General features: G+C 63.6%; 49 protein-coding genes, 1 tRNA gene, 3 pseudogenes and 1 riboswitch (2 of these 54 cut by a window edge). Of the genes and pseudogenes, 26 read left to right on the forward strand and 27 right to left on the reverse strand.

Features of this window, described 5'->3' with window-relative positions:
* A protein-coding gene (locus tag AC0C6X_RS02655) for an MFS transporter (protein WP_173515547.1) crosses the window boundary here: on the reverse strand, positions 1-131 show its 5' portion. It extends 1,054 nt beyond the left edge of the window; the window shows 131 of its 1,185 coding nt (coding positions 1-131); its start codon is at positions 129-131; its stop codon lies beyond the left edge, outside the window.
* Positions 132-179: 48 nt separating this feature from the next.
* Here AC0C6X_RS02655 and AC0C6X_RS02660 point away from each other — a divergent pair, with 48 nt between their 5' ends.
* A complete protein-coding gene (locus AC0C6X_RS02660) occupies positions 180-704 on the forward strand; it encodes an Lrp/AsnC family transcriptional regulator (protein WP_173515546.1) in 525 nt (174 codons plus the stop codon).
* Between the two features lie 52 nt (positions 705-756).
* On the opposite strand, the gene AC0C6X_RS02665 is transcribed toward AC0C6X_RS02660, so the two are convergent.
* The 8 genes from AC0C6X_RS02665 to AC0C6X_RS02700 all read right to left on the reverse strand — a co-directional run bounded on the left by AC0C6X_RS02665 (position 757) and on the right by AC0C6X_RS02700 (position 10,026).
* On the reverse strand, positions 757-1,767 hold the full coding sequence (locus tag AC0C6X_RS02665; RefSeq protein ID WP_173515545.1) for a KpsF/GutQ family sugar-phosphate isomerase: 1,011 nt from the start codon (positions 1,765-1,767) through the stop codon (positions 757-759).
* Positions 1,768-1,912: 145 nt separating this feature from the next.
* Positions 1,913-2,368: an RrF2 family transcriptional regulator gene (locus tag AC0C6X_RS02670; protein ID WP_173515544.1), complete on the reverse strand. Its 456-nt coding sequence runs from the start codon at positions 2,366-2,368 to the stop codon at positions 1,913-1,915.
* A 237-nt stretch (positions 2,369-2,605) separates the two neighbouring features.
* Positions 2,606-2,818 carry a hypothetical protein gene (locus AC0C6X_RS02675; RefSeq protein ID WP_173515543.1) on the reverse strand — a complete coding sequence of 71 codons (213 nt, stop codon included), beginning with the start codon at positions 2,816-2,818 and terminating at the stop codon, positions 2,606-2,608.
* Positions 2,819-3,366: 548 nt separating this feature from the next.
* Positions 3,367-5,907, reverse strand: a complete 2,541-nt coding sequence (gene secD / locus AC0C6X_RS02680; protein ID WP_472951778.1) for a protein translocase subunit SecD — start codon at positions 5,905-5,907, stop codon at positions 3,367-3,369.
* Positions 5,908-6,017: 110 nt separating this feature from the next.
* Positions 6,018-6,425: a hypothetical protein gene (locus tag AC0C6X_RS02685; protein WP_247958133.1), complete on the reverse strand. Its 408-nt coding sequence runs from the start codon at positions 6,423-6,425 to the stop codon at positions 6,018-6,020.
* Positions 6,426-6,590: 165 nt separating this feature from the next.
* Positions 6,591-8,198, reverse strand: coding sequence for a 5-guanidino-2-oxopentanoate decarboxylase (locus AC0C6X_RS02690; RefSeq protein ID WP_173515541.1), 1,608 nt, complete (start codon positions 8,196-8,198; stop codon positions 6,591-6,593).
* Positions 8,195-9,385: a pyridoxal phosphate-dependent aminotransferase gene (locus AC0C6X_RS02695; RefSeq protein ID WP_247958134.1), complete on the reverse strand. Its 1,191-nt coding sequence runs from the start codon at positions 9,383-9,385 to the stop codon at positions 8,195-8,197. Before AC0C6X_RS02695 ends, AC0C6X_RS02690 begins: the two co-directional genes overlap by 4 nt.
* Before the next feature lie 17 nt (positions 9,386-9,402).
* On the reverse strand, positions 9,403-10,026 hold the full coding sequence (locus AC0C6X_RS02700; protein WP_247958135.1) for a TetR/AcrR family transcriptional regulator: 624 nt from the start codon (positions 10,024-10,026) through the stop codon (positions 9,403-9,405).
* A 275-nt stretch (positions 10,027-10,301) separates the two neighbouring features.
* On the opposite strand from AC0C6X_RS02700, the gene AC0C6X_RS02705 reads away from it, so the two are divergent.
* From AC0C6X_RS02705 to AC0C6X_RS02740, 8 genes and pseudogenes are all read left to right on the forward strand, one after another.
* Entirely contained in the window at positions 10,302-11,075 is a 774-nt protein-coding gene (locus AC0C6X_RS02705) for an ABC transporter ATP-binding protein (protein ID WP_247958136.1), read from the forward strand.
* A 36-nt stretch (positions 11,076-11,111) separates the two neighbouring features.
* Positions 11,112-11,894 carry a transporter substrate-binding domain-containing protein gene (locus tag AC0C6X_RS02710; protein WP_247958137.1) on the forward strand — a complete coding sequence of 261 codons (783 nt, stop codon included), beginning with the start codon at positions 11,112-11,114 and terminating at the stop codon, positions 11,892-11,894.
* Between the two features lie 101 nt (positions 11,895-11,995).
* Complete coding sequence (locus AC0C6X_RS02715; protein ID WP_173515536.1) at positions 11,996-12,721, forward strand: ABC transporter permease; 726 nt, start codon at positions 11,996-11,998, stop codon at positions 12,719-12,721.
* A complete protein-coding gene (locus tag AC0C6X_RS02720) occupies positions 12,718-13,542 on the forward strand; it encodes an ABC transporter permease (RefSeq protein ID WP_173515535.1) in 825 nt (274 codons plus the stop codon). Before AC0C6X_RS02715 ends, AC0C6X_RS02720 begins: the two co-directional genes overlap by 4 nt.
* A gap of 1 nt (position 13,543) precedes the next feature.
* Positions 13,544-14,713: a M20 aminoacylase family protein gene (locus tag AC0C6X_RS02725; RefSeq protein ID WP_472951784.1), complete on the forward strand. Its 1,170-nt coding sequence runs from the start codon at positions 13,544-13,546 to the stop codon at positions 14,711-14,713.
* A 269-nt stretch (positions 14,714-14,982) separates the two neighbouring features.
* Positions 14,983-16,409 (forward strand): annotated as a pseudogene (locus AC0C6X_RS02730) (cytochrome ubiquinol oxidase subunit I).
* The gene (cydB, locus tag AC0C6X_RS02735) at positions 16,399-17,403 is read left to right on the forward strand and encodes a cytochrome d ubiquinol oxidase subunit II (protein ID WP_173515532.1); all 1,005 of its coding nucleotides are present in this window, start codon (positions 16,399-16,401) and stop codon (positions 17,401-17,403) included. The pseudogene AC0C6X_RS02730 and the gene cydB overlap by 11 nt, the downstream one beginning before the upstream one ends.
* Before the next feature lie 446 nt (positions 17,404-17,849).
* Entirely contained in the window at positions 17,850-18,158 is a 309-nt protein-coding gene (locus AC0C6X_RS02740; RefSeq protein ID WP_173515531.1) for a chorismate mutase family protein, read from the forward strand.
* Positions 18,159-18,190: 32 nt separating this feature from the next.
* On the opposite strand, the gene AC0C6X_RS02745 is transcribed toward AC0C6X_RS02740, so the two are convergent.
* Complete coding sequence (locus AC0C6X_RS02745) at positions 18,191-19,357, reverse strand: pyridoxal phosphate-dependent aminotransferase (RefSeq protein ID WP_173515530.1); 1,167 nt, start codon at positions 19,355-19,357, stop codon at positions 18,191-18,193.
* A gap of 208 nt (positions 19,358-19,565) precedes the next feature.
* Complete coding sequence (gene mscL, locus AC0C6X_RS02750; protein WP_173515529.1) at positions 19,566-19,994, reverse strand: large conductance mechanosensitive channel protein MscL; 429 nt, start codon at positions 19,992-19,994, stop codon at positions 19,566-19,568.
* A 262-nt stretch (positions 19,995-20,256) separates the two neighbouring features.
* Here mscL and AC0C6X_RS02755 point away from each other — a divergent pair, with 262 nt between their 5' ends.
* Entirely contained in the window at positions 20,257-23,760 is a 3,504-nt protein-coding gene (locus AC0C6X_RS02755) for a PAS domain-containing hybrid sensor histidine kinase/response regulator (protein ID WP_173515528.1), read from the forward strand.
* 62 nt (positions 23,761-23,822) lie between these two features.
* On the opposite strand, the gene AC0C6X_RS02760 is transcribed toward AC0C6X_RS02755, so the two are convergent.
* Positions 23,823-24,476: a response regulator transcription factor gene (locus AC0C6X_RS02760; RefSeq protein WP_173515527.1), complete on the reverse strand. Its 654-nt coding sequence runs from the start codon at positions 24,474-24,476 to the stop codon at positions 23,823-23,825.
* Between the two features lie 81 nt (positions 24,477-24,557).
* Complete coding sequence (locus AC0C6X_RS02765; RefSeq protein WP_173515526.1) at positions 24,558-24,977, reverse strand: hypothetical protein; 420 nt, start codon at positions 24,975-24,977, stop codon at positions 24,558-24,560.
* Positions 24,978-25,138: 161 nt separating this feature from the next.
* Between AC0C6X_RS02765 and AC0C6X_RS02770 the strand changes: the two genes are divergently transcribed.
* On the forward strand, positions 25,139-25,486 hold the full coding sequence (locus AC0C6X_RS02770; protein WP_173515525.1) for a DUF952 domain-containing protein: 348 nt from the start codon (positions 25,139-25,141) through the stop codon (positions 25,484-25,486).
* Positions 25,483-26,568 carry a quinone-dependent dihydroorotate dehydrogenase gene (locus AC0C6X_RS02775; RefSeq protein WP_472951789.1) on the forward strand — a complete coding sequence of 362 codons (1,086 nt, stop codon included), beginning with the start codon at positions 25,483-25,485 and terminating at the stop codon, positions 26,566-26,568. Before AC0C6X_RS02770 ends, AC0C6X_RS02775 begins: the two co-directional genes overlap by 4 nt.
* Here AC0C6X_RS02775 and AC0C6X_RS02780 read toward each other — a convergent pair.
* The 3 genes from AC0C6X_RS02780 to AC0C6X_RS02790 all read right to left on the reverse strand — a co-directional run bounded on the left by AC0C6X_RS02780 (position 26,544) and on the right by AC0C6X_RS02790 (position 28,990).
* On the reverse strand, positions 26,544-27,899 hold the full coding sequence (locus tag AC0C6X_RS02780) for an MATE family efflux transporter (protein WP_173515523.1): 1,356 nt from the start codon (positions 27,897-27,899) through the stop codon (positions 26,544-26,546). The two genes, AC0C6X_RS02775 and AC0C6X_RS02780, sit on opposite strands and share 25 nt — an antisense overlap.
* Before the next feature lie 318 nt (positions 27,900-28,217).
* Positions 28,218-28,721 carry a CAP domain-containing protein gene (locus tag AC0C6X_RS02785; protein WP_173515522.1) on the reverse strand — a complete coding sequence of 168 codons (504 nt, stop codon included), beginning with the start codon at positions 28,719-28,721 and terminating at the stop codon, positions 28,218-28,220.
* A gap of 2 nt (positions 28,722-28,723) precedes the next feature.
* Complete coding sequence (locus tag AC0C6X_RS02790; RefSeq protein WP_173515521.1) at positions 28,724-28,990, reverse strand: DUF6460 domain-containing protein; 267 nt, start codon at positions 28,988-28,990, stop codon at positions 28,724-28,726.
* Positions 28,991-29,152: 162 nt separating this feature from the next.
* Here AC0C6X_RS02790 and AC0C6X_RS02795 point away from each other — a divergent pair, with 162 nt between their 5' ends.
* Positions 29,153-30,091, forward strand: coding sequence for a methyltransferase (locus tag AC0C6X_RS02795; protein ID WP_247958146.1), 939 nt, complete (start codon positions 29,153-29,155; stop codon positions 30,089-30,091).
* 105 nt (positions 30,092-30,196) lie between these two features.
* Entirely contained in the window at positions 30,197-30,832 is a 636-nt protein-coding gene (locus tag AC0C6X_RS02800) for a YitT family protein (protein ID WP_173515520.1), read from the forward strand.
* 14 nt (positions 30,833-30,846) lie between these two features.
* On the opposite strand, the gene AC0C6X_RS02805 is transcribed toward AC0C6X_RS02800, so the two are convergent.
* Both AC0C6X_RS02805 and AC0C6X_RS02810 read right to left on the reverse strand, forming a co-directional pair.
* Complete coding sequence (locus tag AC0C6X_RS02805) at positions 30,847-31,314, reverse strand: carboxymuconolactone decarboxylase family protein (protein ID WP_173515519.1); 468 nt, start codon at positions 31,312-31,314, stop codon at positions 30,847-30,849.
* A 41-nt stretch (positions 31,315-31,355) separates the two neighbouring features.
* Positions 31,356-31,511: pseudogene (locus tag AC0C6X_RS02810) on the reverse strand (transcriptional regulator); the annotation flags it as partial.
* Positions 31,512-31,582: 71 nt separating this feature from the next.
* On the opposite strand from AC0C6X_RS02810, the gene AC0C6X_RS02815 reads away from it, so the two are divergent.
* Positions 31,583-34,135: a ligase-associated DNA damage response DEXH box helicase gene (locus AC0C6X_RS02815; RefSeq protein WP_472951792.1), complete on the forward strand. Its 2,553-nt coding sequence runs from the start codon at positions 31,583-31,585 to the stop codon at positions 34,133-34,135.
* A 291-nt stretch (positions 34,136-34,426) separates the two neighbouring features.
* Positions 34,427-35,158, forward strand: a complete 732-nt coding sequence (gene pdeM / locus AC0C6X_RS02820; protein WP_472951794.1) for a ligase-associated DNA damage response endonuclease PdeM — start codon at positions 34,427-34,429, stop codon at positions 35,156-35,158.
* A gap of 48 nt (positions 35,159-35,206) precedes the next feature.
* Here pdeM and AC0C6X_RS02825 read toward each other — a convergent pair whose 3' ends face one another.
* The 4 genes from AC0C6X_RS02825 to AC0C6X_RS02840 form a co-directional block, all read right to left on the reverse strand.
* Positions 35,207-35,443, reverse strand: coding sequence for an Lrp/AsnC ligand binding domain-containing protein (locus AC0C6X_RS02825; protein WP_065774359.1), 237 nt, complete (start codon positions 35,441-35,443; stop codon positions 35,207-35,209).
* 198 nt (positions 35,444-35,641) lie between these two features.
* Positions 35,642-36,442 (reverse strand): TIGR02186 family protein, encoded by an 801-nt coding sequence (locus AC0C6X_RS02830; protein WP_472951796.1) that lies wholly within the window; start codon positions 36,440-36,442, stop codon positions 35,642-35,644.
* Positions 36,442-37,368, reverse strand: coding sequence for a sulfite exporter TauE/SafE family protein (locus tag AC0C6X_RS02835; protein ID WP_472951799.1), 927 nt, complete (start codon positions 37,366-37,368; stop codon positions 36,442-36,444). The genes AC0C6X_RS02830 and AC0C6X_RS02835 overlap by 1 nt, the downstream gene beginning before the upstream one ends.
* 338 nt (positions 37,369-37,706) lie before the next feature.
* Positions 37,707-41,531: a peptidoglycan-binding protein gene (locus AC0C6X_RS02840; protein WP_472951801.1), complete on the reverse strand. Its 3,825-nt coding sequence runs from the start codon at positions 41,529-41,531 to the stop codon at positions 37,707-37,709.
* A 523-nt stretch (positions 41,532-42,054) separates the two neighbouring features.
* On the opposite strand from AC0C6X_RS02840, the gene AC0C6X_RS02845 reads away from it, so the two are divergent.
* The 4 genes from AC0C6X_RS02845 (at position 42,055) to AC0C6X_RS02860 (ending at position 47,775) form a co-directional block, all read left to right on the forward strand.
* A complete protein-coding gene (locus AC0C6X_RS02845; RefSeq protein WP_472951804.1) occupies positions 42,055-43,851 on the forward strand; it encodes an acyl-CoA dehydrogenase C-terminal domain-containing protein in 1,797 nt (598 codons plus the stop codon).
* Positions 43,852-43,922: 71 nt separating this feature from the next.
* The gene (locus AC0C6X_RS02850) at positions 43,923-45,131 is read left to right on the forward strand and encodes an acetyl-CoA C-acetyltransferase (RefSeq protein WP_173515512.1); all 1,209 of its coding nucleotides are present in this window, start codon (positions 43,923-43,925) and stop codon (positions 45,129-45,131) included.
* Positions 45,132-45,133: 2 nt separating this feature from the next.
* On the forward strand, positions 45,134-45,547 hold the full coding sequence (locus tag AC0C6X_RS02855; RefSeq protein WP_472951807.1) for a YbaY family lipoprotein: 414 nt from the start codon (positions 45,134-45,136) through the stop codon (positions 45,545-45,547).
* A gap of 11 nt (positions 45,548-45,558) precedes the next feature.
* Entirely contained in the window at positions 45,559-47,775 is a 2,217-nt protein-coding gene (locus AC0C6X_RS02860) for an FAD-dependent oxidoreductase (protein ID WP_247958153.1), read from the forward strand.
* A gap of 140 nt (positions 47,776-47,915) precedes the next feature.
* Here the strand turns inward: AC0C6X_RS02860 and AC0C6X_RS02865 are convergent, their stop codons facing one another.
* Positions 47,916-48,839: a DMT family transporter gene (locus AC0C6X_RS02865; RefSeq protein WP_247958154.1), complete on the reverse strand. Its 924-nt coding sequence runs from the start codon at positions 48,837-48,839 to the stop codon at positions 47,916-47,918.
* 215 nt (positions 48,840-49,054) lie between these two features.
* On the opposite strand from AC0C6X_RS02865, the gene AC0C6X_RS02870 reads away from it, so the two are divergent.
* Positions 49,055-49,636 (forward strand): LysE family translocator, encoded by a 582-nt coding sequence (locus AC0C6X_RS02870; RefSeq protein ID WP_472951810.1) that lies wholly within the window; start codon positions 49,055-49,057, stop codon positions 49,634-49,636.
* Positions 49,637-49,703: 67 nt separating this feature from the next.
* On the opposite strand, the pseudogene AC0C6X_RS02875 reads toward AC0C6X_RS02870, so the two are convergent.
* Positions 49,704-50,176, reverse strand: a pseudogene (locus tag AC0C6X_RS02875) (SRPBCC family protein).
* 137 nt (positions 50,177-50,313) lie between these two features.
* Here AC0C6X_RS02875 and AC0C6X_RS02880 point away from each other — a divergent pair.
* From AC0C6X_RS02880 to AC0C6X_RS02895, 4 genes are all read left to right on the forward strand, one after another.
* On the forward strand, positions 50,314-50,823 hold the full coding sequence (locus AC0C6X_RS02880; RefSeq protein WP_173515506.1) for a winged helix-turn-helix transcriptional regulator: 510 nt from the start codon (positions 50,314-50,316) through the stop codon (positions 50,821-50,823).
* 226 nt (positions 50,824-51,049) lie between these two features.
* Complete coding sequence (locus AC0C6X_RS02885; RefSeq protein WP_472951813.1) at positions 51,050-51,703, forward strand: S24 family peptidase; 654 nt, start codon at positions 51,050-51,052, stop codon at positions 51,701-51,703.
* Between the two features lie 13 nt (positions 51,704-51,716).
* Complete coding sequence (locus AC0C6X_RS02890; protein ID WP_472951815.1) at positions 51,717-52,568, forward strand: thermonuclease family protein; 852 nt, start codon at positions 51,717-51,719, stop codon at positions 52,566-52,568.
* Positions 52,569-52,709: 141 nt separating this feature from the next.
* The gene (locus AC0C6X_RS02895) at positions 52,710-53,120 is read left to right on the forward strand and encodes a tellurite resistance TerB family protein (RefSeq protein WP_247958159.1); all 411 of its coding nucleotides are present in this window, start codon (positions 52,710-52,712) and stop codon (positions 53,118-53,120) included.
* Positions 53,121-53,161: 41 nt separating this feature from the next.
* On the opposite strand, the gene AC0C6X_RS02900 is transcribed toward AC0C6X_RS02895, so the two are convergent.
* The 3 genes from AC0C6X_RS02900 to AC0C6X_RS02910 all read right to left on the reverse strand — a co-directional run bounded on the left by AC0C6X_RS02900 (position 53,162) and on the right by AC0C6X_RS02910 (position 55,392).
* Entirely contained in the window at positions 53,162-53,995 is an 834-nt protein-coding gene (locus AC0C6X_RS02900) for a transporter substrate-binding domain-containing protein (RefSeq protein WP_472951817.1), read from the reverse strand.
* A gap of 142 nt (positions 53,996-54,137) precedes the next feature.
* Positions 54,138-54,212: transfer RNA gene (locus AC0C6X_RS02905), tRNA-Gly, on the reverse strand.
* Positions 54,213-54,294: 82 nt separating this feature from the next.
* The gene (locus AC0C6X_RS02910; RefSeq protein WP_173515501.1) at positions 54,295-55,392 is read right to left on the reverse strand and encodes a 2'-deoxycytidine 5'-triphosphate deaminase; all 1,098 of its coding nucleotides are present in this window, start codon (positions 55,390-55,392) and stop codon (positions 54,295-54,297) included.
* Between the two features lie 74 nt (positions 55,393-55,466).
* A riboswitch (SAM riboswitch) is annotated at positions 55,467-55,545 on the forward strand.
* A gap of 44 nt (positions 55,546-55,589) precedes the next feature.
* On the opposite strand from AC0C6X_RS02910, the gene AC0C6X_RS02915 reads away from it, so the two are divergent.
* On the forward strand, positions 55,590-56,337 hold the 5' portion of the coding sequence (locus tag AC0C6X_RS02915) for an O-succinylhomoserine sulfhydrylase (protein ID WP_173515500.1). It continues 437 nt past the right edge of the window; 748 of the gene's 1,185 nt are visible here — the first part of the coding sequence; it begins with the start codon at positions 55,590-55,592; its stop codon lies beyond the right edge, outside the window.

Below are 56,337 nucleotides of genomic sequence, written 5' to 3' on the forward strand. Positions count from 1 at the left end.
GGCGCGATCGGCCCAAGCGCGAGCGAGTTGGAACCGATGACGCCGATGCAGATGGTGAGCACATAGGCAAAGGGCGAGATACGCGCCCTGTCCATGGATCGATCAGAAATGGATTGATTGATGTTCGTCATTCCCTCATGTTTACAGAATGAAATTCAGCAGCAAGAGGAAAGATCGGAATGGATCAAAATACAGATGACGTTCGGCGGAAGCGTCCGCTGGAGCGCGACCTCGACGCGATGGACCGAAAGCTATTAGGCGTTCTGGTCGAGGACGCGACGACGAGCTACGTCGAGCTTGGCGAACGGGTGGGACTTTCGCCGCCGGCGGCGCATGAACGCGTGAAGCGCCTCAGGCGTTCGGGAGCGATCCGCCGTGTCGCGGCGCTGATCGATCCCGAGGCCGTCGGCAAGACGTTGCTCGCCTTCGTCCATGTCGACACGACCGGTTGGGGGAAGACGCAGGCACTGCTTGCCATCGAGGAATACCCGGAGGTGGAAGAGATCCACTCGGTCGCCGGCGACACCTGCATGCTGCTCAAGGTCCGCACCGAAAACACGCACGCGCTCGAGGGGCTGCTGGCGCGCCTCTACGACACGCCAGGCGTCAAGGCGACGCGAAGCTACGTAGTGCTTTCAACCTATCTGGAGCGACCGGTGCAGCCGGCCACGACGAGCGACTGGCCCGCCGTGGTGAAAGACTAAGGCAGCCTCCGCGAGGCGCACGGCGATCGCAGCCTCTTGCTACCGCAAGCGCTCAGACGACACCGGCGCGCAGCAGGTCGTGAATATGCAGGATGCTGACGGGCGCTCCGCCATCGTCGACGACGAACAGCACCGTGACCTTGTGCTGCTGCATGAACTCCATGGCGCCGCTCGCAAGCACGTCGCCGCGGATCACGCGCGGATTGCGCGACATCACCGCTTCGACCGGCTGCAAGAGCAGATCGCCCGACATATGGCGGCGCAGGTCGCCATCGGTGATCACCCCGATCAGCTTGCCGCTGTCCTCGACGATGCCGACGACGCCAAAACCCTTCGACGACATCTCGATGAGGGCCTCGCTCATCGGGCGCCCCGTCTGGAGCAGCGGCATCTGCGCACCCTCGTGCGCCAGCTCGCGGACCAGCCGCAATTGCGCGCCGAGCTTGCCGCCGGGATGGAAAGTCTTGAAGTCTTCCGCCGAAAAACCGCGACGTTCCAGAAGCGCAATCGCCAGGGCATCGCCGACGGCGAGCTGCAGCATGGCGGACGTCGTCGGCGCGAGGCCGTGCGGGCAGGCCTCCTGCACCTTGGGCAGCACGATCGGCACTTCGGAGTTCCGCGCGAGCACGCTGTCGCGGTTCGCACAGATCGAGACGATCGGCACGTTGAAGCGCTTGGCGTAGGTGAGCATGTTGGCGAGCTCGGCCGTCTCTCCCGACCAGGAGAGCAGGATCAGCACATCCTGGGAGGTGACCATGCCGAGGTCGCCGTGGCTCGCTTCCGTCGGATGCACGAAGTAGGCGGAAGTGCCGGTCGATGCCAGGGTCGCGGCGATCTTGCGGCCGATATGGCCGCTCTTGCCGACGCCGGAAACGACGACGCGTCCCTGGCTTTCGCCGATCAGCTCGACGGCATCGACGACGCTGCGGGCAAAGACTTCGTCGGTGCCGAACTGGTCTGCCAGCGCCTTGATGCCGGTCATCGCGGTCGTCAGCGTCCGGCCGATCGACTCCAAAGCCGCAACCGCGGTGCGCTCACGCGCCGATGCTTGTCTCAAACCCATGATGACCCCGATTCTGCGAAGACCTAAGCGGCAGGCTGCAACGCTGCCCGCCAGACCATTGACGGCAGATAAGCGCTTTTTCTTGGCAAACCAAGCCTTGGAAGCAGACTTCGGGGGAAAACTGGCGCGATCGGCGACGTTTTCGTCAGCCGGCCCGCTTTTCTTCCAGCGTTTCGAGAGGCATCGACTTGTCGGCCGCGAATTCCTCGAGCGTCATCGAGTCGAGGATCGCGGCGACGGCGTCGCGCACCGTGGTCATCGACACCCGCACCTGACAGGTCTCAGGATCGTTGCAATCCTCGCAGACCTCATAGGCCGTGCGGCTGGCGCAGCGGATCGGTGCAAGCGGTCCATCGAGCGTCCGGATCACATGCCCGATGCGAATTTCTGAAGCGGGCCGCGACAGCGAGTAACCGCCGCCCGGACCTTTCTTCGAGCGAAGCATGCCGGCATTGCGCAGTTCGAGCAGGATCGTATCCAGGAATTTCTTCGGGATGTTGTTGCGCTGTGCGATCTCGGTGATGAAGGCGGTCTCCCCCGGCTCCAGCCGTGCAAGATCGACCAAAGCCTTCAGTCCGTATTTTCCCTTCTTCGTCAGCATTCCGGCACGCTTTCCCTGCGGCTCCCACGAACGGGAATCATCCGCGCAAATGCAAATATATGTTGGCATAGCACAAGAAACGTACTGCCAACATATAATTATAGTGGGGAATTGGCCGAAGTCGCCGCTGCCGACATCTCTCGCCGAGACTGATACGATGCGGAATGCTTCAGGAAAAACGTTCGCTCCCGGAGAGGGATGCGGGAGGAAAGCCGAAAACGGCCTTCCTCACCCGTGTCAGGCGGCTGCGCTGTGACCGCGCCGTTCCGCCGATACGGCCTGGTGGGCCAGCAACTGGCGGATGGCGGCGCGCGCTTCGTCAGCCGAGCGGAAGCGCTTCGCGTCCAGATCCCAGACGTGATACTTCACCGCCAGGAACTTGAACCGGTCCGCATCGGGAACGACGACTCCGACGGCTTCGCCGCCATATTCGATAACCTGCTTGCTCATACAAATAACGCTCCTTCCACACCCGGAGGTGCGGACACTTCAATTTCGGCAAAGATGAATCGAGGGCTGGACGATCACATTCGGCAAAGATTGCGAATGAGACGTTTTTTCTCTGTTGCGCGACAAAGGGGACGCGTGCCGCAGAAGGCGGCGGTCGAGACGTTTCCGAACATGTCACTCTCCTTTGGCTGGCCCGGCATCAGTATGCCGGTGCGTTTGATGAACAACCGTGAGGCGGACTCCCCGCGTCACGTATTGGCAGACTAGAATAATCTACCAATTCCGTCAATTAAAAAGATGAAGAAGTGAAAAATAATTCTCACTCTTCAAATTTTATGGGTTCCGGACGCAAAATCCATTCCCCAACCCCGAAACCGGAGACCCCTGCTATGTAGTAGCGAAGAATCAGTCTGCAAGGCACGGTGGGATAAAGACAGCACATTCGGACAAAAAAGGGGCGACCCGCCGGGCCGCCCCTTCACGTATTATATCTGCGGCTCGGGATCAGGCGGCTTGCGCCCGCATCCCAATCCGGCCTTGCAGGCCGCTCACGCGGCCGGTGCGCCCGGCTGTGGCGTGGTCGTGCCGGTGCGGGACCCTTCGCGATCCTTCCACCAACGATTGAGGAAGAGCAGGATCGGGCCGCCGATATAGATCGACGACGTCGTCGCAACGATCACGCCGAAAATCATCGGCCAGGCGAAGCTCTTGACCGCGTCGCCGCCCCAGATCGCCATCGGCACCAGCGACAGCGCCGTCGCCATCGAGGTGAAGATGCATCGCGCGATCACCTGGTTGATGCTCATGTCGATGAGATCGGAGAACGGCATCGACTTGTACTTGCGGAGGTTCTCGCGCATGCGGTCATAGACCACGACCTTGTCGTTCACCGAATAGCCGATCATCGTCAGCAAGGCGGCAATGGCGGTCAGGTTGAAGTCGATACCGGTGAGCGCAAAGAAGCCGATCGTCTTGGTGATGTCGAGCAGCAGAACCGCGATCGCGCCAACAGCAAAGTGCCACTCGAAGCGGAACCAGATGTAGAGCAGGATCGCCACCATCGCGAGACCGACGGCGAGGAAGCCCGAACGGGCAAGCTCGCTACTGACCGTCGGACCGACGACCTCGGTGCGCTCCAGGGTCGCCCCCGGGACGGCCTTCGTCACGGAATCCTTGATCTGGTTCAGGGCCACTGTCTGCTCCTGCTCACCGCCCGGCTGGCGCTGAACGCGGATCAATACGGATTGGCCGCCACCGAAGTCCTGCAGAGCCACTTCGCCGAGGTTGAGAGCTTCGAGGCTGTGGCGCAGCGTCGGTAGATCGATCTTCTCCTTCGACATCGCTTCGACCTGAATACCGCCGATGAAATCGATACCGTAGTTGAGGCCCGGCGTGAAGAACAGCACCACCGAGCTCACCGACAGGAAAGCCGACATGCCGATGGCGACAAAACGCCCCTTCATGAAGGAGAAGGTCGGAAGGCGCGGAACCCGTCCAAAGAGCGACGGAATCTCGAGCTTCTTCATCTTGCGGCGAACGACAACCTCGCGCATCAGCAGACGGACGACGGTGATCGAGGTGAACATCGAGATGATGATACCGAGCATCATCGTCACGGCGAAGCCCTTCACCGGTCCGGAGCCGAAGGCGAACAGGAGCACGGTGCCGGAAAGCGTCGTGACGTTCGAGTCGATGATGGTCGCATAGGCCTTGTTGAAGCCGATATCGAGCGCCTTCATGGCGCCGGCGCCACCTTCCGTCTCTTCGCGAATACGCGCGTTGATCAGGATGTTGGCGTCCACCGCCATGCCGATGCCGAGAATGATACCGGCGATACCGGGCAGCGTCAGCGTCGAGCCGAGCATCGCCAGGACGGCGATCGTCAGGATCGTGTGCAGCACCAGGCCGATATTGGCGATCATGCCCCAGGCGCCGTAGAGCACGACCATCAGGGTGACGACGAGTGCGAAGCCGGCAAGGCCGGTATAGATGCCCATGCGGATGGAATCGCTACCGAGATTCGGGCCGACGGAGCGCTCTTCAATGACGGTCAGCGGAGCAGGCAGCGCGCCCGAGCGCAGGAGCGCCGAGAGAACGGTCGCTTCCTGGGCGGTGAAGTTGCCGCTGATCTGACCGTTGCCGCCAATGATCGGCTCGCGGATGACCGGCGCCGTCAGGACCTTGCCGTCGAGCACGATTGCGAAGGGCCGACCGACATTGGCCTGGGTGATTTCCGCGAACTGGCGCGCGCCGAGCGAATCAAAGGTGAAGGAAACGATCGGCTCGTTGGTGCGCTGGTCGAAACCGGCCTTGGCGTCGGCCAGGCGCTCGCCCGAAATCGCAACGCGGCTTTCGACTGCGTATTTGTTGGCATCGTGCGCACCCGGCAGAATGTCGACGCCGCGGGGCGCCGGCTGGTTGGGATCCACGGTCTGATCGACCATGTGGAAGCTCATCTGCGCCGTCGAGCCGAGAAGCTGGCGCAACGCCGTCGGATCTTCGAGACCCGGGAGCTGGACGAGGATGCGGTTGGAGCCGACGCGCTGGATCAGGGGTTCGGCAACGCCGACGGTGTCGACGCGCTGGCGGATGATTTCCAGGCTCTGCTCGACTGCCTTGGTGGTGCGGTCGGCGAGGCCGGCCTCGGTCATCGCGACCGTGATGGTGTCGCCGTCCTCGGTCACCTCGATATCGGAGGCCGAGCCGCCGAAGCCGAGCGTGCCAACCGGGGCGGCCAATTCCCTAAGCTTCGGCAGAACCTTCTCGCGGTCGGCCGGGTCTTCGATCTTCACCGTCACGGTATCGCCGGCGATGCGGGCCGACGAAGCCGGAACGCGCTCGGCGCGGAGCGCCCTGCGCGTATCGTCGAGCAGGGTTTCGAGGCGAGCCTTGCGCAGGCCGGCGGAATCGACTTCGAGGACGAGATGCGAGCCGCCCTTGAGGTCGAGGCCGAGCGTCACCGGCTTGACCGGCAGCCAGGCGGCGAACTGTTCACGTTGTGCCGGCGTCAGCACGTTGGGAAGCGCCGCGATACATCCGAAGATGATCACGACGGCATAGACGAGAATCGCCCATTTCGATGTACGCATGTTGTGGTTCCAGAAGAGCCTGCACGGGCACAGGGCGCGTCGTCAGGACTTTGTTTCATCAAAGCGGTGCTGCGGTCGAACCGCCAGCCAGCCGGAATAGCTTGATGGGATCAGGCGCGCGGAGGCGCGCGAATATGGAGGCCATGGCTCGGCGCACTGCCGACGGAGAGCGCGGTGCGGCGCAGGAATCGGCCGCCCGAAAGCTCCGGAAATGCAAGCTCGGCGAACGCCGGCAGCAGCGCCGGCAGGCCATCGTCCGCCGCGGACTTGGCGTCCTTGCGGTCGGCCGTAAAGCGAAGGTCGGATAGCGGTGTCGCCCGCGAAATCTGCCGCGCCGCAGGGCGATCGGTCGAGCCGGTATCGGTGACATTGCCGGCCTGGGCGCCGGACGACGAGCGGAACGGGATGCTCTGTCCGACTGAGATGACCTGCATGGCGAAGGAAGCACAAAACAGCCACAGCACGGCGAGAAGCCGGCCGGCCTGCATGTTCTTGCTGCCACCACCCGTGCGGTCCATCGAGGACGCGGTCCCTTTCCTTGGCCACTGAACGCCAGCGAGACGAAAATTCAGCCCGAACATCCAACCCTAACGAAAGAACGTGGCCGGAATCGAACATGGGCGCCCTTAACACCATTGCGGGCCGGAAAAGTCAAATCCGGCCCATTAGCCAGCACGGCGCCGTCAGACGGACAGGCCGGTCGTTCGCCGTTCGTGGATCTCGATGAGCGACGGTCCCTGGCGCTTCGCCGCATCGGCGAGTGCCTGTGAAAGGTCGGCGATGGAGCCAAGCCGCTGTCCTTCCACACCATAGGCCTTGGCCGCCATCAGGAAGTCCGGAGCCGAAGGCTTGACGCCCTCCGGCGTAACGCCGGCATCGACCATGTAGGACTCGATCTCCTGGTAGCCGTCATTGTTCCAGACGAGGAAGATCACCTTCGCCTCTGCATCCACCGCCGATCCGATCTCGGCTAGCGAGAACTGGAAGCCGCCGTCGCCGACAAGGCACACCACCGGCCGTGACGGATCGGCGACCGCAGCGCCCACCGCCGCCGGCGGGGCGTAGCCGAGCGAGCCGTAGCCGGTCGCGGAATTGAACCAGCTTCGCTGGCGCGGCGCGTCGCAATAAAGATTGCCCGCATAGACGGCCTGGGTCGAGTCACCGACAACGGTGCAATCGGGCAGTGCCCTGTAAACCGCGTCGATGACGGCGATCCCGGCCCGCATCTTCGGCGACAGTTCCTTCAGCGCCGCCCGTCGCGCAGTTTCGGCGCGCGCCACGCCATCCTTCGCGGTGTGGCCGGGCAGGAAGGCGAGGATCCCGGCCGTGGCCGCCTTGGCGCCGGAGAGGATGGAGAGGGCCGCATGCGGCCCGCGCGCAAGCTGCGCTGCGTCGATGTCGGTACGGATGAGATTGCGCAAGGCTGGGAAACCGCCATCGGCATACATGTCGTAGTCGGTCTGGCCCATTTCGGTGCCGAGCGCCAGAACGAGGTCAGCCTCCTTGAGCAGCGCCCGCACCGCCTTCAGGCTGGGGCTGGCGGGAACGCGCAAGGGACTTCCGGCCAGCATGCCACGGGCGTTGACCGTGGTGACGACGGGCGCCCCGATCTTCTCGGCAAGTTCCTTGACTTCGACCTCCGCCGTCAACGCACCGCCGCCGCAGATGATCACCGGCCGCGAAGCATCGGCACAGAGGATTGCGGCACGTTGCAGCGTCTCGCTGTCGGAGCGCGGGCGCGTCGCAGTTGCAGGTCGCACAGCCTGCGGCGCGATCTTCGCCGCCATCACGTCGGTCGGGATTTCGATATGCACCGGCCCCGGCCGGCCGGAGACCAGCACCGAGAAGGCACGGTCGACGACGAAGGGCAGGTCTTGCGGGTTGAGCAGCGTGTGCGAATAGAGCGCCAGCGTCTTCATCATGCCGTGCTGGTCGGGCAGTTCATGCAGCAGCCCGCGACCGTGGCCGAGCGAATCGCGGCGATTGACGCCGGAGATCACCAGCATCGGGATCGAATCCTGGCGGGCCTGCGCCATCGCCGTGATCGTGTTCGTGAGCCCCGGTCCGGTGATCACGAGGGCAACGCCCGGCTTGCCGCTGACGCGGGCATAGCCGTCGGCCATGAAGCCCGCGCCCTGCTCATGGCGCGGGGTCACGTGGCGGATCTTCGATGCCGCCAGTCCACGATAGAGCTCGACCGTGTGCACGCCGGGAATGCCGAAAACCACCTCGACGCCATTGGCCTCGAGCAGATCGACTAGGACTTCGCCAACCGTCTTTTCCATGGTCATGCACGGCGCTCCTTGCGCAGGCTGCAACGCTCGGCGAGCGCGGTGATACGCCGGCAAGCCTCGCCGATAGCGCCATCGGGCACGGTGAGGCTGACGCGCAGATAGTTCTGCGCCTGATCGCCAAAGGATGATCCGGGCATGACGGCAACCCCCTCCTGTTCGAGCAGCGCCCAGGCAAACGCGTCGCCGTCGAGGCCGGTTCCGGAAACGTCGATCAAAATGAACATGCCGGCTTCCGGCGCGAAGACGTCGATGCCGGGCGCCGCGGCGAGTCCGGCCACGATCCGTGCGGCACGGGCTTTATAGGACTCGCGCATGCGGCGGGCGGTATCGATGTCATGCGACAGCGCATAGGCCGTCATGTCGGCGATGAAGGGCTGGGTGCCAAACAGCATCGTTTCCGAAACCGGCAGCAGCCGGTTGGCAAACTCGACGGGACCGACCGCCCAACCGCTGCGGAAACCCGGTGCGGCATGGGACTTGGAGATCGACGAGACGACGACGGTACGCTCGGCCAAATCCGGATTGTCGAAGGGCGAGGCGAAAACCGCGTCGAACACCAGTTCCTCATAGACCTCGTCGCAGACGATCCAGAGATCGTGACGGCGCGCGACTTCGCCGATCGCGGCAATTTCAGCGGCCGTCAACACGGCACCGGTCGGATTGTGCGGCGTGTTGAGCAAGAGCACCCGGCTTTCCGGCGTGATCGCCTTTTCAAGGTCGGCCGCCTGCATGTGGAAGCCGAATTCCGGCCTCAGCGGCACCAGCACCGGATGGGCGCCCGTGGAGCGGATCACGCCCTCGTAGGTGGCATAGAGCGGGTCGCCGACGAGCACGGCGTCGCCCGCTTCTGCCAGACCCAGCATGACGGCGAAGAGCGCCGTCTGGGTGCCGGGGAAGCACAGCACATTCTCGGCCGTAACGTCAGCGCGGCGACGGCGGTACTTTTCGGCAAGCGCGGCCACGACGGCGGACTCGCCGCGACCGTTGGAATAGCGATAGCGACCGGCATTCATTGACCGCTGGCATTCGTCGAGCAATGCGCGGTTCGGCGGAAGATCCGGCTCGCCGATGGTCAGTTCGATGATGTCGGCACCACTCGCCTTCAACTGGCGGGCACGAATATGCAGCGACCATTTTCCCGAACCAAGATCGGCAAGACGTTCGGTGATGGACGCGTAGCGCATGGTGCTTTCTCCCGTTTTCATGGTTTTGCAGTTCCGATCGACGTGCCGAGCAGCGCCTCGACCGAAGACATGGCGATGGCGACCAGTTCGCCCTCGCGAAAGAGATCGCCGGCAAGGCATCCCTCGACCCAGAGACCGTCGACCAGCCCGTTGATGGCGATGGCGAGCGCCCGGCAGGTTTCTGCATCGGCGGGCTTGCCCTTCGCAGCCAGGAAGTCGGCGAGCAGTTCCTGCAGCGTATTGCGGAAGGCGAGATAGCCTTCGCGGTGGATCTCGGCAAGCTCCGGATCGACGCGCACCTGACTGATGAAGGCGGCCCACAGCGAAATGCTGCGGCTGTCGGCCACCGGCTCGGTCAGGTTGATGGCGATGAAATCGCGAAGCCTCGTTTCCGGATCGCCCTCGACCTTGCTCGCCTTGTCGGTCAGCGAGGCAATGACGGCGCGATAGGCCTCGGCGACCATCTGATCTTTCGATTCGAAATAGTGGCGCACCAGCCCGGCGGTCACGCCGGCACGGATCGCGATCTGCCGAACCGTCGCGCCCTTGAGGCCGAATTCGGAGATGCAGTCGAGCGTCGCCTCGATCAGTTCCTGGCGGCGCTCGCCCTCCGGAGCGCGGTGAAAACTGCGCCTGTTCATGCCGCGGTCCGCCTGAAAAAATGCCCTGGCGCGGACGGCAATGGCATCGGCCGGAACGGGGGCATGGGCGGCTCCTTCGGGAATTCGAGACTGATGGCAGACGTCAAAAAATCGACGATGCTTGTTATTATACGCTTGAACAATAGCGGCACAAGTGCAACCATGCCGGCCAACAAAGACCCCGTGACAGGCCGAAGATGCCGCGCGGAAAACGACAGGGGAACTGTTCTCATGCTGACAGAAAAAGCTCGCAGAGCCGTTGGAGCGGCGCGTCGATGACGGATGCGGCCCAGGCAATCGCGGTCACTGACCTGCACAAGCGTTTCGGGCCATTGGAAGTGCTGAAGGGTGTTTCGCTGACGGCGAAGCAGGGCGACGTGATCGCCATTATCGGCGGCAGCGGCTCCGGCAAATCCACATTCCTGCGCTGTATCAACCTCCTGGAACTCCCGTCCGCCGGCAGCGTCAGCGTGCACGGCGAAAAGATCCGGATGAAGTCCGACGGGCGCGGCGGCCTGGTGCCGGAAGACCGCAAGCAGGTCCAGCGCATCCGCAGCCAGCTCGGCATGGTCTTCCAAAGCTTCAATCTCTGGCAGCACATGACCATCCTCGAAAACGTCATCGAGGCGCCGATCCATGTGCTCGGCACGCCGAAGGCCGAAGCGGTCGCCACTGCCGAAACGCTGCTCAAGCGCGTCGGCCTCTACGAGAAGCGCGACGCTTATCCCGCCTTTCTCTCCGGCGGCCAGCAGCAGCGCGCGGCGATCGCCCGCGCGCTCGCGATCCAGCCGCTCGTCATGCTCTTCGACGAACCAACCTCGGCGCTCGATCCCGAACTCGTCGGCGAAGTGCTTTCGGTCATCGGCGACCTCGCGCGCGAGAAGCGCACGATGGTCCTGGTGACCCACGAGATGAAGTTCGCGCGCGACGTCGCCAACCACATCGTCTTCCTCCACAACGGCGTGATCGAAGAACAGGGCCCGCCAGAGGCCATCTTCGGTTCGCCGAGATCGGAAAGGCTCAAGAAGTTCATCAGTTCCATTCACTGAATTCCTGAATGCTAAACAACCAAAAAGGGGAACAGCATGAAGAAGGCATTGAAAGTCCTGGCCGTAGCGGCGGCAATCGCCGTCAGCGGCGGTGTCGCGGCTTCCGCGGAAGCGCTTAAGGTCGGCGTCGCCGCCGAGCCCTACCCGCCGTTCACGGCGCCCGACGCCAGCGGCAAGTGGGAAGGCTGGGAAGTCGAGTTCATGAATGCGATGTGCGCCGAAGCGAAGCTCGAATGCGTGCTGACGCCGGTCGCGTGGGACGGCATCATCCCGGCGCTGACCTCGAAGAAGATCGACATGATCATCAGCTCGATGTCGATCACCGACGAGCGCCTGAAAACGATCGATTTCTCGGACAAGTACTACAACACGCCGACCGGCATCATCGGCACCAAAGGCGAAGACATCAAGCCGACCTCGGAGGGCCTGAACGGTAAGGCGCTCGGCGTCCAGGTCTCGACGGTCCACCAGGCCTATGCCGCCAAGCACTTCGCGCCGGCAGGCGTCGAGGTCAAGGAATACCAGACGCAGGATGAAGCCAACAACGACCTCGCCGCCGGCCGTCTCGACGCCGTCCAGGCGGACGCCATCGCGCTCAAGGCGTTTCTCGCGACCGACCAGGGCAAGGAATGCTGCGACTACAAGGGCGACGTCGCCGAAGACGTTGCCGTGATCGGCCCGGGTGTGGGCGTCGGCCTGCGCAAGGGCGAAACCGAACTCAAGGACAAGGTCAACGCCGCGATCAAGGCGATCCGTGACAACGGCACCTACGACACGTTCTCGAAGAAGTATTTCGACTTCGATATCTACGGCGAATAAGGCGCGATCGGCCGGCGATCAAAAAGCTACAGCGCTTTGCGTGTCTGACAGGGCACGCGGCGCTACGGCGACCGCCGGCCGGCGCCATCGGAGCTCGACGTATGGCTGCGGATTCCCTCGTCAATTGGGGCCTGCTCTCGCTTTCAGCACCCGGCTGGGGCGGCGTGTTGCTGCAAGGCTTCCTCAATTCCATCCAGATCGCCGTCGGCGGTTTCACCCTCGGCCTGGCGCTCGGCGTGGGCGGCGCCTTCGGCAAGCTCTATGGCGGCCCGGTCTTACGCGACTTGCTCGAGTGCTACACCACGATCGTCCGCGCCGTGCCGGAACTGGTGCTGATCCTGCTGCTCTACTATGCCGGCACCGACCTTCTCAATCAGGTGCTCGCGCTCTTTGCGATCGGCCCGGTCGACATCAGCGGCCTTATGGCCGGCATCTTCGTGATCGGCGTCGTCCAGGGCGCCTATTCGACCGAGGTACTACGCGGCGCGATCAAGGCGGTGCCCGCCGGGCAGATCGAGGCGGCGCGCGCCTATGGCATGTCACCGACCAAGGTCTTGCGCCGCATCACGCTGCCCGCGATGCTGCCCTATGCCATTCCCGGCCTTTCCAATCTCTGGCTGATCGCCACCAAGGACACGGCCCTTCTCGCCGTCGTCGGCTTCAGTGAGCTGACGCTGGTCACACGCCAGGCGGCCGGCACGACCAAGGCCTATCTCCTGTTCTTCCTTGCCGCCGGCGCGCTCTATCTGGCGCTGACGCTCATTTCCAACGTCTTTATCGGCATGATCGAACGCCATGCCCGACGCGGTTTTGCGGAGAGCCGATGACCGACGAAACCACCCACGCCGTTGCCTTCACGCCCGAAGACCTGCCGACGGCCAGGAGCTTCTTCCTGCCGCATCGCATCGTCATGATGCTGGTCTTCGCCGCCTTTGTCGTCGCCGTTGCCGTCTTCATGCGCTGGGACTGGCTGCCGCGTTACCTGCCGCGGCTCGGCTGGGGTATTCTCGTCAGCCTGGTGATGCTGTTCAGCACCGCTATCCTCGGCTTCCTGCTGGCGGTGCCGATCGGCCTCGTCCAGGTGACCGGCCCCTGGTTCCTGAAATTGCCGGCCAAGGCCTTCTGCACCGTGATCCGCGGGACGCCGCTCCTGTTGCAGCTCTGGCTGCTCTATTACGGGCTCGGCTCGTTGTTCCCGCAGTTTCCGGCGATCCGGCAATCCTTCCTCTGGCCCTATTTGCGCGAGGCCTGGCCCTATGGCGTGGCGGCGCTGACGATCTCGTTTGCCGCCTATGAGGGCGAGGTCATGCGTGGCGCCTTTGGCGGCGTTCCGCATGGCGAACTGGAGGCGGCCAAGGCCTATGGCATGGGCCGCTGGACGATGTTCCGCCGCATCTGGCTGCCGCGCGCCATCCATCGGGCGCTGCCGACGCTGAACGGCGAAACCGTGCTGCAGCTCAAATCGACGCCGCTCGTCGCCACCGTAACCGTCGTCGACGTCTATGCGGTCATCTCCAAGGTCAGGCAGGAAACCTTCCTCACCTACGAGCCGCTGCTTCTGCTGGCGCTCATCTACATGTGCCTCACCGGCATTCTGGTGGTGGCCTTCCGCACGTTTGAAAATCGCATCCCAACCCGCGGTGCCTGACATGAAGCTTTCGTCCTCGATCACCAATGCCGTGCCGGAACTGGTCGCCATCCGCCACGATCTCCATGCCCATCCGGAGCTTGGACTGGAGGAGAAGCGCACCTCGGCCTTCATCGCCAGACATCTGGAAAGCCTCGGCTACGAGGTGACGACGGGTCTCGCGCAAACCGGTGTCGTCGGCACGCTCCGCAACGGCACGGGCACCCGCTCCATCGGCATCCGCGCCGATATCGACGCGCTGCCGATCCTGGAAGAAACCGGCCTCGACTATGCCAGCAGGACCTCAGGGCTGATGCATGCCTGCGGCCACGACGGCCACACGACGATGCTGCTCGGCGCGGCGCGAGCACTTGCGGAACGGCGCAATTTCGACGGCACGATCCATCTGATCTTCCAGCCGGCCGAGGAGAATTTCGGCGGCGCCAAGATCATGATGGACGAGGGCCTGTTTGAGAAATTCCCCTGCGACGCCGTGTTCGCGCTTCACAACGAGCCGGGCCTGCCCTTCGGTCAGTTTGCCCTCCGGGAAGGCCCGATCATGGCGGCCGTCGACGAGGCGCGCATCACCGTGCACGGCCGCGGCGGCCATGGCGCGGAACCGCAGGAAACGGCCGATCCCATCGTCTGCGGTGCCTCGATCGTTATGGCCTTGCAGTCGATCGTCTCGCGCAACATCCATCCCATGGATCCCTCCGTCGTCACCGTCGGCGCCTTCCATGCAGGCTCGGCCAGCAACATCATCCCGGAGCGTGCCGAGATCGTCGTCGGCATCCGCTCCTTCGATCCCACTGTCCGCGATGAACTCGAACGGCGCATCCGCATGATCGCCGAAGCGCAGGCCACCAGCTTCGGCATGCGCGCGACAGTCGACTACCAGCGCAGTTACGACGCGACGATTAACCACAAGGCCGAGACCGATTTCGTGCGCGATCTCGCGGTCCGTTTTGCCGGGGCCGACAAGGTGATCGATCTCGCCCGTCCCTTCATGGGAAGCGAGGATTTCGCCTATATGCTGCAGGAGCGGCCGGGGAGCTATTTCTTCCTCGGCTCGAAGGTCAGCGACGACGACAAGCCGCTGCACCACCCGGGCTACAACTTCAACGACGACCTGCTGCCGATTGGCGCCGCCTTCTGGACCGAACTCGCGGAAGCCTATCTCCCGGTCCGCTGAGACGCACCCGTTCTCCGCCAATATGCCGCAGCGCAACATTGCCGCAGTGTGACAACGTGGCGAGCGCGCTGTCATTGACGTTTGGCAAATTTGGCTCAGATTCAATCATATGCTGAATAGCCGGTGCAACCCAAGGATTTGCCTCGGCCATAGGCTAGGAAAAGCCCTCTGATCGGAGCCCGATCAAGGACGATCATGCAGCAGCCAGAGCGCTAAGGCCTCGCGTTACGAGTAACGCGCGTTGCCGTATGTCTGAAAGGATTGCGCCCGTGTTTGAGAGTTTCGACGCGACCTTGCTCGCTCGTTTTCAGTTCGCCTTCACCGTTTCCTTCCACATCATCTTCCCTGCTTTTTCCATCGGGCTCGCGAGCTACCTCGCGGTACTGGGTTGTGGCTCCTGAAGAAGGACGAGGTCTATCTTGAGCTCTTCCACTTCTGGAAGACGATCTTTGCCGTCGCCTTCGGCATGGGTGTCGTCTCCGGCATCGTCATGTCCTATCAGTTCGGCACCAATTGGAGCGTCTTTTCCGACAAGGCCGGGCCGATCATCGGGCCGCTGATGGGCTATGAGGTGCTGACGGCCTTCTTCCTCGAAGCCGGCTTCCTCGGTGTCATGCTCTTCGGGCTCAACCGCGTCGGGCCGAAGCTGCATTTCTTCGCTACCCTCATGGTCGCCGCTGGCACGCTAATTTCGGCCACCTGGATCCTTTCGGCGAATTCCTGGATGCAGACGCCGGCCGGTTTCGCGATGAACGATGCGGGCCAGTTCATCCCGGTCGACTGGTGGAAGATCGTCTTCAACCCTTCCTTCCCCTATCGCCTCGTGCACATGGTGCTCGCCGCTTACCTCACGACCGCCTTCGTCGTCGGCGCCTGCGGCGCCTGGCACCTCATCCGCAGGACGGCGCCGCGCCGCGCACGAAAAATGTTCTCGATGGCGATGTGGATGGCGGCGATCGTCGCACCCATTCAGATCTTCGCCGGCGACATGCACGGCCTCAACACGCTGGAACATCAGCCGGCCAAGGTAATGGCGATGGAAGGCCACTATCAGAGCCATCCGGATGGCGCGCCGCTGATCCTCTTCGGCATTCCGAATTCGACGGATAAACGCGTCGACTATGCAATCGAGGTTCCAAAGCTCTCGAGCCTGATCCTGAAGCACGATCTCAACGCGCCGCTCGCCGGTCTCGACACGATCCCGGAGGAGCTTCACCCGCCGGTCAGCGTCGTGTTCTGGTCCTTCCGGGTGATGGTCGGCCTTGGCTTCGCCATGCTCGGCATCGGTCTCTGGTCGCTCTGGTGTCGCTATCGCGGCACGCTGGACAGCAATGTCTGGCTGCATCGTGCTGCGATCGTCATGGGGCCGGCCGGATTCGTCACCGTGCTTGCCGGCTGGGTCACCACCGAGGTCGGGCGACAACCCTACACGGTCTATGGTCACCTGCTGACGGCGAATTCGGTGGCGCCGATCGCGGCACCCGCGGTCGCCGCCTCGCTGATCGCCTTCATCGCCGTCTATTTCTTCGTCTTCGGCGCCGGCGCCTTCTACATCCTGAGACTGATGGCGCGCCTGCCGCGTGATCCCATGCCGGATCTCGACGAAGGGCCGTTGCGCAGTTCCGGCATCATGCCCGGTCTCGCCACCCATGGCGCCACGCACGCCAATATCCAGGGAGGTCGTCATGGAGTTTGATCTGCCGTTCATCTGGGCCGCCATCATCGCCTTTGCGGTGCTTGCCTATGTCATTCTCGACGGCTTCGACCTCGGCGTCGGCATCCTCTTCCCGTTCTTCCCGGAGAAGGACGACCGCGACGTGATGATGAATTCCGTCGCCCCGGTGTGGGACGGCAACGAAACCTGGCTGGTGCTCGGTGGCGGCGGCCTGATGGCGGTGTTTCCGCTGGCCTATGCGACAATCCTGCCGGCACTTTACGCCCCGATCATAGCCATGGTCATCGGCCTCATCTTCCGCGGCGTCGCCTTCGAATATCGCTGGCGCACCAGGCGCGCCGAATATCTCTGGAACTGGGCTTTCTCAGGCGGTTCGATGCTTGCCGCCTTCGCGCAGGGCATCACGCTCGGCGCGCTCGTCCAAGGCATCCCCGTCGAGAACCGCGCCTATGTCGGCGGCTGGTGGGACTGGCTGACGCCGTTCTCGATTATGACCGGCGTCGCCGTCGTCGTCGGCTACGCCCTGCTCGGCGCCACCTGGCTGGTCATGAAGACCCATGGCCGCCTCGCCGACCGCGCACGAGACCTCGCGCTCAAATGCTCGTTCGGCACCATCGCCGCCATGGGCATCGTCAGCCTGTGGACACCGTTCCTAGAACCGCAATATCTGGAGCGCTGGTTCGGCTTCCCGACGGCGATCTTCAGCGTCATCGTGCCGGCGCTCGTTCTCGGCTGCCTCTATGCACTGGTCACGGGCATCCGCAACCGGCACGACAGCCGACCCTTCATCGCAGCCCTCGGTCTCTTCGTGCTCGGCTATGCCGGCATCGGCATCAGCTTCTACCCCTATATGGTGCCGCCATCGCTGACGATCTGGGATGCAGCGGCGCCTGAGGAAAGCCTCTCCTTCCTGCTTACCGGCGCGCTCGTCCTGGTGCCCGTCATCCTCGCCTATACCGGCTATTCCTATTGGGTGTTCCGCGGCAAGGTCGATCCGGAGGAGGGTTACCATTGACTGATGAAACCGGAACCGGCCGCAAACTTCTCTGGTTCGTCGGCCTGTGGTGTGCCGGGGTGGCGGCGGTCGCCGTGGTCGGCCTCGCGATCAAGCTGATGATCGGTCCGTGATCGATTTCTAATGCTGGCGGAAAACCGCAGACAGTTTTCCTCGGCCCGCGCTAAAAAGCCTCGCTCAAGCTTGGCCGGCTAACTTCTCTCAACACGTCAGCAGGCGATCACCGCAGACGGAGACAGGACCGCACCCTCCTCCCCTGCCCAGAGATCGCCTGCTGAGGTGACCATCGTCACCGGTCGCTTGCTGCGACCCTGTTGCCCCTTCTCAGAGAGCTCGCCGTTTGTTAGCAGTGCGCCGCAAGAGCGCCCCGCTTGATTGAGCCGAGGGACGCTCGAACATCCTGAACGAACAGGAACAGCTGCGCTTCAGGCAATCGGACGAGACAGATGCAAAAGACCCCCGCGCAATGCACCACCATGGCCGACGTGCGTGCCGAGATCGACCGGCTCGACCAGGCACTGATGACGCTGTTTGCCGAGCGCTGGGGCTATATCGACCGGGCGGCCGAGATCAAACGGCCGCTGAAGTTGAGGGCCGATATTCCGGCGCGGGTGATGGAAGTGCGTGAGAACGCCCGCAAGAATGCTGCGCGCTTCAATCTCGACCCTGACTTCTACGAGGACATCTGGGCGCGGTTGATCGGCCATGCGATTGCCCATGAGCAGAAGCTGCTGGGCGAGACGGACGACGAATAATCGCCGCGCCTCTTCGGCCATGCATCCGGGCGTCAGCCGCCAAGAATATAACGCTGCAGGCGGTCCGCCGCTTCCTTCACCTGGGCCGGATCGCGCAGGAAACAGGCGCGCATGAACAGCGAGCCGCCATCGCCGAATGCGGTACCCGGCGCGAGGCCGACGCCGGTCTTGTCGACGATGTCGATCGCAGCGGCGCGGGAATCCGTGACACCGTCGATTTTGAGGAACGCATAGAGCGCCCCGTCCGGCTTCAGCGTTTCGACCCGGTTGGTGGCGATCAGTGCGTCGCAGAAGACGTCACGGTTGCTGGTCGCCTTGGCGACATTCGCGTCCAGGAAGGCATCGCCCTCGTCGAGCGCCACGACGGCGCCGCGCTGCATGAATTGGGCGACGCCTGACGTCGAATACTGCACCAGGTTCTCCAGCACCTGCCCCATCTCCGGCGGCGCGACGATCCAGCCCACCCGCCAGCCGGTCATCGACCAGTTCTTCGAGAAGGAGTTGACGAAGAGGATGCGGTCGCCCTCCTCCATAACGTCCAGGAAGGACGGCGCACGGGCGCCGGCATAATAATAGAGGGCGTAGATCTCGTCGGCGATGATCCAGAGGCCATGCTTGCGTGTCAGTGCCAGAATCGCCGCCAGCTCTTCCTTGCTCGCGGTCCAGCCCGTGGGGTTCGATGGCGTATTGATGAACAGCGCCCTGGTCTTCGGCCCGATCGCCGCTTGCAGCCGATCGAGATCGAGCTGCCACTTTCCGTGTTCAAAGCGCAGTTCGACGGAGACCGGGCGGACGCCGGAGAGATCGGCGGCCGCGGCAAAGTTCGGCCAGGCCGGCGTCAAGAGCACCATCTCGTCTCCCGGCGAAGCAATCGCCTCGATCGAGAGTTTGATCGCCTGCATGCCGGAGCCGACGATGTAGAAATGCTCCGGCGACAGCGCTTTGTGGAAGCGCCTCTGATAGTAGCGCGAAAGTGCTTCGCGCAGCGGCGGGATGCCGCGCTGCCAAGTGTAGAAGGTTTCGCCGGCGGAAAGCGCCTCGCGGGCCGCATCACTGATGAAGGCAGGCGTCGGCAGATCGCCTTCGCCGACCCAAAGCGGGATCAGGCCCTCGCGCCCACGGGCGTAGTTCACCACCTCGACGATGCCGCTTTCGGGCGCCGCAAGTGCGCGGGGGCTGATAGTGTTCAGGATGGTCATCGGCGGGCTCCGGACGCACAACGGTCCCGAGGCGGTCGCCCGAGAGCATCGTGAAAGATTCCAATGGATTAGAGCGGAAACCGGCCGCTCCAGGCTGTCCATTGCTTCTAGCCGCTTTCGCTTCTGCGATCACGCGACTTTATCTGACCGGTTTATCGATTTCTGTGATGTTTCGCGGCCTCGGCAAACCGAGGCCGCTACAAATGGCTCAGGCGCGCTGTTTCAACAGGTCGCGGATTTCGGAGAGGAGCTGAATGTCTTCCGGCGGCGGAGCAGCCGGTGCTGCTTCCTTCTGCTTTTCAAGCGACGAGCGCATGCGGTTCACGGCCTTGATCATCAGGAAGATGATCCAGGCGAGGATCAGGAAGTTGATGAGGACGGTGATGAAGTTGCCATAGGCAAAGACCGCGCCCTGCTGACGGGCAGCAGCGAGAGAGGTCGCCGTCACGTTGGCCGAGAGCGGCAGGAAGTAATTGGAGAAATCGAAACCGCCGCCGGTGAGCGCACCGACAATGGGCATCACGAGGTCTTCGACGACCGACGTCACGATCTTGTTGAAGGCGGCGCCGATGATGACACCGACCGCGAGATCCATCACGTTCCCGCGGGCAATAAACTCCTTGAACTCATTCAGCATACGTCTCTCCGTATTATCCCCGTTGAAAACGACCACCGGCGCTGTCCCGCGCTGCAACCGTTTACGGAAACTAAACCAAAGCGAGCAGCGAGAAAACCTTTCTTTGCCTTTGGTCAAGCCGCGCCCGCGAAAAGAAGGATCAAACTCCCTTCCGCATCCGGCAGACCATTTTCTCTTGCAGTGCCTTGGACTTAAGACTCATGCGCGGGGCAATTCTCAACCTCACGGACTTGGCCTATGCTTCCAGTCGGAGGAGTGAGGCATGCTTTCGGGTTCGGTCATCTTTGCCTCGGCCTTCGCCTATCTGCTGCTGCTGTTTGCAGTCGCGAGCTATGGCGACCGGCGGGCCAGGAGAAAAAGCGCTGCGCTGAAAGGCAGGCCGCTCGTCTATGCGCTCAGCCTTGCGATCTATTGCACGTCCTGGACCTATTTCGGCGGCATCGGGCTTGCGGCCGAGCGCGGGCTCGAGTTCACCGGCATCTACATCGGCCCCATCCTGATGTTCACGCTGGGCATGCCGCTGATCCGCAAGATCATCCGCCTTGCCAAGACCGAGAAGCTGACCTCCGTCGCCGACTTCATCGCCGCGCGCTACGGCAAGAACCCGGCGGTGGCGGCGATCGTCGCGCTGATCTCGCTGGTCGGCGCCATCCCCTATATCGCATTGCAGCTCAAGGCGATTTCGAGCTCCGTCGCAGCGATGATCGACACCAGTGACTATGGCATCGGCGCGGGGCAGAGTTTCATCGACCTGCCCCTGCTCGTGACCCTATTCCTCGCCTGCTTCGCCATCGTCTTCGGCACGCGCCATACGGACGCTACCGAACACCAGGATGGGCTGATCCTGGCGATCGCGATGGAATCGCTGGTCAAACTCGTCGCCCTCGTCACCGCCGGCTTCTACATCGTTTTCGTCATCTTCAACGGTCCGGCGCATCTCTGGTCACTGGCCACCGAGAGCCCGGCTGTGCAGTCGGCGCTTTCCTATGAGACCCCGACCGCCCGGTGGATCCTTTTGATCGTTACCTCCGCCTTTGCGATCATCATGCTGCCGCGGCAATTCCATGTGACCGTCGTGGAAAACCGAACCGACGGGGAACTGCGTACCGCCGGCATCCTCTTTCCGCTCTATCTGATCGGCATCAATCTCTTCGTGCTGCCGATCGCGATTGCCGGCATCCTCACCTTCTCGGGCTCCGGCAACGCGGATCTTTACCTTCTCACCCTGCCGCTCGCCAACGGCCTGCCGCTTCTGACGCTCATCACCTTCATCGGCGGCTTCTCGGCAGCGACGGCCATGGTCATCGTCGCCTCCGTGGCGCTGTCGATCATGATCTCGAACGACATCGTCATGCCGGTATTCCTGCGCCGCAATCTCAGCCAGCGTGGCGGCCTGCAGGAAGATCTCGCCGGGACGCTGCTCAACATCCGCCGCTCGGCGATCTTCGTCGTGCTGCTGCTTGGCTATGGCTACTACCGCTCCGCCGACATCAGCGCCGGGCTTGCGTCGCTCGGGCTCTTGTCCTTCGTCGCTATCTCCCAGATGGCGCCGGCCATGCTCGGCGGCCTCGTCTGGCGCCAGGCCAATGCGCGCGGCGCGATCACCGGCATGGTCTCCGGCTTCTTCGTCTGGGCCTATCTTTTGTTCCTGCCGAGCCTCGGCGGACCGGACAATTCCCAAGTCGCGGCAACGGTGCTGAGCTTCCTGCTGCCATTTACCGACCTGTTCTCGGGCCCTGGGGCCGATCCGCTGGTCAATGCCACGACGCTGAGCTTCCTCGTCAACTGCAGCGCCTATGTGCTGGCCTCGCTGACCCGGACGCCGAAGCCGATCGAGCGTTTCCAAGCCGGCATCTTCATCACCCGGCGGTCGCGCACCGAAGGCACCTTCCGCGGCCGCAAGACCAAGGTGACGGTGCGCGATCTCAAGGCGACGATCGGCCGCTACATGGGCACCGAGCGCATGCAGCGCTCCTTCCACACTTACGAACGCCAATCCGGCCGCTGGCTGGACGACAACGCGCCGGCGGACATGGCGGTCGTGCATTTTTCCGAGCAACTGCTCGGCAGCGCCATCGGCTCGTCCTCGGCGCGGCTCGTGCTCTCGCTCGTCCTGCAGCGCGGCGACGATACGTCATCCGACACGGCCTGGCTGCTCGATCAGGCAAGCGAGGCACTGCAATACAATCAGGACATGCTGCAGACCGCGCTCTCGCAGATGGACCAGGGCATTGCCGTCTTCGACAACGCCAACAACCTGATCATCTGGAACCGGCGCTTCCGCCAGTTGCTCGACCTGCCGGAAGCCGCCGGCCAGGTGGGCTTTCCGCTTGCCGATATCGTTTCGATCCTCACCAGGCGCGGCGATATCCGCAAGGACCAGGAAAAAGGATTGATCGCCAACTTCCTGACGCTCGACAAGCCCTTCCTGCTCGAACTTGGCAATGGCGAACGCATCATCGAAGTGCGCACCAACGCGATGCCCGACAAGGGCATCGTCACCACCTACACCGACATCACCCAGCGCGTTGCCGCCGACATGGCGCTGAAGCAGGCGAACGAGACGCTGGAACTGCGTGTTGCCGAGCGAACCGGCGAACTCACCCGCGTGAACCGGGAACTCGCCGAAGCCCGCGCAGCGGCGGAAGAGGCCAATATCGGCAAGACGCGGTTCTTCGCGGCCGCCGGCCACGATATCCTCCAACCGCTCAACGCCGCCCGCCTCTATTCGTCCTCGCTGGTCGAGCGACTTGGCGACTCCGACGACAGCACACTCGTCGAAAACATCGATTCCTCGCTCGAATCGGTCGAGGCCATTCTCGGTGCCGTGCTCGACATCTCTCGCCTCGACACCGGCGCGATGAAGCCGCGGCTGCAATCCGTACCGCTCAACGACCTGCTCCGCCGTATCGAGACCGACTTCGCCCCGATCGCGCGCGCCAAGGATCTCGAACTGGTGGTCATGCCGACCTCGCTCAGCGTGCGCAGCGATCCGAACCTGCTTCGCCGCGTGGTGCAGAACCTCGTTTCCAATGCGATCAAATACACGCTCACCGGCAAGGTGCTGGTCGGCGTGCGTAGGCATGGCGCGATGGCGACGATCGAGGTGCATGATTCCGGCATCGGCATCCCATCCTCCAAATTCCGCACCGTCTTCAAGGAATTCGCCCGGCTCGACGAAGGCGCGCGCACCGCTTCCGGTCTCGGCCTCGGCCTATCGATCGTCGACCGCATCTCGCGCGTGCTCAATCATCCGGTCAGCCTGCAATCGACGCCCGGCAAGGGCACCGGTTTCAAGGTGACCTTGCCGCTCGACGCAAGCGCCGGCGAACACGTCCCGGTCCGCGCGACCGTTGCCAACAAGGCGAGCGAGGCGCTCAACGGCCTGCGCGTGCTCTGCATCGACAACGAACCGCGCATCCTCGAGGGCATGAAAGTGCTGCTTTCGGGCTGGGGCTGCGCCGTTACGACGGCGGAATCGGTTGCCGCCTGCGCCGAGATAGTCGGACAGCCGGCCGAAAAGCCGCACGCGATCATCGCCGATTATCATCTCGACGACGGCACCGGCATCGAGGCGATCGCGAAAATCCGGCTTTCCGCCGGCGAAGCGATCCCGGCCTTGCTGGTGACGGCCGACCGTTCGCCGGAAGTGCGCGCCGCAGCCGAGCGCGACGGCATTTCGATCCAGAACAAACCGGTGCGGCCGGCGGCGATGCGGGCGTGGCTGACGCAGCTTTCGACGGCGGCGCGAGCGGCTGCGGAATAGACGGCTTCGGCGCCGTTGTGCACGCACGCAATCGAAGGACCGCCGTCCGCCCTGTTGACGCCTCAGGCGGCGGCGACGGTGCCGATCTTCGAAAGCTGGATCACCGCCTGGGTGCGGCTGTCGACATTGAGCTTCAGCAGGATCGCCGAGACATGGGCCTTGATGGTCGCCTCGGAGACGCCGAGCTCATAGGCGATCTGCTTGTTGAGCAGACCCTCGCCCAACATGCTGAGAACCCGTGACTGCTGCGGTGTCAGCGTCTGCAGCCGCTGGAGCAGATCGGCGACTTCCGGTTCGTATTCCTGGGCCTGGTCGTAACCGGCCGGCACGAAGACCTCACCGGCCATCACCTTCTCGATGCCCTCGCGGATCTCGTCGATACCGGCCGATTTCGACAGGAAACCGGAGGCGCCGAGGTCGAGCGCGCGGTGGATCGTCGCCGGGTCATCATGGCCGGAAACCACCATGACCGGCAGGCTCGGAAACTCGGCGCGAAGCGCAATCAGGCCGGAAAGGCCGCTGACACCGGGCATGGTCAGGTCCAGCAGCAGGAGATCGGCATCCGGACAATCGGCTGCGGCCTTGCGCGCGGCCGCGAAATCGCCCGCCTCGACGATGGAGGGCGCTGCCCCCTCCATGCCGCTCAGCGCCTGGCGCATGGCGCCCCGAAACAGCGGATGATCGTCCGCGATGATGATGGTCATGTCCGGCGTCATGTCGCTCCCTCCCAAGAGCCCAGTCTGCGACCCGCACGCCTCCACGCGCCGATCCGCATCCCGCATGGCCGATCCGGTCTCTCAGGTCTTCTGCGGCTCCGTCGCGGGGTCGCTGCCTTCGAGATCCTTCACGATATCCATGAACTTACGCATCATTCTTTCCATGATGCCCATTGTCCGGTCAATCTCTTCGTCGGTCGGAAGGTTCGGTTTCGCGATGCTTTCACCGGATTTGACCGCCTTTTCCAAGGTCTCCACCCGTTTGGTCAGGAGGTCGATCTCCAGTTCCAGCGCGGAGCGTTCGTCCGCTGCCATGCGGCAGACGAGTTCGCCGTTCCTTTCCTGGCAGAGCGACACTTCACCGGTTTGCGTATCGAGCCGGGCAATCCCGGTCTCGGATTTCTGCATGCTGTAGCGGCCGGGCGCCGGATCCTGCGCCAAGGCGATGCCGGCGGATGCCAGGCCGGCGCCGATCAGAAGTGCGACAGTAGCTTTTCTCATGACGTCCTCTCCGTTGCGGTCCTTGCCAGATGACGTCCGGCACATGAACGGGAAGAGCGAAATCGATCTTCACCACCGATTATGCGCGAATCGACGCCCTTCTGCGATGGACAATCGCCGATATTTGCGGCAAGGCCACGACAGACGATTACGAGGGCACAATGGGTTCCATCATCTACAAGATCGTTCCGGCCTCGCTGTGGCAGGAAGCCAAGCGTAGCGGACGCTTCGACGGCGCACCCGTCGACCTCGCCGACGGCTTCATCCATTTCTCCACCGCCGAACAGGCCGTGGAAACGGCAGCGCGGCATTTCGAGGGACAGGAAGGCCTGCTCTTGGTCGCGGTCGACGGCGACGCGCTCGGCGAAGAACTGGTCTACGAACCCTCGCGCGGCGGCGCCCTCTTCCCGCATCTCTATGCCCCTCTCTTCCTCTCCGCCGTGGTCTGGGAAAAACCCCTGCCGCTTGGCGCCGATGGCCTGCATATCTTCCCGGAACTTGACGCATGAATCCGCTTACCAATCTCGCCCGCCGCGGCCTCTTCCTGTTCGATCCCGAGACCGCGCACGGCTTGTCGATCAAGGCGCTGAGGTCCGGGCTCGTGCCGAGCTGTCCGGCCAAGGCCGACAAACGGCTTTCTCAGACGGTCGCCGGCATCGACTTCCCGAATCCGATCGGCATGGCGGCCGGCTATGACAAGAATGCCGAGGTGCCGGAGGCGCTCCTGAAGATCGGCTTCGGCTTCACCGAGATCGGCACCGTCACGCCGAAGCCGCAAGCCGGCAACGACAAGCCGCGCATCTTCCGACTGGTCGAGGACGAAGCCGTCATCAACCGCCTCGGCTTCAACAACGAGGGCCACGGCGCGGCGTTGGCACGGCTCAAGACCTGCTCGCGCGCGGCGCTGATCGGCGTCAATATTGGCGCCAACAAGGATAGCGCCGACCGTGTTGCCGACTATGTGAACGGCATTCACACCTTCTATTCCGTCGCCCGCTACTTCACCGCCAACATCTCCTCGCCGAACACGCCGGGCCTGCGCGACCTTCAGGCACGCGAGAGCCTCGCCGCTCTGCTGATCGCCGTGCTCACCGCCCGCGACGAGGAAGCCCGCAGCAGCAACCGCTACGTTCCGGTGTTCCTGAAGATCGCGCCCGACCTGACCGAGGAGGGCATGGACGACATTGCGGCCGAAGTTCTCGCCCACAATCTCGACGGCCTGATCGTCTCCAACACGACGCTGTCGCGCGACGGTCTGAAGGACCAGCATCAGGCGAAAGAAGCCGGCGGGCTCTCCGGCAAGCCGCTCTTCGAAAAATCGACAGCGGTCCTTGCCCGGATGCGCAAGCGCGTCGGGCCAAATCTGCCGATCATCGGGGTCGGCGGCGTCGGTTCGGCCGAGACTGCGGCGGAAAAAATCCGCGCCGGCGCCGATCTGGTCCAGCTCTATTCCTGCATGGTCTATGAAGGCCCTGCGCTGCCGGGCCGCATCGTGCGCGGCCTTTCCGATCTCTGCGACCGGGAGCGGCTCAGTTCGATCCGCGATATCCGCGACAGCCGTCTCGACTACTGGGCCGGCCGGAAAGTCTGACGCGCCTTTGTAGGAATTCTCGATAGCAGGAACAGGCCGCGCATCAGCAGGAAGAGGTTGAGGCCGGCCCAGAGCCCGTGATTGCCGAAGGCGGGCACCAACACGGCCAGCGCCGCGACGTAGCCGACGAAAGCCGCGACCATCATGTTGCGCATCTCGCGCGACCAGGTGGCACCGATGAAGACGCCGTCCATCAGGAAGGCGAGCGCGCCGGTCATCGCCGTCACCGCTGCCCAGGGCAGATATTCGTAGGCGACGGCGCGAACGTCGGTGGCCGTCGTCAGGAGATCGATGAGCCGGTCACCGAAGAGCAGGAAGGCCGCCGTCGTCAGGAGCGCGAGCCCCAGCGACCAGGCGGCCGTCAGCCACAAGGCGCGGTCGAAGGCGGGGCGATAGCGGGCGCCGATCGAGCGGCCGATCAACTGTTCGGCAGCATTGGCCAGGCCGTCGAGGTAATAGCCGGCGACCAGGAAGATCGTCATCAGCACCGCGTTTGCCGCAAGCGTCACCGGCCCGAAGGCGGTGCCGATGCGCGTCATCAGCGTGAACGCGGCGAGCAGAACGAAGGAGCGGATCATGATGTCGCGGTTGAGGCCGAAGAGCGGCTTCAAGCGTTCGCGATCGAAGATCAGCGCCCAGCTCGGTGCGTCCTCACGATCGAAGCGACCATAGACGATGGCAAAGCCGGCGAGAGCGCCGATCACCTCGCCGGTAACGGTTGCCAGCGCGACACCCATCACGCCCCAGCCGAGAACGAGGCCGAGCAGGATAGACAGGACGATGTTGACCCCGTTGATCAGCGTCTGCAGCATCAGACCGATCGTGCCTTCACCACGACCGAGCACGAAGCCGAGAATGGCATAGTTGGCAAGTGCGGCCGGCGCCGAAATGATTCGACAGAGAAAATAGGTGCTGGTTACGGCCGCCACCTCCGGCTCCGGCCCCATCAGCCAGAGACCGCCGGACAACAGCAGCGGCGAGATGAGAAGACTGACCGTGCCGCAAATGAACGCGATGGTCAGCGAGCGCCAGAACACCGCCTGCTGCTCGCGCCGGTCGCCACGGCCATAGGCCTGAGCGACGAGACCGGTGGTCGCGGCGCGCAGGAAATTGAAGGTGGTGAAGATCAGGTCGAACATCACGGCGCCAACCGCGAGCCCCGCAAGCAGCGTCGCCTGCCCCATGCGCCCGACGACGGCGGTATCGACGAGACCGAGCAAAGGCGTCGTCAGGAAGCCGAGCGTCATCGGCAGCGCAATCGCCAGGATCAGCCGATGAGTAACATGAAAGGCGCCGGCAGTGTCGCGCGGCATGGCGGAGGAAGCGGTCATCGAACGGTCCGGCGTGAGGGGAAGGTGGTGACCGTTGTAGGGAAAGTGCGTAGGCGGATGCAAGGTGCCATGTGTTGTTGATCCGCAAGGAGTGTCGGCGCCTGCGAAAGCCCCTCACCCTAGCCCTCTCCCCGCAGGCGGGGAGAGGGGACTTGGCAAACGCAACATTATGTCCCGGTCGCTATCGGCGCAGCTGTCCAGTCAGCAGTTGCTATGGACTAGAAAGGGCGCGGCAAGTCCCCTTCTCCCCGTCGTAACGGGGAGGTCCCGGCAGGGGTATGAGGGGCGGCCCGAGATGCAAACGCTTGTGAACGCAGGTCAGCCCGACAGCACCATCGCCCAGAAGGGGCGGTTGTCGGAGGCGGCGTTCTGGGCGACGGCTACGCCGAGGCCGCGATAGTTGCCGAGCATGTTTTCGAGATGCTTCGGCGACTTGTACCAGGCGTCATAGGCGCGTTCGGCATCGTCCTGGCCCATGGCGATGTTTTCGGCCGCCGGCAGGGTTACGCCCTGGCCCTTCATGCGATCGTAGAAACTGTCGTTCCAGCCGATGAGATGCTCCATCTTGCCGACCTTGGCCATGCGCACCGCCTGATTCATCGCTGCCAGCGAGGCCGCGTGGTCGGCCACGAGCTCGGTCAACCCCTTGCCCTTGCGCAGCTGGTTGACATAGCCGAGGCTTGCTTCGGTCTGGTCGCTGCCGGTGCCGCTTTCAGGCGTCAGCACCTTCGACGTCGTGCAGCCGGCCATCGCGCCGAGCGAAAGGATGACGGTTGCGCGCAGCAGGCCGCGGCGTTCGATCAGAAGAAACCGGTCCTGCATCATCAGCGCCGGTAGCTCAGAACACGCAGGATCACGAAGGCCGGCACGACGATCGCGGCACCCAGCAGCAGATAGTCGCCCACCCGGCCAAGCGCGGCAAAGCCGGTGTACCAGAGGTCGAGCAAGAAGTTGCGGACCGCGAAGTAGATATCGGTCGGATACCAGCCGAAGACGGTCATGACGAAGCCGACGAGGATCGACACCACGACGAGCTTGACCAGCACGCGCAGCGGCGTGTCACCCAAGAATCTGTTCATTCCGTCCGACATCCGCGAACTTCTCCTGTTTGTCTTCACATAAGCCGCGATCGGCAGCGTCGCAAGTCATTGGATCCGGCAGGCATGGCCCAAGCTTCCGTTTGCGCCAGATTCCGCTTGTGTTTTGCGGCTTCCGGCGTCAGAAGCGCTGATCGCAACCAATATCTCACATTGATGACGCTCAACCAGCTCTCCTCCGGCGACCTGATCGCCGACCGCCGCGCCGACTACGCAAAAATGCTTGCCGATGGCGGCGAGCCCGGAAGCGCGGCCGAACTCATGGCACAGGCGCTGGAACGGGCGCCGGACTGGGCAGCCGGCTGGTTTCGGCTGGCGGACTATGAGGAGAAATCGGGCCGGAAAGAGGCGGCAATCGACGCACTCAGAAAAACGCTGGAGCTCAGCCCCGAGGACATCTTTGGCGCTGGCCTCAAGCTGGCGCTTCTCGGCGCCGCCGCGATGCCGGAACAGCCGCCGAGCCTCTATGTCGAACGGCTCTTCGACGATTATGCCGACCGCTTCGACAAGGCGCTGGTGGAGAAGCTCGACTATACCGTGCCGCAGAAGCTCGTGGCGCTGATCCAAAGCCACACCGGAGGCCTCATCTTCGAGCATGTGACGGATCTCGGCTGCGGCACCGGCCTCTTCGGCGAACGCATCCGGGATCAGTCGCAATTTCTCGAAGGTTTCGACATCTCCATCAACATGCTCGCCAAGGCCGAGGCGAAATCCACCTATGATCGGCTGGCGCGCGCCGATCTTTCACTTCCGCCGGAGACCTCCGGCATCTTCGGCAACTTCGCTCCCGCCCGAGCCGATCTCGTCAGCGCCGCCGACGTTCTCATGTATCTCGGCAATCTCGACAGCGTCTTCGACATTACCGTCCGACTGCTTGCCGCCGACGGCTACTTCGCCTTTTCCGTCGAGGATGCGGGCGATGGCGTGGATTTCCTGCTGCGGCCCTCGCTACGCTATGCCCATAGCGAAGCCTATATCCGCGGCCTCTGCGCGGCGCATGGCCTGGATCTCAGGGCCATCGAGCGCACGGTCATCCGCATGGATGCCGGCGAACCGGTTTTCGGCATCCTGTTCCTCGCACGCAAGCCTGCGTAAAACGCAAGGCAGGGTCGCAAAAATAAGTCAGCATTACTGACATATTTTCTTGATTGTTGTTGTGCGTTGCAGCATTGCTATAGTCATCGCAATCGAGGTTTTGCCATGGCTCAGATCAGCAGCGTTTTCGGCCTCTGGAACACCAGCCCGACCCGGCACACGCCGGTCGAGGACCTGCAGGGAATCTTCACCGGCAGCCTGATCGCCGCCCTCGGCCTCTACTTCCTCGCAAGCGCCGGCTTCTTGACCGGCAGCACGGCGGGCGTCGCCTTCCTGCTGCACTACGCGTTCGGCATCAATTTTGGCCTGGCTTTCTTCCTGCTCAACCTGCCGTTCTTCTATCTCTCCTTGAAGCGGCTTGGTCCTGCCTTTACGGTCAAGACCTTCATTGCAATCGGCCTCACCTCGTTCCTCACCGACGTCCAGTCGCGCCTCTTCCAGATCGGCACGATCCAGCCTGCCTGGGCGGCATTGCTCGGCGGCCTGCTTCTCGGTTACGGCCTGCTGGCGCTCTATCGCCATCGCGCCAGCCTCGGCGGCGTCGGCATTCTCGGTATCTACCTGCAGGAGCGTTTCGGCATCCGCGCCGGTCTCGTGCAGCTTGCGATCGACATGGTCGTTCTCGTCGCCGCCTTCGGCGTGACGTCGCCTACCGTCGTCGCCTGGTCGGTGCTCGGCGCGGTCGTCTTGAACCTGTTCGTGGCCATCAACCACCGCGCCGATCGCTACATCGCGCTTTAAGAGCGTCGCGAGGACTAAGCGGCCTTTGCCGGCGCGTCGACCGGATGCTGGGAGCGGAAGCCGACGGCGATCCGGTTCCAGGTGTTGATCACGCCGATCGCGACCGTAATCTTGGTGATTTCGGCCTCGGTGAAATGTTCCTTCAACGGCTCGAAGTCTTCGTCCGGCGCACGCGTCTGGGCGATGTTGGTAAGTGCTTCGGTACAGGCGAGCACGGCGCGCTCGCGTGCATCGTAGATCGGCGATTCACGCCAGGTACAGATCAGGTGAATCCACTGCTCGCTGAGGCCGCTATGGCGCGCCTCCTTCACATGCATGTCGACGCAGTAGGCGCAGCCGTTTATCTGCGACGCCCGCAGCATGATCAGGTGGATGAGGCGAGGCTCCAGGCCGGAGTCCTTGACGACGTACTTGTCCAGCGCGGCAACGGCCCTGTACGCATCCGGGGCAGCTTCGACGAAATTGAACGCGGTTGCATGCACTTCTCCTTGGGTTGAAGAGAACTGCTGGGGTGGCAGCGATCTCAAGCGCCGATGGCTGACCGGCGTTCGTTGATCGCAAGGAACGCATTGGTTCTTGCGGCAATGCTGCCGTCATCCTTGGCGTTCAAATCATCCAGGATGCTGGCGATGGTCACGCGCCGGAGTTCGGCGCGATAGGCCTGCTCGGCCTTCAGCATATTGGTAGGAGTCAACTCGGTTACTGGTGGCCTCGCCTGCAGGCTTCTCTTTTGGTGGATTTGATCTACCTTTGTTCTCCGTGAACAGGATCGATTCCCCAGTGCTGCAGGGCGATGCCCTTACCCTGCCCGCCCCCTTTCTACGCTGGTTCGGCGAAAAGGGCTGGCGGCCGCGCGCCCACCAGCTCGAGCTGCTCGCACGCGCCGAGGCAGGCGAAAGCACGCTGCTGATCGCGCCGACGGGCGCCGGCAAGACGCTGGCCGGTTTCCTGCCGTCGCTCGTCGATCTCACCCGCCGCGGCAGGATCCCGCCCGGCTCCGCCTTCGTCGGCATTCACACGCTCTATATCTCACCCCTGAAGGCGCTTGCCGTCGACATCGAGCGCAACCTGATGAAGCCGGTCGGCGAAATGGGCCTGCCGGTCCGCATCGAAAACCGCACCGGCGACACGCCGACCGCCAAGCGGCAGCGGCAGAAGCTCAATCCACCGGACATCCTGCTGACGACACCGGAACAATTGGCGCTGTTGCTCGCCAATGGCGAGGCGACGCGTTTCTTTCGAGACCTGCGCTATGTCGTCTTCGACGAATTGCATTCGCTCGTCACCTCGAAGCGTGGCCATCTTCTGTCCCTCGGCCTCGCGCGGCTTCGCCGGCTGGCGCCGCGGCTGCAGACGATCGGGCTTTCGGCGACGGTCGCCGATCCCATGGATCTGCAGCGCTGGCTGGCGCCACAGGCGCCGGATAAGAACGACCATGCCGGCCTGGTCCTGGTCGAAGGCGGCGCCAAGCCGCAGATATCCATCCTCAAGACGGAGGAACACGTGCCCTGGGCGGGACACTCGGCGCGCTATGCCATCGCCGACGTCTACGCCGCGATCAAGGAGCACGGCACCACCCTGCTCTTCGTCAACACCCGCAGCCAGGCGGAGCTTCTGTTTCAGGAGCTCTGGACGATCAATGACGATAATCTGCCGATCACGCTGCATCACGGTTCGCTCGATGTCGCCCAACGCCGCAAGGTCGAGGCGGCGATGGCGGAGAACCGGCTGCGCGCCGTGGTCGCCACTTCGACGCTCGACCTCGGCATCGACTGGGGCGACGTCGATCTCGTCGTGCATGTCGGCGCACCAAAGGGCGCAAGCCGCCTTGCCCAGCGCATCGGCCGCGCCAACCACCGCATGGACGAACCGTCGAAGGCGATCCTGGTGCCGGCCAACCGCTTCGAGGTGATGGAATGCCAGGCGGCGCTCGACGCCAACTATATCGGCGCGCAGGACACGCCGCCGGTCGGCAAGGGCGCGCTCGACGTGCTTGCCCAGCATGTGCTCGGCATGGCCTGCGCCGCACCTTTCGACCCGCTGTCGCTTTACGACGAGATCACCACCGCCTCGCCCTATATGACGCTTGCCTGGGAGACCTTCGAACGGGTGATCGACTTCGTCGCGACCGGCGGCTACGCGCTGAAAACCTATGAGCGCTATGCCCGCATCCGCAAGACCAAGGACGGGCTCTATCGTGTCTCCAATCCGCTGGTGGCGCAGCAGTACCGGCTGAACGTCGGCACCATCGTCGAGTCGCCGATGCTGAACGTGCGTTTGGTCAAGCGCAATCAGCGCGGCTCGCTCGGCCGCGGCGGCATGTCGCTCGGCAAGGTCGAAGAGTATTTCCTCGAAATGCTCTCCCAAGGCGACACCTTCATGTTCTCCGGCAAGGTGCTGCGCTTCGAAGGCATCCGCGAGAACGAATGCCTCGTCAGCCAGGCCTTTACCTTTGACCCGAAGGTGCCGAGCTATGCCGGCGGCAAGTTTCCGCTCTCGACCTATTTAGCGCAGCAAGTGCGCAAGATGCTCGCCGACCCGGCACGCCGGGCAGCGCTGCCGGAACAGGTGCGCGACTGGCTGTCCCTGCAGAAGGACGCCTCGATGCTGCCGCGCGAGGACGAACTCCTGATCGAAACCTTCCCACGCGGCAGCCGCCACTACATGGTCGCCTATGCCTTCGAAGGACGACTGGCCCACCAGACGCTCGGCATGCTGCTCACCCGGCGCCTCGACCGCGCCGGGCTGAAGCCGCTCGGCTTCGTGGCAACGGACTACTCTCTGGCGGTCTGGGCGCTCGACGACCTCGGCGCCACCTTCGAGCTTCGCCGCGGCGCACTTGCCGAGCTCTTCGATGAGGACATGCTGGGCGACGACCTCGAGGCCTGGCTGAACGAATCCTTTCTCCTCAAACGCACCTTCCGCAATTGCGCCGTCATCGCCGGCCTGATCGACCAGCGTCATCCCGGCAAGGAAAAGACCGGCCGGCAGGTGACGGTTTCCGCCGACCTCATTTATGACGTACTGCACGCGCACGAGCCGGACCACCTGCTGCTCGAGGCGACCCGCAACGATGCGGCAACGGGCCTTTTGGACATCGCCCGGCTGGGGGATATGCTGAAGCGAATCAAGGGCCATATCACCCATCGACGGCTTGACCGGATCTCGCCATTGGCGGTGCCCGTGATGCTGGAGATCGGCAAGGAAATGGTTCAGGGCGAGGCCCAGGACTTCCTGCTTTCGGAGGCCGCCGACGACCTGATCAACGAGGCGATGGGCGTCGGACATGATGTGGATCGATAGGAAGATCGTTTTGAGAAACAGCAGTCTGTCGCGTTGGGCGGGTTACCCCCCTCTGGACGCTCTGTCGCGTCCGGCGGCATACCCCCCTCTGGCCTGCCGGCCATCTCCCCCACAAGGGGGGAGATTACGTGCAGCACGCTCCGCATACCAGTCTGGAGTCTCGCCAGCGGCACGAACCTCCCCCTTGGAGCGAGCGGCCAGCCACGAACCAATCTCCCCCCTTGTGGGGGAGATGGCCGGCAGGCCAGAGGGGGGTGTCACCGCGAGCAATTCTTACATCAGCATGGTGGCATGACCATGCACCGCCTCGCTCACACCCTATCGGCTCCGGCGACAGCCCCCCTCCTCCAGGCGCAGACGGTCATCAACGGCGTCGCGGCGATCTGCGATCCGCTCGGCGGTCTCTATCTGCCGGAGACGGGCACGCTCGTCGTTTCCGACCTTCACCTGGAAAAAGGCTCCGCCTTCGCCCGTCGCGGCATGCTGTTGCCGCCCTACGATACGCTTGCGACCCTGCGCGTTCTGGAGGCAGCGATCGCCCGTCACGACCCGAAGCTCGTCATCAGCCTCGGCGACAATTTTCACGATCGCGTCGGCTCGGCGGTGATGCCGGATACCTTCCGGCACATGATCGCGTCGATGGCACATGGACGCGAATGGGTCTGGATCAACGGCAATCACGACCCGGACGGCGCCTTTGGGCTCCCGGGCGCCTCGATGGACGAGCTCAGCCATGCGGGCCTCGTCTTCCGGCACGAGCCGAGGCGCGGCGAAGCCGTCGGCGAAATCGCCGGCCATCTGCACCCGGCAGCAACGGTGGTGAGACGCGACAGGGCCGTGCGCCGCGCCTGCTTTGCGACGGATGGCGCGCGCATGCTGATGCCCGCCTTCGGCGTCACGACCGGCGGGCTCGACCTCAGGCATCGGGCCATGACCGGCCTTTTCGATCGCAGCAAGCTTGTCGCCCATATGCTCGGGCGCGATCGGATCTATTCGGTCCGCTTTGCCAAGCTCGTTGCCTGACGTTTGAGGAAAGCCTGCGGTTGCGTCCGCACGCCGCCGCGGCCCTGGTCAGAACGCGTTGAAGGTCAGCGTCGTCAGCGAGCGCGAGATGCCCGGCACCGTGGCAATGTTGTCGTTGATGAACTTGCCGATGTCCTGGCCTTCTTCGATGTAGATCTTGATGATCAGGTCGTAGTCGCCGCTCGTCGAATACATTTCCGAAACGATTTCCTTGCGGTAGATCTCGTCAGCGACCTCGTAGGTCTTGCCGGGAGCGCACTGCAACTGGACAAAAATCGGTTTCATCGGGCTTCCTCTGCCTGTGTCGCGTCGCTTGCCGCCACAAGCGCAAGCACCGCTTTCTCGAACCCTGCGCCCTTCGGCGCGGCGCTTCAGATCAACATCTTAGGGATGTCCCGGTACTTTATCCCTGAAACATCCTGCTGCCCCTTCTTTAAACGCGCGCCGGGAAAAAGGAAACGCAAGGTCAGCTCCTGCCCCAAACTATTCCTTGCGGAAGATGAGGCTCGCACCCCAGCCGGTAACGACTGCAAGCAGCACGGCAACGAGGCCGTAGAAGAGTGGTTGCTGATGCGCAGCCTGGGTAATGAACTGTTCCAGGCCAGTCTTGACGACACGCAGCGGCAGCGCCTTGGCGGCAACGAAGACGCCATCGCGAAAGAGATAGGCGCGCACCACATGGACACCGTTCGGGACGTTGGCCGGCAGGCGCACCGAAGCCTTGAACAGGCTGGCACTGATGAACTGCACGCCGCCCGGATCGCGTTCATAGACGCCGCTCGACTCGCGGATGCGGCGGAAGGCGTTGCGGAACTCGCCGAGATTGCTGCCGTCGCCGACGAAGCCGAGCGGCACCAGCCGCATGTGATCGACGCCGATGCCCATATTGCCCATCTCGCCGGGCGGCGCGATCGTCTCGATGTCGCGCGTCGACGACAGCGAATAGGATTCCGGCACCAGTTCGAAGGTCATGGAACTGGTGTTCACCCAGATGCCGAAGACGCGCTCCTTCTTGCGCACTGTCGCATTGTCCTTCGGGCCTTCGAGGGTCACGATGATGTTGTACCTGCCCTGGGCCAGTAGCCCCTGGTCGAAGCCGTCGACAGCGCCGAAGATCGTCAGATCCGCGCCGCGAAAATCCGAGGTGATGGCGATCTCGTCGCTGGAGATGCCGATTTCCAGCTTTTCCGTCAGGTCGGCGTTTTCATCCTGAAGCGCGGCATCGGCCGGCGCCGCCAGGGCAAAGGCGAAAAGAACGAGGGCTGTGCGAGCGAAGCGGATCATCAGAAACCGAACCCCGCTGATACGACCGAATAGATGTCCTTCGGCGGGATGACGAGCTCGATCGCCAGACGAATGCCGACGGCAAGAACGAGGAGCGCCAGCAGCGCACGCAATTGTTCGCCGCGCAGCTTCTGGCCGACACGCACGCCATATTGCGCACCGATGACGCCGGCGATCATCAGGACGAAGGCGAGCACGATATCGACGGTATAGTTGGTCGATGCCTGGACGATGACCGTATAGGCCGAGACGAAGATGATCTGGAACAGCGAGGTGCCGACGACGACGTTGGTCGGGATGCGCAGCAGATAGATCATCGCCGGCACCATGATGAAGCCGCCGCCGACACCCATGACCGAGGTCAGGATACCGATGCAGAAGCCGAGGCCGACAACCGGAATGACGCTCAGATAGATCTTCGACTTCTTGAAGCGCATCTTCAGCGGCAGGCCGTGCACCCAGTTGTGCTGGCCGGGGCGACGCAAGGTCGTCGCTTGGTTCTTGGCGGCCTTGCGCATGGCGGCGATGCTCTCCCAGAGCATCAGGCCGCCGACGGTACCGAGCAGCACGACGTAAAGCAGCGAAATCACCAGATCGAGCTGGCCGAGGCGGCGCAGCAGCGAAAACAGCCAGACGCCGACCGTCGCTCCGGCAAGACCGCCGCATAGGAGCACCGTGCCGAGCTTGATGTCGATGGTGCCGCGCCGAAAATGCGTGATCGCGCCCGAGATCGACGAAGCCACCACCTGGTTGGCGCCGGTCGCCACCGCCACGACGGGCGGAATATTATAGAACATCAGGAGCGGCGTGATCAGGAAGCCGCCGCCGACGCCGAACATGCCGGAAAGAAAGCCGACGGCTGCGCCCATACCGAGAATGATGAGTATGTTCACCGACAACTCTGCGATGGGCAGATAGATCGTCACGCCGGGTCCTCGATATGCCAATGGCCCGCAAGGCGGGCAAACCGGTTAATGTGGCAAGCAACTCACCACGAATGAGGGATTATTCGAAAGGCCGGCACCTCTCCCGAGGGCGAGGCGGCCTCCGTCATGCACTCCTGCAGCGTTGCGCTCCACCAGGACGTGCCAAGGTCACGGTCGGACCTTGATTGCTGCATCAGTTCTTTCCTAGCCTGATTCCGATTAAGGAATTATGCAGCAGGCCTGACATTTCAACCTTTTCAGCCACATGGCAGAGGACTTCGCCACCCGCAACCCGTGTCGCCCGGCTCTGCGGCTTTATTACGGCGCAAGCCCAAGGTTCAGGAATTGCGCTTCAGCAATTCCTTGACCAGCTGTTCGGTGATTTCGCCCGTCGGTTCCTGGCCGACCGACTTCTGGAAGGCCTTGATGGCAGCCACGGTCTTCTTGCCCATCTGGCCGTCCGGCTTGCCGGCATCGAAACCGTTGTTGTTCAGGATTGCCTGGATGTTGCGGACCGCCTTGGTCATGTCGACGCTGGCGGTCTTGTTGGCCGGGCCAACCCAGGCATCCGGAACATCGACCGTGTTCGCCTTGGCGTCGACCGGCTGCGCCTTCCAGGCCTCGGCCTTTGCCTTGGCGCTTTCGAGCTGCTCAGGCTTCATCGCCTTGGCAACTTCGTCACGCTTGGCGGCGGCATCCATATCGCCTTCACGGGCGGCGGCCGAGAACCACTTGTAGGATTCGGTCAGGTCCTGCGGCACGCCGTTGCCCCGCGCATAGAGAACGGCGAGGTTGAACTGGCTGTCGCGAATACCGAGTTCGGCAGCCTTTGCGAACCACTTCGTTGCCTCGGCAAAGTTAGGCGAACCATCGCGGCCGCTCGCCAGCATCACCGCAAGGTTGTGCATGGCGCTGGCGTTGCCCTGGCCAGCGGCGGAAAGATAGAGCGCCTTGGCCTTCGCGGCGTCACGCGTTACGCCCATGCCTTTTTCATACATGCTTGCGAGACGGTACTGCGCAGGAACGACGCCGGCGTCTGCGGCGCGCTGATACCATTTGGCGGCTTCCGCCATGTTTTCAGGTACACTGCGGCCCTCGCTGAAGCGGGCGCCGATTTCGAAGAAGGCAAGCGGGTCGCCGCCCTTGGCGGCCGTCACCAGAGCCGCCGGGCCGAAACCCTCCGGCAGCACGATCTCGCTCGGTGCAGCCGTCGTCACCAGTGCCGTCACCGCCGCGCCATCGGCCGGCGAACTGACAACAGCAGCGCCATCGGCGGGTGCGTTGCCGACCGACGTCGGCTGGAATTCGGAGGCCGGCGAAGCAGTTTTCGTTTCTGCGGCCGGCACAAGCATCGGTGCTTTTTCTTCGGCCGGCGTCGCAATGGTGGTCGTCGGCACGGCGGTTGCCGGTACCGAGATCGAAGTTTCGGGTACCTTCGCTGGTGCTTCGACGGAATCGAGAGGCGCAGCGACAGCGGTCTCGGATGCCGTGACGGGGGTCGCAGCCGGGGTCACGGCCGCCGTCTGCGGCAGGAGGTCATCTACGATCTTGTTTTCGCGCGATTCCGGCACCGCCCGCTGCTCGATGATCGCCGCCGGCTCCACCGGTGCGGTCTCGTGCTTCTTCAGGATGTTGCTGACCAGCGGGTAGGACATGATTGCCAGCAGCACCGCACCGACGGCCATCAGGATCGGCCGGCGATGGCGAGCGAAAGCGCCGCCGATGACGGAGGTCTTGCCGCCTTGACCCACCCTGTTCAGGGTGTCGGCTTCTTCGACCGCGAGCTGGGCGGCACGGCGGGCGGCGGCGATGAAATCCGACTTGTCGCCATCGGCAGGCTGAACGCCCGCCTTGCTCATCTGGCCGGCACGCACGCGTTCCAGGATCTTCTTGACGTCGGGAACGCCGGAACCCGGCTCCAGGAGTTGATTGGCCTCTTCGGGCGCAAGCATTTCGGAGGGATCGATCGACGGCGTCGGCTCGACGATCTGCCGGGCCTGCTCCGGTGCCTGCTCGGACCGCTTGCCGGAGAAACGCCGGGTGAGACCGGCAATCAAGCCGGTGCGGGCTGCCGCGGCCGGTTCGCGCACGTCTTCGACTTCAACGGTCGAGACCTGCTGTTCATCGGCAAAAGCCGTTGCCGGCTCGCCGGTCTGCGCGGCCACAGCCTGATCTTCGGCCTGCAAGGCGCGGACGTTGCGCTGCAGATCCTCGTAACGGTCATCGAGATCGTTGCCGCCGAAGGGATCGTCGAATTCCGGCTGTGCGGCCGTGGACATCTGTGCAGGTTCGCGCCGCACCGGCGTTCCAGCCCGTGCCGGCATTGCCGGCTCGCGATTTTCGATGCGCTCCAGCTTGTCGGCGATCTGCACGAGGGTCTCGTGCAGCGCCTCGAAGGTGCGCGCCGTGCGCTCTTCGCTGGATCGGCTCAGGTCTTCGAGCGTGCGAAGATCCTCGGCAAGCGCCGAGATGGCGGCCAGATCTCCGCCGGCGCCTCGGGGAGAGCCGTTCTTGGCATAGGCTTCCATCACAGCTTCGGCCGCCTGGCGGGCAGCCTCGACGATGTATTCGTCGCTGGTCGAGAGGTAATCCTCGAGCGCACTCATGCGGTTTTCAAAATCGGCGGGCATTGCGCTTGCAGCGACATCGGCGCGCGGCTGGCTGACCAGCGTCGACAGATTGGCGATCTGCGCTTCGAGGTTCTGCAGGGCGGCGCGATCGTCGAACGGAGCAGCGTGGGTCTCTTCCAGACGCTGCGCGATGCCGACCAGCCGATCTTCCAGGCGGTCGAAGCGCGAGTCGGATGCCGGTTGTCCGCCATGGGCATCAAGTTCGTCGATCCGGCGTGCCAGATAGTCGAGCCGTTCGGCCAGTGCGTCGTTGACGCTGCCCTGATCCAGGGCCTCGATCTTGCGCGAAATGTCCGACAGGTAATCGCCGAGATCCGCCTGCGCGGTCCTGTTGCTGCGCTCCATCAGCAGCGAAAGCTGGTCGAGACGTTCCTCCAGCCGGGCGGCAGCCTTTTCGCTGGCGAGGTCCTCGACCCGGGCCGTCAAGGCCTCCAGGCGTGCGCCGAGCCCGGAATCGTTCGGGCGCGACAGGTTGTCGATCTGGCGCGAAAGGTCGCCGAGCCGGCTCTCCAGCCGATTGACGAAGCCACCGTCGAGACCGGTCGTCGTGCGGCTGTTGGCAGCGATGGCGCGGCTGATTTCGTCGAGCCGGCTGTCGAGATCGGCAAACTGCGAGACGAGACGACGGTCGTCGGGCTGGATCTGGCGGCCCAGCATTTCGATCGCCTGGGCAACGGCGATCAGCTTGTCTTCCAGCGCGTCGACGGCGGAGCTGTTCTTCAGCGAGCCGATCTGCGACTTGATCTCGTCCAGCCGATAGGCAAGCGCCACCAGTTCGTCGTCACGGTTCTGGTCAAACGCGATCAACCGGTCCTCGACGCCGTTCCAGCGGCTCTCCATGCGGCGCATGCTGTCTTCACGCGCCAGGCCGTCGATCATGGCGCGCAGTTCGTCGAAGTCGCCGCGCAGCGCGTCGGCCTGGGCCGGGGAGGCCTGACGGCCGAGCTGCTGGATGCTGTCGGCGAGGCGCTGCATGTCGCCGCGCACGTCTTCGGCGAAGCTGTGATCCTGCGCCTGGGCCTTGATGCCGCGAATTTCGGACCGCAGCGAATTCATCTCGCGCGTCAGCCCGTCGGTGATGTCGCGCTTGAGATCCTGGCGCAGACCGACCAGCGCTTCGGCAATGTCGTTGACGGCCGACGACGGACGCTGCGGCTGGCTGTGAAGCGGTTGCCGGCTCGGCTCGTCGATGAAGCGGTCGGAGACCGTGCGCTCAGGGGTATAACGTTCCGGCTCGCGCTGCGGCAGCCGGTCGCGAAGGGAGGGGCGCTCGCGCGAAGCGCTGAGGCTGCGCTGGCGCTGCATGATTTCGGCGACGGCGTCGCGGGGCGTTACCGGTTCTCTGGCTGATTCGCGGGCCGGCAGGCGCTCGCGCTCGGGCGGCCTCGGCGCCGCGTCGCGGGCCGCGCCGCTCATCAGGCCTTCGATCCGCGCCTCGAGTCCTTCGATGGTGCGGTTCAAGGCGTCAAGCGACGGCCGCTCGCCATAGGACTGGCTGCCTGCGCGCTGAGGATTTGATCGCGATCCATTCATGGTGTTCTTCGCCCCTGTCGTCGGCCATCTCGAAAGTCGTCACGGAAGAAAACAGCTTTCTTCACCCCTGTGGCGCTTCCGACGTGGGCAAAGCTACAACGACACGACGCCAGGACTCGTTGCAGCTTCGACCATCTCAACACGCACCTTTCATGAAACGTGGTAAACAAGCCGTTAATCTGCCCCGATTTTTTAACGATTTGGCAGGATCGGCCGCGAGCGCGGGTCTCCGCCCCGCTTTCCGCTCCCCCGGTGCTCGCGACGAAACTTCGCAACCCGCAATTTTTGACGTTTACGCAAACGTCAAAATTTTGTAGCATCCCACCAACGATGCGAGACCGCCTAGGGCATCCCGCTTTCACGTGCCATCACTGGAAGCGGAAAGATGCTCTAGAATCAAAGTGCTAGGGCGTCCCTTCCACGTTCGCCCGAACGCACGGCGCCCTAGAGGAGGGCGGCGCATCCGGCATCTGCAACCGGGCGTCGACGACGAGACGCCCGAAGCACCAAAGGCGAGGAAAGAATGCCCATCTACAAGGCTCCAGTCGACGACACCCTTTTCATCCTGAACGACGTGCTCGGCATCGAACGCTACAACAACCTTCCGGGCTTCGCCGACGCGACGCCCGACATGATCGAAGCGATCGTCGGTGAAGCCGCCAAGCTCGCCGAAGAGGTGCTGTTCCCGATCAATCTCTCCGGCGACCAGGAAGGCTGCAAGCGCCACGACGACGCATCGGTCAGCGTGCCGAAGGGGTTCAAGGAAGCCTTCGATCTCTACCGTGAAGGCGGCTGGCTCGGCCTTGCCGTTCCCGAGGAATTCGGCGGCCAGGGCCTGCCCTATACGCTGCACACCGCCGTCGGAGAATACATGTCCTCGGCCAACATGGCTCTGACCATGTATCCGGGCCTCACCCAGGGCGCGATCGCCGCGATCCTCGTTCACGGTTCGGACGAACAGAAGCAGGCCTATCTGCCGAAGATGGTAGCCGGCACCTGGACCGGCACGATGAACCTGACCGAACCGCATTGCGGCACCGACCTCGGCCTGCTGCGCACCAAGGCAGTGCCCGCCGGCAACGGCACCTACAAGATTTCCGGCCAGAAGATCTTCATCTCCGCCGGCGAACACGACATGTCGGAAAACATCATCCACCTGGTGCTTGCCCGCATCGAGGGCGCACCGGAAGGCGTGAAGGGCATCTCGCTGTTCATCGTGCCGAAGTTCAAGCTGAATGCCGACGGCGAACCGGGTGAACGCAACGGCGTTTCCTGCGGCGCGATCGAACACAAGATGGGCATCCACGGCAACGCCACCTGCGTCATGAACTATGACGAAGCCGAGGGCTATCTGATCGGCGCAGAGAACAAGGGCCTCAACGCCATGTTCGTGATGATGAACGAGGCCCGCCTCGGCGTCGGCATGCAGGGCCTCTCGATCGCGGAAGTCGCCTACCAGAACGCCGCCAACTATGCCCGCGACCGCATCCAGGGCCGCTCGCTTTCCGGCCCGAAGGCGCCGGACAAGAAGGCCGACCCGATCATCGTGCATCCGGACGTCCGCCGCACGCTGATGACGATCAAGGCCTTCAACGAAGCCGGCCGCGCCTTCACGCTGTGGACCGCGCTGAAGTCCGACATCGCCCACCGTTCCGACAACGAGACCGATCGCCAGACGGCCGATGACATCCTCGGTCTGATGACGCCGATCCTGAAGGGGGTCCTGACCGACAAGGGCTTCGACCACGCCGTCATGGCGCAGCAGATGTTCGGCGGCCACGGCTACATCGAAGAACACGGCATGAGCCAGTATGTCCGCGATGCCCGTATCGCCATGATCTACGAAGGCGCCAACGGCATCCAGGCGCTCGACCTCGTCGGCCGCAAGCTGGCCTTGAACGGCGGCCGTGCGGTCATGGCGCTGTTCAAGGAGATCGGCGACTTCTGCGAGGAAAACCGCAGCAACGAGAAGCTCTCCGCCTATACCAAGGCGCTGAAGAAGGGCCTCAACGACCTGCAGGCCGCCACCATGTGGTTCATGCAGAACGCCATGGCCAAGCCCGACAATGCCGGCGCCGGCTCGACCGACTACATGCACCTCTTCGGCCTCGTCGTGCTTGGCTACATGTGGGCGAAGATCGCCAAGACCGCGCAGGAAAAACTTGCCTCTGGCGAAACGGCGCGCGCAGACTATCTGAAGAACAAGCTGATCACCGCGACCTTCTTCATGGAAAGGATCCTGCCGGAAACGGCCCTGCGCAAAGCCCGCATCGAAACCGGTGCCGACACGCTGATGGCGCTCGACGCGGCCGCTTTCTAATCTCGCCGCGGACTCGATCTAAAATGTTTTGACTGGCGGCACTTCCGGTGCTGCCGAAAGGGAGATGAGACATGACGAAAGTCTTCGTTTACGACCACGTGCGCACGCCGCGCGGCCGTGGCAAGAAGGACGGATCGCTGCACGAAGTGCCCTCCGTGCGCCTCGCCGCCAAGATGCTGGAAGCGGTGCGTGACCGCAACGACCTCGATACGTCGACCGTGGACGACATCATCATGGGCTGCGTCGATCCGGTGATGGATGCCGGTTCGGTGATCCCGAAGGCCGCCGCCTTCGAAGCCGGCTATTCGACCCGCGCCCCCGGCATGCAGATCTCGCGCTTTTGCGCCTCCGGTCTCGACGCCGTCAACTTCGGCGCTGCCAAGATCGCCCAGGGTGCCGACGACATCGTCATTGCCGGTGGCGTCGAGAGCATGTCGCGCGTCGGCCTGGGCATGTCCGGCGGTTCCTGGTTCATGGACCCCTCGGTCAACCTGCCGGCCTATTTCATGCCGCAGGGCGTTTCCGCCGATCTGATCGCCACCAAATACGGCTTCAGCCGCGACGACGTCGATGCCTATGCAGTGGAGAGCCAGAAACGCGCCGCGCATTCCTGGGAAAAGGGTTACTTCAATAAGTCCGTCGTGCCGGTCAAGGATCAGAACGGCCTGACGATCCTCGACCGTGACGAGCACATGCGTCCCGGCACCGACATGCAGGCGCTCGCCGCGCTCAACCCGTCGTTCCAGATGCCGGGCGAGATGGGCGGCTTCGAGGCCGTCGCCATCCAGGCGCATCCGGAAATCGAGAAGATCAACTACGTGCACCATGCCGGCAACTCCTCCGGCATCGTCGACGGTGCCGCAGCCGTGCTGCTCGGCTCCAAGGCCGGCGGCGAGAGCATGGGCCTGAAGCCTCGCGCCCGCATCCGCGCCTTCGCCAATATCGGCTCCGACCCGGCGCTGATGCTGACCGGCCCGGTCGACGTCACCGAAAAGCTTCTGAAGCGCGCCGACATGAAACTGTCGGACATCGATCTCTTTGAGCTCAACGAAGCCTTCGCCGCAGTCGTGCTGCGCTACATGCAGGCCTTCGACATCCCGCACGACAAGATCAACGTCAACGGCGGCGCGATCGCCATGGGCCATCCGCTCGGCGCCACCGGCGCGATGATCCTCGGCACCGTGCTCGACGAACTGGAACGCCGCGATCTCAACACCGCGCTCGTGACACTGTGCATCGGCGCCGGCATGGGCACGGCCACGGTCATCGAAAGGGTCTGACGATGGACGGGATGCGCCGCACGCTTCTCGGACTGATGGGCCTGGGGCTGCTTGCAGCCGCCGGCTGCGTCTCCGACGAGGAAGAGGGCGGCGATAGCTTCACGCTCACCGGTGCGATCACCAATGTCGCCAGCGGACCGGTTCCGGCCGGCACCGTCGCCATAAGGCTCGAGGACCAGGGCGTGGCAGACGCCGCCGCCAAGCTGATCGCCGAGACATCGGTCGTCAGCGACGGCAAGGCAAACCGCGTACCCTTCGTGCTGCAGGTGCCGAGGCCCGAGCTCGACAAGGCCGTCGACGCGGGCTTCACCATCCGCGTCGAGCGCGACGGGCGGCTGATCGCCACCAACACCAGCAAACAACGTTACAGCGGCGGATCGAACATCTCGCTGCACATCGAACCCATTCTCTACTGAGGGGGAGAACCATGACGCAATACACCAATTTCAAGATCGAGACCGACGCCGACGGCATCGCGCTCGTCACCTGGGACATGCCTGAGAAGTCGATGAACGTCTTCACTCAGGAGGTAATGGAAGAGCTGAACGCCATCGTCGACGCAACCACCGCCGACGCTGCGGTCAAGGGCGTCGTCTTCACGTCCGGCAAGTCGAGCTTCTCCGGCGGCGCGGACCTGTCGATGATCAAGTCGATGTTCACCTTCCAGCAGGAGGAGAAGAAGAAGGATCCGGATAACGCCGCCCAGAAGCTCTTCGACCTGGTCGGCCGCATGACCGGGCTCTTCCGCAAGCTCGAAACCTCGGGCAAGCCTTGGGTCTCGGCGATCAACGGCACCTGCATGGGCGGCGCCTTCGAGCTGTCGCTCGCCTGCCACGGCCGCGTCGCATCCAATTCGAAATCGGTGAAGATCGCACTGCCGGAAGTCAAGGTCGGCATCTTCCCGGGCGCCGGCGGCACCCAGCGCGTGCCGCGCCTCACCAACGCGCAGGATGCGCTGCAAATGATGACGACAGGCTCGTCGCTGACGGCGGCGCGCGCCAAGGCGCTCGGCCTCGTGCACGAAGTCGTCGACGCCGACAAGCTGGTCGACGCCGCCAAGGCGATGATCAAGAACGGCCTGAAGCCGGTGCAGCCCTGGGACGAGAAGGGCTACAAGGTTCCGGGCGGCGGCATCTGGACGCCGGCTTCGGCACAGCTCTGGCCGGCTGCCTCCGGCATTCTGCGCCGCGAGACCTACGGCAACTATCCGGGCGCCATCGCCATCCTGAAATGCGTCTATGAAGGCCTGCAGGTGCCGTTCGATACGGCGCTCAAGATCGAGCAGCGCTACTTCACCGAGATTCTTCAGACGACCGAAGCCTTCTCGATGATCCGCTCGCTGTTCGTCTCGATGCAGGAGCTCGGCAAGGGCGCCCGCCGGCCGGCCGGCGTGCCGAAGTCGGAGTTCAAGCATGTGGGCGTGGTCGGCGCCGGCTTCATGGGCGCCTCGATCGCCTATGTGACGGCCGCCGCCGGCATCCCCGTCACGCTGATCGACCGCGACATGGAAGCGGCCGAAAAGGGCAAGGCCCACTCGGAGGGCCTGGTCAAGGATTCGATCGGCAAGGGCCGTCTGACCAAGGAAGAAGGCGAAGCGCTGCTTGCCCGCATCACGCCGTCGGCCGACTACAACGACCTCAAGAGCGCCGGCCTCGTCGTCGAGGCGGTGTTCGAGGATCGCCAGGTCAAGAAGGACGTGATCGAGAAGGTGGAAGCGGTGATCGCCGAAGACGCGATCTTTGCCTCCAACACCTCGACGCTGCCGATCACCGGCCTTGCCAAGAACTCCAAGCGCCCCGGCCAGTTCATCGGCATCCATTTCTTCTCGCCGGTCGAGAAGATGATGCTGACGGAAGTGATCCTCGGCAAGGAAACCGGCGACAAGGCGCTCGCCACGGCGCTCGACTATGTCGCCGCGATCAAGAAGACGCCGATCGTCGTCAACGACACCCGCGGCTTCTACGTCAATCGCTGCGTCTTCCGTTACATCCACGAAGCCTATGACATGCTGATCGAAGGCGTGCCGCCGGCGATGATCGAGAATGCCGCCAAGATGGCCGGCATGCCGGTTGGTCCGCTGTCGCTCAACGACGAGGTGGCGATCGATCTCAGCCAGAAGATCCTGAAGGCCACCGTCGCCGACCTTGGCGAAAAGGCCGTCGATCCCAAGCACATGGCGCTGATCAACAAGATGGTCGACGAGCTCGACCGTCGCGGCCGCAAGAACGGCAAAGGCTTCTACGAGTACCCGGCGAAGCCCGCCAAGAAGTACCTGTGGCCGGAGCTGAAGACGCTCTATCCGCAGAAGGACGCCGACAAGATCGATGTCGAGGTACTGAAGCAGCGCTTCCTGGCGACGATCGCACTCGAAGCCGCCCGCACCATGGAAGAAGGCATCGTCACCGACCCGCGCGAAGCGGATGTCGGCTCGATCCTCGGCTTCGGCTTCGCGCCCTATACCGGCGGTACGCTCTCCTACATCGACGGCATGGGCGTAAAGGCCTTCGTCAAGATGTGCGAGAAGCTTGCCAAGGACTATGGCGACCATTTCAAGCCGACGGCGCTCCTGAAGGAGATGGCCGAACGCAGCGAGACCTTCTACGGCCGCTTCGACCCCTATGGCGAGAAGAAGCAGGCGGCGTAAGCCAAGCTCACCGAAGGAAGCAGGCCCCCTCGCGGGGCCTGCTTTCGTTTCAGGCCTCGGCTTTCCCGCCTGACATGCGTCGTTGCTTACGTCCGTCCAGGCGAAGGTCTCCGCATCTACGAGGAAACGGTGGAGCGCCGCTACACGACCTCTGAGGCGGTCTGATCCACAGTACGTCCGTCTAGGGATGCACCGGCGCGACGGTGCGCCAGGCGTTCGCCGACGATGATCAGCAGGCCGGCCGCGAAGATCAGGCCGGCGCCGGCAAAGACGTTGACGGCCGGGACGTCACCCCAGATCAGGAAGCCCAAGCCGAAGGCCCAGACGAGTGAGGTGTATTCGAAGGGCGCGATGACCGAGATCGGCGCCCGGCGCATGCCCTCGAACAGCGCGAACTGGCCAATGCCGGCAATGACGCCGGTGCCCGCCATCAGGGCGACGTCGAAGAGCGCCGGCGGCGTCCAGAAGAAGCCGACGGCAAGCCCGGTCATCGCGATGAAGAAGACGTTGGAGATGGTCATCTGCACCAAGGTCGTTTCCTGGAGCGCGGTCTTGCGCAGCATGACGGTGCCGATCGCCCAGAAGACGGCGGCGGTGAGCGCCAGGAACACGGGCAGCGACAGCTTCATGCCGGTGCCGAGCGGATCACAGGCGATGAGCACGCCGACGAAGCCGACGAAAACGGCGAACCAGCGGATCGGCGGCACGTCTTCCTTCAGCATCGGCACGGCGAGCAGGGTCACGATGATCGGCGCGGCATAGTAGAGCGTCGTCATCTCCGCGAGGCCGAGATCGCGCGCCGCGTTGAAATAGGAGAGCCAGGCGGCGAGCAGCAGCAGGTTGCGCACGAAGAGCGGCTTGATCACCGGGGACGCGACGGCGCTGCGCACCAGCTTGCCGCGGCCAATGACCAGGCAAAGCACGAGGATGGTGATGCTGCGGGTAAACAGGATCTGCCAGACCGAATAGCCGACGACGAGCCATTTGACCGACGCATCCTGCAACGAGAACAGGAAATAGGAAAACGTCGTCATGACGATGCCTGACAGGACGGTCTTGTTCATGGAAGCCTCGATCGCGCCGGCGGGAAGAAGAGCGGCAGCGACGGTCTGATAGCGCGACCGGGATACACGCGGAAGGGGTGTTTCGCGACCGGTTGTGGCGATTTCTTGGGATGGTTTCCTGGAAGGATCGGAGCGCGCTTGATGGAGATCAAGACCGGGCGCTTGCGCGGTTGCTACAAGACGGCGATAACGGCCACGAAACCAGGTCCAACGATATGCAACCGCTCGCCTTTGCCCTTGCCGCCCTGATCCTGCTCGCAACGCCGGGGCCGACAAACACACTGCTCTGGCTCTCCGGCGCCTCAGTCGGGCTCCGCCGTTCGCTGCCGTTGCTGATCGGCGAGCTCGGCGGCTATCTCGCCGTCATCATTCCGGCCGTGGCGCTTCTGGCGCCATTCCTCGCCGCCCATCCGCAGCTCGGCCTTGCGCTCAGGCTCGTCGCCGCCTGCTGGGTTCTCTACCTCGCCTATGCGCTCTGGACCACCGATGCCGAGCGCAGCGAAGGTGTCGTCATCTCCATCCGTCAGGTCTTCGTCACGACGCTGCTCAATCCGAAGGCGCTGATCGTCGCGCTGGTGCTGCTGCCGCAAACCGGACTGGCAGCCATCTGGCCCTGGATCGCGGGCTTCTCACTGCTGGTCGTCACCGTCGGCGCGAGCTGGATCGGCGCCGGCGCCATGCTGGTACAGATGTCGAAAGGTTTGTCGGCATCACATCTGCCGCGCCGGATTGCCGCCGTCTGCCTCACGTTCTTTTCCATGGGAATTGCCGGCAGCGCGATCGCGGCCATGCATTGAAGCATCAACGGAAGACCGGATCGCGCTTCAGGAATACCTCAGTTTCCCTGCGAGAACCTGACAGCCGTCAGGCCGCCGCAGCCGTCTCGCCGACTTCCTTGGCCAGCGCGTCGATCAACCGTTCCCAGCCCTCACGTCGTATTCGAGTTTGTCGAGCCCATCGAGGAAGGCGGCCTGCTCGGTAAAGACAAGGCGCGATCCACGACCCTCAGGCCCGATATCGACCGTGGCGATGGAGGCGGAAATCCTCCTGTCGTTCTCTGTCATCGCATAGGTGAAGATGATCCGGCGGTTCTCGACGATGTCGAGATAGACAGTGTCGTCGCAGTAGATCGTCTCGTCGTCCTGGCTGAAGCGACCGCTTTCGCGGCCGCCGACACGGAGGTCGTGGCTGAATTCGGCCACCGGCCAGCCGTCAGCAGTGACGAACCAACGTTCCTTTGCAGCCGGCTCGGAGAACGCCCTGAACACCTGCTCCGGCGTCGCCTTGAAGCTGCGCTCGATGGTAAAGCTCGAATGTTCAATCGATCGGTCGGTCATGTTCCTCGTCTCCTCTGAGCCGGTAATCGGTGACGGCCTCGTCTAACTGATTTAATTTTAAAACCGCTATAATTTTGAAAGCAGTTGCACAGTAGCCACACTGATGCGATAATGCAAGCGGTCTTGAAGAGGTGCCAATGAAGGACGACATTCGCTCGGGTTGCCCGATCAATCTTTCGCTCGAAGTGTTCGGCGACAAATGGAGCCTGCTCATCATTCGTGACATGATCTTCGGCGGTAAACGGCACTTCCGAGAATTGCTGCGATCCCAAGAGGGCATCTCGTCGAACATCCTTGCGGACCGGCTGAAGATGCTGGTCGAGCAGGGCATGCTGACCAAGGCCGACGACCCCAGCCACAAGCAGAAGGCCATTTACAGCCTGACGGAGATGACGATCGCGCTGGTACCGATCATGGCCCAGCTCGGCGCCTGGGGACGGCGCTACCTGCCGGTCAGCGAAGAGCTCAGCATCCGCGCCGAACTGATGGAAAATGGCGGCCCCGAGCTCTGGGATCGCTTCATGGACGAGCTTCGGCACGACCATCTCGGTGCGCCTCTCGATGGACCGCCGCGGGTGCGCGCCATGCTGCAGGCCGCCTATGAAGAGGTGGTGGCAAGGATAGCGCGAGAAAAGGCCACGGCGTGACCGCGATCGAACGGCAGACACTCGGGTTTCATGCGCGCCAACAAAGCGTTCCCTCCGATGAAAGCCTGTCCCGTCCGTCGAGCAAAGCAAAGGGCACGCCGCCCCCAAGGCAAATGACGGAGAAAGGACTATTTTCCTTCGGATTCTTTACCGGAACCCAGGCTTTCGGTAGTGTGGTGCAGAACAAACCAGCAAGCGGCCGCCCCGTTCGGCCCGGATCCTTCGCATGTTGTCTCACGGCACGATCTGGCACGCCATCGATGCATTGGCCGAGCGCAATCAGCTCTCGCCTTCGGGTCTCGCCCGCCGCGCCGGGCTCGACCCCACCTCCTTCAACAAATCCAAGCGCCACTCTGCCGACGGGCGGGAACGCTGGCCATCGACGGAATCGATTGCCAAGGTGCTCGAGGCGACCGGCGCGACGATCGACCAGTTCACCAGCCTGTTGAGCCCGGATGGTACGCAGGCCCCTGCCCCGGCGACGGCGAGTGCGGCGATCCCGCTGATCGGCTTTGCCCAGGCGGGCGCGGGCGGCTTCTTCGACGACGGCGGTTTCCCGGCCGGCCAAGGCTGGGATGTGATCGATTTCCCGACGGCCGCGGAACGCCGGACCGGCATCTACGCGCTCGAGGTCCAGGGCGACAGCATGATGCCGCTTTACCGCGACGGCGACACCCTGATCGTCGATCCGGGCGCGCAGGTTCGGCGCGGTGACCGTGTGGTGGTCAAGACGCGCGAAGGCGAGGTCATGGCCAAGGTCTTGACACGCCAGACGCCGCGCACGATCGAGCTCCTTTCCCTCAACCCGGAGCACCCGAACAGGAGCTTCGAGATCAGCCAGATCGAATGGATCGCCCGGATCATCTGGGCCAGCCAATAGGACGTTCTTCCTGATGCGGCAGCATTTATACACCCTTGCCGGCGGCATCGCCGCGATCGCGCTTTTCACCGGCATCCTCTATGCGGGTGCGGCCGCCATCCGTGACCGCGAGAGTGCCGCCACGCCGGACCTCGTTCTCGAAACGCCCGACATGACGGAAATCGAGCCGGCCCCGGATCAGGCCGAAACGGGCGAAGACGTGCCACTCGATCCCGGCACGTCCTCTGGCGGCGCTTCCGCGCCAGACGCGTCTGCGACCGGCGAGCAACCGCAGCCCCCGACGACGGAAAAAACCGCACGCGCCATCGAGCCGCAACAGTTCGGCCTGCCCGACACGGTCACCAGCGCACCGCTCGAACGGGCGGAGCCGCGCGCACCCTTGTCGGAACCGGAGAAGCAAGCGAAGACCGCCGGGCCGACTATCCTCTATCGCCCCGTGGCGATCGCCGCCGGCGTGATCCAGTTCGACAAGCTGACGTTGCAGATCGATGGCATCGAGCCCGAGCAGGCGGAGAGAACCTGCGAAACCGGGGGGAAGAGCTGGCCCTGCGGCATCGTCGCACGGACTGCCTTCCGGAACTTTCTGCGCGCCCGTGCGGTGAGCTGCGACATGCCCGAGGGAGGCGCCGGCCCATCGGCCACGGCTTCCTGCTCGCTCGGCGGGCAGGACCTCGCGGCCTGGCTGGTCGATAATGGCTGGGCAACGCCCGTACCCGGCTCGCCGCTCGAGAAACGGGCCGACGCCGCACGCCAGGCAAAGCTCGGCTTCCATGGCGACGATCCGCGCGACTTCAGCCAAACGCCGATGACATCAGATGATCCAACCCTCGGCACCGGGATGGAGGAGCCGCAGCCGGACTTGTAAACGGCCGCGGCAATTCCCAGTTCTCAATTGTCCGGATCGTCTCGCTTTTTCATTGGGATGATCCGGCTCTTTGAAACTCCGCAATCCGGGTGGAAACCGCTTCACGCCTTTCCTGGAATTGCTCTACCGTCGGAAAGCCCCATGCTGCCAAGCCTCAGTCACCACGAAGCTCTCGTCTATGTCATGGTGATGATGTCGGCGGTCGACCGCGAGATGAGCGACGACGAATTCGCCCGCATCGGTCGGCTCGTGCAGTTCCTGCCCGTTTTCGACGGGTTCGACGAGGACCGGCTCGTCCATATCGGCCACGAATGCTCCGCCCAGCTCGCGGCTCCCGAAGGGCTGGACATCGTCCTGGAGATCGTGCGTGAGGCGCTTCCGGAAAAATTCCACGAGACGGCCTATGCACTCGCCGTCGAAATCTCCGCGGCGGACCAGCGGATTCGCAACGAAGAGATTCGGCTGCTGCAATTGCTGCGCGATCGCCTGGGTCTCGACAAGCTCACCTGCGCGGCAATCGAGCGCGGTGCGCTTGCCCGCTTCCGCCGGTAGCCCTGTCATTCGTTGGCGGTCACGCCAAGCCCACCTGGCACTCAGTAAATGCCGTTCGGGAAGTAGCGCAGGTAGATTTCCTCGAGCCGGCCGCTGCGCGACAGCGCCAGCAACGCGTGGTCGATAGCCTGGGTCAGGGCCGGTTCGGATTTGCGGTTCATGATCGTCAGGCCTTCGCCGAGAAAGCGCTGCGAGAAATAGGCGCCATCGACGAGCGCGCAGCAGCCGCCGGCTGTTGTGCCTGGGACCCAGAAGGAAAGCTGCAAGCCGTCGGAAAAGACCGCCGGCACCTCACCCTTCTGCAGCGCGGCCAGCATGGCGTCGCGATCCGGGAAGACCTTGGCCTCGATCCTCGGGAAGAACGCCTTGAACATGGCCTCATGCGTCGTACCCGCCACGACACCGACGGATTTTTTCCTGAGGTCCTGCGGACCTGCCACGGCGCCGGCCGCCTTGGAATTGATGGCGAAGCGCGCCGGAAGCCGCATGAAGGCGCGCGAGAAGCCGAAACGCTGGCGCAGTTCCGGGCCGACGGCGATGCCGGCGGCAACGGCTTCGCCCTGCCCCTCTTCCAGCGCCGGCAGAAGTTCCGCATAGGTCACGGCCTGGATCTGGCATTTGGCTTCGATATCGAGTTCGCGGCAGATCTCGCGCACGAGATCGACGTGAAAACCGGAGAGCTTGCCGGACTGATCAATGAAGTTGAACGGCGGAAAGTCCACGGTCGTCAGGAAGCGCAAGCGGGCAAGGCCCGTGAGATCGGGTTTGGCGATACGCTCGCGCGCATCGAACAGAATGGGCAGGTCCTTCGGCTGTGCCGCCAGCGGCGTTGCGATCAAGGACGCGCAAAGAGTTAACAAGGAAAGAAATCTCATGGGCAGCGGACCGGCACGTCTCATGTGGCAGGGGGCGGCCCTTAGAACCGCTTGATGATTCATCGCGTACCAAGTTATCCGTCGCGATCGCAACTTGCCATAGCCTCTAGAAGTACGAGGCAACACAAAGATCAGCGAGAATTGGAGCGGGTGATCGGGATCGAACCGACGACATCAAGCTTGGGAAGCTGGCGTTCTACCACTGAACTACACCCGCGAGACTTGCGAAATTTCCCGAACCGGGACGATCTGTCAAGGACCCTTGCGCGGTATCGCACGAGGGTCCCGTGCAAAATCCCCTACTCGGCGCGGAAATGCTTCGAAAGCTTCAGGCCCTGCGCCTGGTAGTTGGAGCCGACACCGAGGCCGTAGAGGCCGTCAGGACGTTCCAGCATGTGTTCATAGATCAGCCGGCCGACGATCTGCCCATGCTCGAGAATGAACGGCACCTCGTGGCTGCGGACCTCCAGAACGGCGCGGCTGCCGCTGCCGCCGGCAGACGCATGGCCGAAGCCCGGATCGAAAAAGCCGGCGTAGTGCACGCGGAATTCGCCCACCAGCGGATCGAACGGCGTCATCTCGGCCGCATAAAGCGGCGGCACATGCACCGCTTCGCGCGAGACGAGGATGTAGAACTCGTCCGGATCGAGGATCAGCTCGTCGCGTCCGCGGCTGTAGAGCGGCTCCCAGAAGTCGAAGATCGCGTGCTGCGCCTTCTTGTCGACGTCGATGACCGCCGTGTGGTGCTTGCCGCGGTAGCCGATCAGGCCGTCCGGGCCGGTTCCCTTGAGGTCGATCGACAGTGCAATGCCGCCGCCGCTGACATTCGGACGCTCGCTCGCCACGAGAACGTCGCTCTCGTGCAACGCCAGCAACTCCTGCTCCGACAGCAGCGACTGGCCCATGCGGAAGCGGATCTGCGACAGGCGCGAACCGCGGCGCACGACGATCGGGAAGGTGCGCGGGCTGATTTCGAGATAGAGCGGACCGCTGTAGCCGGCCGGGATCTTGTCGAATTCCTGGGCGCGGTCGGTGATGACGCGGGTGAAGATGTCGAGGCGGCCGGTCGAGCTTTTCGGATTGGCCGAGGCCGACATGCCCGCAGGCAGCGCCAGACTCTCCATCAGCGGCACGATGTAGACGCAGCCGGTTTCCAGCACCGCGCCGTCGGTCAGATCGACCACGTGCAGCTTCAGCCGGTCAAGCTTGTCGGCGACGAGGTGGGACGGGCCGGGCATGAAGCTCGCGCGGACGCGAAAGGCCTTGGCGCCCAGGCGCAGGTCGAGGCTTGCCGGCTGGATCTGATCGGCATCCAGCGGCCTCTCGCTCTTCAGGCGTCCCGTTTCGAACAGCGCGGCGATCGCGCGGTCGGCCAAAATCCCAGTGTCGCGGCCCATTGCAGTCCTCTTTCCAGTTGCGAGACAAAACCAAACTCCGGGAATTGACGCAAGCGCACCCAAGCAGTATTGGAGCTTTATCCCGTGGTGATTTGGCCGGTCGGCTTGCAGCCACGTTAAACAAGTAGCTAAAAAGGCCGGGTGTCAAACCGGCCCTTCACGCGGCCGGTTTTTTTGTTTTTGAAAGTGATCGTCACATGAGCAAAAACTGGCGCCCGGCAACGCAACTGGTTCATGGCGGAACCACCCGCTCGCAGCACGGCGAAACCTCCGAAGCGATCTTCCTGACCCAGGGCTTCGTCTACGAAACGTCGGAAGCGGCCGAAGCCCGCTTCAAGGGCGAGACCGAGGGCTTCATCTATGCCCGCTACGGCAGCCCAACCAACGACATGTTCGAAAAGCGCATGTGCATGCTGGAAGGCGCCGAAGACGCGCGCGCCACGGCCTCGGGCATGGCTGCCGTTTCCGCGGCGATCCTCTGCCAGTTGAAGGCCGGCGATCATATCGTTGCCGCGCGCGCGCTCTTCGGCTCCTGCCGCTGGGTCGTCGAAACGCTCGCGCCGAAATACGGCATCGAATGCACGCTGGTCGACGGCCGCGATCTGGCGAACTGGGAAAAGGCGATCCAGAAGAACACCAAGGTCTTCTTCCTCGAAAGCCCGACCAACCCGACACTCGAAGTGATCGACATCGCCGGCGTCGCCAGGCTCGCCAACCAGATCGGCGCCAAGGTCGTCGTCGACAACGTATTCGCGACCCCGCTCTTCCAGAAACCGTTGGAACTCGGCGCGCATATCGTCGTCTACTCCGCAACGAAGCACATCGACGGCCAGGGCCGCTGCCTCGGCGGCGTCGTGCTTTCCGACAAGGAATGGATCGACGAGAACCTGCACGACTACTTCCGCCACACCGGCCCGGCCATGTCGCCGTTCAATGCCTGGACGC

It is taken from the genome of Ensifer sp. VA4, from assembly GCF_055710065.1.

Excerpts from the sequence above, each read along its gene's own strand:
- secD (WP_472951778.1), bottom strand. The coding sequence starts at position 5,907 with ATGCGTACATCGAAATGGGCGATTCTCGTCTATGCCGTCGTGATCATC.
- AC0C6X_RS02755 (WP_173515528.1), top strand. The coding sequence starts at position 20,257 with ATGCTTTCGGGTTCGGTCATCTTTGCCTCGGCCTTCGCCTATCTGCTG.
- AC0C6X_RS02725 (WP_472951784.1), top strand. The coding sequence starts at position 13,544 with ATGAAGCTTTCGTCCTCGATCACCAATGCCGTGCCGGAACTGGTCGCC.
- AC0C6X_RS02825 (WP_065774359.1), bottom strand. The coding sequence starts at position 35,443 with ATGAAACCGATTTTTGTCCAGTTGCAGTGCGCTCCCGGCAAGACCTAC.
- AC0C6X_RS02695 (WP_247958134.1), bottom strand. The coding sequence starts at position 9,385 with ATGCGCTACGCGTCCATCACCGAACGTCTTGCCGATCTTGGTTCGGGA.
- AC0C6X_RS02765 (WP_173515526.1), bottom strand. The coding sequence starts at position 24,977 with ATGAGAAAAGCTACTGTCGCACTTCTGATCGGCGCCGGCCTGGCATCC.
- AC0C6X_RS02670 (WP_173515544.1), bottom strand. The coding sequence starts at position 2,368 with ATGCTGACGAAGAAGGGAAAATACGGACTGAAGGCTTTGGTCGATCTT.
- AC0C6X_RS02910 (WP_173515501.1), bottom strand. The coding sequence starts at position 55,392 with ATGGGCCGCGACACTGGGATTTTGGCCGACCGCGCGATCGCCGCGCTG.
- AC0C6X_RS02845 (WP_472951804.1), top strand. The coding sequence starts at position 42,055 with ATGCCCATCTACAAGGCTCCAGTCGACGACACCCTTTTCATCCTGAAC.
- AC0C6X_RS02830 (WP_472951796.1), bottom strand. The coding sequence starts at position 36,442 with ATGATCCGCTTCGCTCGCACAGCCCTCGTTCTTTTCGCCTTTGCCCTG.
- AC0C6X_RS02795 (WP_247958146.1), top strand. The coding sequence starts at position 29,153 with ATGACGCTCAACCAGCTCTCCTCCGGCGACCTGATCGCCGACCGCCGC.
- mscL (WP_173515529.1), bottom strand. The coding sequence starts at position 19,994 with ATGCTGAATGAGTTCAAGGAGTTTATTGCCCGCGGGAACGTGATGGAT.
- AC0C6X_RS02700 (WP_247958135.1), bottom strand. The coding sequence starts at position 10,026 with ATGAACAGGCGCAGTTTTCACCGCGCTCCGGAGGGCGAGCGCCGCCAG.
- AC0C6X_RS02720 (WP_173515535.1), top strand. The coding sequence starts at position 12,718 with ATGACCGACGAAACCACCCACGCCGTTGCCTTCACGCCCGAAGACCTG.
- AC0C6X_RS02715 (WP_173515536.1), top strand. The coding sequence starts at position 11,996 with ATGGCTGCGGATTCCCTCGTCAATTGGGGCCTGCTCTCGCTTTCAGCA.
- AC0C6X_RS02760 (WP_173515527.1), bottom strand. The coding sequence starts at position 24,476 with ATGACGCCGGACATGACCATCATCATCGCGGACGATCATCCGCTGTTT.
- AC0C6X_RS02665 (WP_173515545.1), bottom strand. The coding sequence starts at position 1,767 with ATGGGTTTGAGACAAGCATCGGCGCGTGAGCGCACCGCGGTTGCGGCT.
- AC0C6X_RS02775 (WP_472951789.1), top strand. The coding sequence starts at position 25,483 with ATGAATCCGCTTACCAATCTCGCCCGCCGCGGCCTCTTCCTGTTCGAT.
- AC0C6X_RS02855 (WP_472951807.1), top strand. The coding sequence starts at position 45,134 with ATGGACGGGATGCGCCGCACGCTTCTCGGACTGATGGGCCTGGGGCTG.
- AC0C6X_RS02840 (WP_472951801.1), bottom strand. The coding sequence starts at position 41,531 with ATGAATGGATCGCGATCAAATCCTCAGCGCGCAGGCAGCCAGTCCTAT.
- AC0C6X_RS02710 (WP_247958137.1), top strand. The coding sequence starts at position 11,112 with ATGAAGAAGGCATTGAAAGTCCTGGCCGTAGCGGCGGCAATCGCCGTC.
- AC0C6X_RS02660 (WP_173515546.1), top strand. The coding sequence starts at position 180 with ATGGATCAAAATACAGATGACGTTCGGCGGAAGCGTCCGCTGGAGCGC.
- AC0C6X_RS02850 (WP_173515512.1), top strand. The coding sequence starts at position 43,923 with ATGACGAAAGTCTTCGTTTACGACCACGTGCGCACGCCGCGCGGCCGT.
- AC0C6X_RS02900 (WP_472951817.1), bottom strand. The coding sequence starts at position 53,995 with ATGAGATTTCTTTCCTTGTTAACTCTTTGCGCGTCCTTGATCGCAACG.
- AC0C6X_RS02790 (WP_173515521.1), bottom strand. The coding sequence starts at position 28,990 with ATGTCGGACGGAATGAACAGATTCTTGGGTGACACGCCGCTGCGCGTG.
- pdeM (WP_472951794.1), top strand. The coding sequence starts at position 34,427 with ATGACCATGCACCGCCTCGCTCACACCCTATCGGCTCCGGCGACAGCC.
- AC0C6X_RS02675 (WP_173515543.1), bottom strand. The coding sequence starts at position 2,818 with ATGAGCAAGCAGGTTATCGAATATGGCGGCGAAGCCGTCGGAGTCGTC.
- AC0C6X_RS02705 (WP_247958136.1), top strand. The coding sequence starts at position 10,302 with ATGACGGATGCGGCCCAGGCAATCGCGGTCACTGACCTGCACAAGCGT.
- cydB (WP_173515532.1), top strand. The coding sequence starts at position 16,399 with ATGGAGTTTGATCTGCCGTTCATCTGGGCCGCCATCATCGCCTTTGCG.
- AC0C6X_RS02870 (WP_472951810.1), top strand. The coding sequence starts at position 49,055 with ATGCAACCGCTCGCCTTTGCCCTTGCCGCCCTGATCCTGCTCGCAACG.
- AC0C6X_RS02690 (WP_173515541.1), bottom strand. The coding sequence starts at position 8,198 with ATGACCATGGAAAAGACGGTTGGCGAAGTCCTAGTCGATCTGCTCGAG.
- AC0C6X_RS02860 (WP_247958153.1), top strand. The coding sequence starts at position 45,559 with ATGACGCAATACACCAATTTCAAGATCGAGACCGACGCCGACGGCATC.
- AC0C6X_RS02865 (WP_247958154.1), bottom strand. The coding sequence starts at position 48,839 with ATGAACAAGACCGTCCTGTCAGGCATCGTCATGACGACGTTTTCCTAT.
- AC0C6X_RS02785 (WP_173515522.1), bottom strand. The coding sequence starts at position 28,721 with ATGCAGGACCGGTTTCTTCTGATCGAACGCCGCGGCCTGCTGCGCGCA.
- AC0C6X_RS02745 (WP_173515530.1), bottom strand. The coding sequence starts at position 19,357 with ATGACCATCCTGAACACTATCAGCCCCCGCGCACTTGCGGCGCCCGAA.
- AC0C6X_RS02780 (WP_173515523.1), bottom strand. The coding sequence starts at position 27,899 with ATGACCGCTTCCTCCGCCATGCCGCGCGACACTGCCGGCGCCTTTCAT.
- AC0C6X_RS02740 (WP_173515531.1), top strand. The coding sequence starts at position 17,850 with ATGCAAAAGACCCCCGCGCAATGCACCACCATGGCCGACGTGCGTGCC.
- AC0C6X_RS02800 (WP_173515520.1), top strand. The coding sequence starts at position 30,197 with ATGGCTCAGATCAGCAGCGTTTTCGGCCTCTGGAACACCAGCCCGACC.
- AC0C6X_RS02890 (WP_472951815.1), top strand. The coding sequence starts at position 51,717 with ATGCGGCAGCATTTATACACCCTTGCCGGCGGCATCGCCGCGATCGCG.
- AC0C6X_RS02895 (WP_247958159.1), top strand. The coding sequence starts at position 52,710 with ATGCTGCCAAGCCTCAGTCACCACGAAGCTCTCGTCTATGTCATGGTG.
- AC0C6X_RS02885 (WP_472951813.1), top strand. The coding sequence starts at position 51,050 with ATGTTGTCTCACGGCACGATCTGGCACGCCATCGATGCATTGGCCGAG.
- AC0C6X_RS02770 (WP_173515525.1), top strand. The coding sequence starts at position 25,139 with ATGGGTTCCATCATCTACAAGATCGTTCCGGCCTCGCTGTGGCAGGAA.
- AC0C6X_RS02685 (WP_247958133.1), bottom strand. The coding sequence starts at position 6,425 with ATGGACCGCACGGGTGGTGGCAGCAAGAACATGCAGGCCGGCCGGCTT.
- AC0C6X_RS02880 (WP_173515506.1), top strand. The coding sequence starts at position 50,314 with ATGAAGGACGACATTCGCTCGGGTTGCCCGATCAATCTTTCGCTCGAA.